This window comes from Planktothrix mougeotii LEGE 06226, assembly GCF_015207485.1.
Taxonomy (GTDB): Bacteria; Cyanobacteriota; Cyanobacteriia; order Cyanobacteriales; family Microcoleaceae; genus Planktothrix.
This window is the reverse complement of sequence record NZ_JADEWU010000024.1, coordinates 1-57671: the sequence shown is the minus strand read 5'-3', so window position 1 is coordinate 57671 and position 57671 is coordinate 1. Positions and strand designations below refer to the sequence as shown.

The window sequence follows — 57671 nt, the reverse complement described above, 5'->3', positions numbered from 1 at the left end:
ACAACAGCAAAATTATCATCATTTAATTCATGATTTGCTGACCTGTCCTGAAGGGGAAGAAATCAACCTGTTAAAAGCCCATCAAGATTTATGGAATAAAGAGTTATTAGGGTTAATGGGACTTTATGCAGATTTAGCAATAGAAAATGATCGGCAAAATAACGGTAATTTCTTAAATTATTTTGCCAATCTCATCGAACCTCAAATCAATCCTTGAAATATCCTAATAAAATTATGATACAAACTGAACATAAAACCCAAATTCAATCCCTCTCCTTAGAGGAGTTTTTAACCCAACCGGAAACCAAACCCGTCCAAGAATATATTAACGGAGTTGTTTATCAAAAACCAATGCCAAAAGGAAAACATAGTCGTATTCAAAAACGTCTCATTGATGCCATTAGCGAAGTTGGTGAAGTGAAAAAGTTAGCTTGTGCTTTCCCTGAGTTACGGTGTACTTTTGGTGGACGTTCCATTGTTCCTGATATTGTTGTTTTTGAATGGCAAAATATCCCTTTAGATGAACAAGGGGAAATTGCCAATGATGTTACGATTGCCCCAGATTGGACAATTGAAATATTATCGCCAGAACAAAACACAACCCGTGTGATTAATAATATTTTATTTTGTTTAAAGCATCAAACCCAACTCGGTTGGTTAATTGACCCGCAAGAACGATTAGTATTAGTTTTTAAACCCAAACAAGAACCGGAAGTCTTTGAAGGAGAACAAATTTTACCCATTTTGGATAGATTAAAAAATTATCAGTTATCCGTTAATCAATTATTCAGTTGGTTAAGCTTTTAAATTTTCCTCAACAATTAATTAATAGACAATCCTTAAATATTGGCTACCCATCATGACAGGGCCAAGGCTAATCAATTTCCCCAGGAACCCTTATCACGCTTCCCATCGCCTCAAACCCTCTTCCTCTAAGCAACTGAACCATTAGACTAGCATCTGGACACTTTATGTGGCACACTTATTGACTAAGATTAAATCTGGCAGTAAAAATCCAGTGGCTAGGATATTTCCCGCAGCCCTGCAAAGGATCTGAACATAAGGTGTGTGTAGTGAACGAGGACGAAAAAATTGCTTATGTCCCAATGAAAGGTGTTGTGCATAGAGCGGGGCGAGTGAGTCGCTGGCGGTTTGCCAATAGCCAATTATCCCTCAAACTCAATTTGCTCAGTACATTAGTCCGCAGGGATTTAGAGGCACGATACAAAGGTTCGATTCTCGGCAACCTATGGCCTCTATTAAATCAGTTATCCCAATTGCTGATTTATACCTATGTTTTTTCGATTGTTCTGAAGGTCAAACTCAATCTTGAAGGATTTCCCGATAATGAATTAGCCTTTGGACTGTGGCTGTTTGCGGGGTTAATTCCTTGGTTTGCCTTTACCAACGGCTTAACTCAAGCGGCTGCATCAGTGGTGGGACAACCCAATTTAGTCAAAAAGGTGGTTTTTCCCCTGGGACTATTACCCCTTGTCCCCATTTTTTCAGCCTTTATTGAAAGTTCCTTTGGCTTAATTGCCTTAATTGTGCTAACTGCCTTGTCTGCTCAAATCCTGCATAGTACCATCTGGTTACTGCCGTTGGTTTGGATACCCCAAGTTCTATTAACGGCGGGATTAGGCTATCTAACGGCGGGACTGACTGTATTTTTGCGGGATATTCCCCAAAGTTTAAGCGTAATTCTCAATCTGTGGTTTTATGTCACGCCGATTTTATATCCCGTGAGTAAAGTTCCTGAATCGTGGCAAGTTTGGATTGTTTGGTGCAATCCGATTACTGGACTTTCAGAAGCTTATCGAGATTTAGTTTTAGTCGGGGAAATGAAACATTGGGGAGAATTAGCCGTGTCCTCAATGATTGCTGTGGTTATTTTTTATGGAGGCTTATGGGTTTATAGGCGGTTGCGTCCAGCATTTGCTGACGTTTTATAACGGTGACAGTTCCTCACACACGCACAAGGTATTTCTCAACCAATACACAAACTGATCACTGATAAACCGGGAAATCAACACAGAATGACCGAAATTGCTATATCTGTTAATCATGTTTCTAAATGCTTCAAACGTTATCGCCATCCGGTTGATCGATTGAAGGAAGTTTTTATGCCCAGTCAAAGTTTGGCGCATAATTTTTGGGCATTACGCGATATTAATTTACAAGTTTGGAAAGGTCAAACTCTGGGTGTTGTTGGGCGCAATGGTTCGGGAAAAAGCACCCTATTACAAATTATTGTCGGAACTTTAACCCCAACTCAAGGGGATGTGGAAGTCAACGGCCGAGTTTCGGCTTTATTAGAATTGGGTAGTGGGTTTAATCCTGAATTTACCGGACGTCAAAATGTCTTTTTTAATGGTCAATTATTGGGATTAAAAACCCAGGAAATAGAAGATAAATTTGATGATATTGTGGCTTTTGCTGATATTGGAGATTTTATTGATCAACCCGTCAAAACCTATTCCAGTGGAATGTATGTCCGTTTAGGATTTGCGGTGGCAACCAGTGTTAATCCTGATATTTTAATTGTGGATGAAGCTTTATCTGTCGGGGATGAAGCCTTTCAACGTAAGTGTTTTAGTCGAATTCATGAAATTAAAGATCGAGGCGGAACCATTTTATTTGTTTCCCATTCTGCCCCTTCAATTATTCAACTCTGTGACTCGGCTTTATTAATGGATCGGGGAGAATTATTACTCGAACATACGCCTAAAATGATCATTTCTAAATATCAAAAAATGATCTATGCCGATGCGGATCAAATGGCCATGATTCGAGAGGAAATTCAACAATTAAGTCATCAACCTTCCCAACCTCCTGAAACGCTTTCGCCACCTCCTAAACCGAATAACTTCCATCCTGAAAACCCAGCCTCTCCTTCTTTATCTTCCTGGGAACCGAAAAATGGGCATTATAAAGATTATTTTGATCCGAAATTAGTTCCTGATCATCCGATTAAATATCCTTCTCGTGGGGCTGAAATTATAGACCCCCATATTACAACTTTATCGGGGGAAATTGTTAATCATTTAATTGCTCGGAATAGCTATATTTACACCTATTCGGTTAGATTTGATAAACCCGCTTCTCATGTGCGGTTTGGAATGTTAATTAAAACCGTAAGCGGGTTTGAATTGGCGGGAGCTTCCTTTTTAGCAACTTCTCAATCAATTAAACACATTGAAGCGGGGACTGTAATTGCAATCAAATTTAAGTTTGAATGTCAATTATCCCCGGATGTTTATTTCCTAAATGCAGGAGTTTCGGGTATTGTAGATAGCGAATTTACTTATTTAGATCGCTGTATTGATGTGGGGATGTTTCGGGTTCAACCCTATGAAGAATCTTGTAGCACCGGAGTGGTAGACTTATTGATCGAACCCAGTTTAAAAGTTAAGTCCGGTCAAGTGAAGCAGCAATCTGAACTAGAATGTCTTTAAACTCAGGTAAACTATGGCAAACTGGAAAAGAGCAAGTTAAACCCAAAATCACATAAACTGAATTCCGATTCAATGCCTCAACGTTGTTCATTTTGATCAAGAAGCTGAAATCATCACTTAAACACTTATGGATAAGACTTCTTCACCCTCTTCTATTCTAATCGTTGCCGGAATGCACCGTTCAGGAACCTCTTTGACGGCTTCCTTGCTGCAAAATTTAGGCGTAAATATTGGTCAACAGTTAGTCGGTGCTGACTATGGAAATATTAAGGGTCATTTTGAAAATATTAACTTTGTAGACTTCCATAAATCGATTTTTAAAAGTCATAATATTGATGAAATTGGATGTGTTTTTACAGAGGAAATATCTCTTACAGAACAAGATATAGAAACAGCTAAAAAACTGATTGAAATTAATCAAGATCTTGATACGATTTGGGGATGGAAAGATCCGAGAACCACATTATTTTTAGACTTTTGGCATGAATTATTGCCCCAAGCTAATTTTATTTTTGTTTATCGTTCTCCTTGGGAAGTGATTGATTCTCTCTATCGTCGGGCTACGGATGCAACCTTACTGGATCACCCCGAACTTGCCCTCCAAATGTGGAACTATTATAACCGTAAAATTTTAGAATTTTATCAAAAACATCCTGAACAATGCCTTTTAGCTAATGTTTATACCATTGGCAATCAAACTGCCGATTTTATTCAAGCCATTAATCATAAATTTAAACTCAATTTACCCTGTGAATTTTCTAATCAATTTGAACCCTCTTTATTAGTCAATCGGATTCTAGCAACTCCTAAACCTTTATTTATTAAAGCCTATTTTCCTGAAGCGATAGAACTTTATCAACAATTAGAAGCTGCTGCGTATCCCTTAAGCAGCCGTTTAAGTACCTCAGAATTAGAAAGTTTAAATAAACCCTTATCCACTGACTGGATGTTTGAGGATTGGGCAAAACTTCGGAAGTTAGAGAAATCTCAATCTATTTTAGCTAAAGATTTAGATATTTTGCTCAAAGATCGGGATATTTTACAAAGCGATATTGAACAATGGCAAGAACGATTTCAAGATGCGGTTGAACGTTTAATTAAAACCGAAAATCAACTGGGTCAAACTCAGCTAAAACTCAATGGTGTAGAATCTCAAGCGCAAGAAGCCATTACTAAATTAATTCAGACAGAAGAGGAATTAGGAAAAACCCAAGGAGAATTGGAAGGGTTTAAAACTCAATTTCAGCACGCGGTAGAAAAACTGGTGACAACCGAAGAAGAACTCGGTAAAACCCAAGGACAATTACAAGCTTTAGATGCTAAATATCAAGAAGCCTTATTGGGTTTGATTAAAACAGAAACAGAACTTGGACATACTCAATTTGAACTGCAAAACTTTAATATTAAATATGAAGACTTAAACATTCAATATCAAGACGGACTCACCAAACTTTTAGCCTTAGAAGAAGAACTCGGTAAAACTCAACTAAAATTATTGGGAGCAGAATCTCAATTTCAACAAGCTTTAAATAAAATCTTTAGTTTAGAAGACGAACTCGGCAAAGCTCAACAAGAAGTTTCCGCCATGAAGTCTTCTAAATTCTGGAAACTTCGCAATAAATGGTTAGGCGTTAAACAACGTTTACGAAAATTTCGCCGGAGGTTTATTCATTCCATTGATTTTCCCCTCAATTGGCAATTAACAGGATTTACCGACAAGTTTTTGAATATTTCGGGTTGGTGTTTTTACACCGGAAATCAACCGTTAAAAGCGATTCGTGCTAAAATTGGAACTGATATTTTTAGCGGACAATATGGGATTGAACGGGAGGATGTTGCAGAGCTTCAACCCAACTATCCTCAAGCTCAAACATCAGGATTTTATTTACAAATTCGCGTTCCTCAAGGCAATTCTTTAGTCGAATTAGAAGCTCAAGATAGTAGCGGAAAATGGACTATTTTTGCCCGTTATCCTTTATCTGTTTCAACGTTAGGGGCATCTTTTGATGTTCCAGTGCAATGGGAACAACGACAAGGACAAATTTTATTTGCAGGATGGTGTTGTCATCCCACCCATCACATTACTCAACTGAAATTAATCTGTGGAAATCAGTGGGTAATTTGTGCCCATGGCTTACGTCGTGTCGATGTGGGGCAAGTATTTCCCAATTGGGTTGGAAGTGCAGAAAGTGGGTTTGAAGCGTTAATTGATATTCCCTCTGGAAGTTGGCAAATTACCTTAGAAGCACAACTAGAAACCGGAGAAACCCTCACCTATAATTGCCCTCAAACCTTACAAGTTTCTCGCTATGGATTATTAGAAAAAAGTACAATAAAAGTCAAACAAATTTCTCGTTATAGTACCGCAATTCAACAACGAATTAGAGAACGAAAACAACGGTTAGGTCGCTTGTTACCCATGCCTTGGGAAATTCCGGCAATTATTCGCCAAATGCGCCTCATGTATCGGCAAACAAATGCCCCTCTTGGTGATGTTTTGCCGCCTCAAGGATTTGAACTTCCTCAACCCGTTGACGCCTATAATGCTTGGTTAGAAGCCAATCAATGGACAGAACGCAGTTTCAATCATTTAAAAACTCGATTATCTGCTTATTCTACTGAAATCTTACCTAAAATTTCAGTGGTAATGCCTGTTTATAATCCCCCTATAGAATTTTTAGAAAAAGCCATTCAAAGTGTTATTAATCAAGTCTATTCTAATTGGGAACTTTGTATTGCTGATGATTGTAGCACTAATGCTCAAGTGGCAGAATTATTAAGTCAATATGCAGCCCAAGATTCTCGAATTAAAGTCATTTTTCGCACCGAAAATGGGAATATTAGTGCGGCTACCAATAGTGCAGCGAGTCAAGCAACGGGGGAATTTATTGCATTTTTAGATAACGATGATGAATTAACCCTGGATGCTTTGGGGGAAATGGCATTATATTTAATCCAATATCCTGAAACAGATTTCCTTTATTCTGACGATGATAAAATTGACCCCAACGGGAAACGATTTGCTCCTCAATTTAAGCCAGACTGGTCGCCTCAATTGTTACTTTCCTATATGTATATGGGGCATTTGTTAGTGGTTCGTTGGTCGATTTTTGAGCAATTAGGCGGGTTTAGAATTGGATTTGAAGGGTCACAGGATTATGATTTTGCCCTGAGAGCAACGGAAGTTTCTCGCCACATTGGTCATCTGCCTTTAGTCTTATATCATTGGCGCACAGCACCGGGTTCAACAGCCGTTTCTGGGGCTGCGAAACCAGCCAGTTTTGATGCGGGAAAACAAGCCATTCAAGAAGCCTTAACTCGTCGTCAAAGTGCTGGAAAAGTTTATCAACCGAATTGGGCAAGTGAACTAAAGATAGGCATTTTTTCTCATCAATTTCCTGATCAAGGGCCATCTGTAGCCATTATTATTCCGACGAAAAATCAGCTTAAATTACTACAAGCTTGTGTGGAATCAATTCAAAAAACAACGTATCAAAATTATCAAGTTGTTATTATTGATAATGAAAGCGATGACTCCAAAACCTTAGAGTATCTGAATAAAATCAATACTTCTGAAAAAATATCGGTTTTAAAAATAGCAAATAATGGAAAGTTCAACTTTGCTGCTATTAATAATCAAGCCGTTGAACAGACAAAAAGCGATTATATATTATTCCTGAATAATGATACTGAAATTATTAATCCCCACTGGTTAAGTCAGATGATGGGTTATGCTCAAATGCAGGGTGTAGGAGGAGTAGGAGCACGATTAATTTACCCCGATGACCGCATTCAACACGCTGGAATACTGCATGGACTTCATCATGGTTTAGCAGGTCATGCTTTTAAGTTATGCCATCGTCAAGATTTTGGGTATTTAGCTTATTCTAAAGTGGTGAGAAATTATTCGGCTGTTACGGCGGCTTGTTTATTAACACCCCGTCAATTGTTCTTAGATTTAGGGGGATTTAATCAAACGGATTTTGCCGTTGCTTACAATGATGTTGATTACGGTTATCGATTATTTGAAAAAGGTTATCAGTCGGTTTATTGTCCCGATGCTGAATTAATTCACCGAGAAGGAACCAGTCGTGGCTATAAAGATGACCCCAAAGAAGTAGCAAAATTCCGTCGTCAATATGCTAATAAAATCGATCCTTTTTATAATCCTCATTTATCCTTAGCCAATGAGTGGTTTCAAATTCAACCCCGACGGTATCAGTTTAAATTAACCCAGAAAAAAGCACCTGTTCCTAAAGTTTTAATGTGTAGTAATGAGTTGGAATATACAGGCGCACCCTTACATCAATTTGAAATTGCTGTTAAATTAGCTTCCGAAGGAAACCTAGAACCTGTTATTTTCTGTGTCAATGATGGGCCGTTACGCTATGCTTATGAACAACAGGGAATTCGAGTCATTATTCGAGAACATCCCTTAGCTAATCTTTATCAATTAGATACCTATCATGAAGCTATCCAAGGGTTAGCAAAAGAACTGGAATTAGAGCAATTTGATGTGGTTTATGCTAACACCTTAGAAACCTTTTTCATGGTAGATTGTGCGAAACAAAAGGTTGTTCCTTCTGTCTGGAATGTCCATGAAAGTGAACCTTGGCAAACTTATTTTGATGGCTTAGGTTCAGAGATTGCGACGAGAGCATTAGAGTGTTTTCAGTTTCCCTATCGGGTAATTTTTGTAGCGGATGCAACGCGAAATCTTTATCAACCTTTAAATAGTTATCACAACTTTACGGTTATTCATAATGGTTTAGATATTGAACGGTTACTGAAAGCCTCAGAACAGTTAACAAAATCTGAAGCTCGAACTGAGTTAAATATAGCAGAAGATGAAATCGTAATTTTGTTACTGGGAACCGTTTGCGAACGTAAAGGACAACAGGATTTAGTCAAAGCATTGCCTTTATTATCTCCTCAATATCATAGCAAAATTCGCTGTTTTATTGTAGGCGATCGCCCAAGTCTTTATAGTACAAAATTAGCGCAATTAGTCGCTCAACTTCCTGATAGCTTAAAAGACCGATTAACAATGGTTTCAGAAACCCCAGAAACCGCTCAATATTTTCTAGCTGCGGATATTTTCGTTTGTACGTCTCGAATTGAAAGTTATCCGCGAGTGATTATGGAAGCTATGGGATATAACCTACCGATTATTACAACTCCGGTATTTGGAATTCCTGAACAAGTGCGTCCTGAAATTAACGGTTTATTCTACACTCCCAACCAACCGGAAGAATTAGCAAAATCTTTAACTATTCTATTAGAAAATCAGGAATTAAGACAAGAATTTGCAGACAATTCTCGCTATGTTTTAGAGTCTCTAAATACCTTTGAACAAATGACTCAAAGCTATTTAGAAATTTTCCAAGAAGCCTATTTTATTAATCCTTATCCCCTTGCTGAAATTCCTTCTGATTCTCAATCTTTAGAAGTGTTAGATGTAGAGGTGGAGATTATACAACCTTCTCCTGAACCAGAAGAAAAGAATTCTGAACCAGAAATTAATAATCCTGAACCCCAAATTATTGAACCCCAAATTATTGAACCCCAAATTATTGAACCCCAAATTATTGAACCCCAAATTGCTGAACCTCAAGCTAAGAATTATTGGGAAACTAACCCAACCGCAGCAGCCAGTCAATGGGTTTCTAATCCAATTATTGCTGAAAAAATTCATCAACGAATGTCTGGCGGTCAAACCAAGAAATATTGGTTACGGTGGTTAATTGAAGATTATTTTGTGGGTCAAACATTTAATAATCTTATCTCCTTGGGATGTGGCATTGGCAACCATGAAATTTTAATGGCAGAATTAGGATTTGCTCAAACAATTGATGCGTTTGACTTCTCGGCTTCTTCCTTAGAAATTGCGCGACGAGATGCAGAAAATGCGGGTGTTTCTGTTAACTTTTATCAGGAAGATTTTAATACCTTTACCCTCAACCCAGAGATTAAATATGATATTGCATTTTGTTCGGGTTCTCTCCATCATGTTCGAGAATTAGAGCGATTTTTAGAAATTGTTCATAAAGCGTTACATCCCCAAGGATATTTTATTATTAATGAATATGTGGGTGCAAATTATTGTATTTACAATAAACATCAAGTTAAAATGATTAATCGTTTGTATCAATGTTTCCATAAGTTAATCCGGTCAGGAGTTATGGAGAATAAATTTATAAATCCCAGCATCCATCAAGTCTTTGCCACTGACCCCTCAGAAGCGGTTCGTTCTGAATTAATTTTACCGTTTATTGAATATTATTTTGATATCGAATTGTTTAATCCTTTTGGAGGCGGAATTCTCCATCCTTTGTATCCTTTATTAGATCATAATCAATTTTTGCCCGGTGATCCTAAAGGAGAAACGATTATTAAACTGCTGTTAGAATTTGAACAAATATTAATGGAAATTCCAGGAGGATTAGAATCAGATTTCTGTTTATGTGTATTACGTCCCAAACGCTTCTAAGGATTTGAAGGGAATAGAAAATCTATTCCCCTGTACACTGTTATAACTTTTTGATAATCGTAATGAGTTCATTCCCGTTATCAAAAATTTTTTCTAAAGACAAAGGAAAATTTAGCTGCTTTTTTAACGTCATTAAAAAATCAATGAAATCTTTACCTGTCCACACATGAAAATGGATACTTAAATCCTGCTTCATCAATTGCTTAACCATCCATTGCGCTTTCGTTTCGTCCTTTTCTTTTTCCACCAATTCAACCCATTCTTCATAATGATATTGCCTAGACCATTCGGGGCCTTCGTAATAATCTTTTAATAAATGTTCAATCGCAGTAACCGGACGATCTCGATCAAAACAATATTGTTTTTCAGGAACCGCTAAATAAAGAATTCCTTCTTTTCTAATGACTCGCAATAAATTCTGAATCGTTAGAATCGGGTTTTGGCAATGTTCAATAAAATGATTGGCAATCACAAAATCTTGAGTTTCATCCTCCAATGTTCCTAAGAATTCACCATCATCGATAATATCTACAGGAACTAAATCAGCATTTTCTAATTCAGAATAATGTTTTCTTAAGTTAGGAACACTCATGCGATCCACATATTTAACATGAGCAGATGCAGGAACCTCCAGAGGATGATTTAAAGCTCCCACTTCAATTCCATTTCCCTGTAAATATCTGTTGGCAAAAAAACGCCGAAAAATATAAAGTTGATCAACGATTTCAGTATCAGCAGTGAGTGTCATAATTGTGATATCCTCAATGGGGAAGTTTGAATTGATATTAAATTCTTTGCCAATTCATAACCGAAACAGTAAACCAGTTAGAGTATAATCTAAATCAGTGATCAGTTTTGTCGTGTTAGAGTCCTGACCAGTTAACAATTGACGATTAACGGTTGACAGACAACTTAATTATACTGATTATTCAAAAGGAGGAGCATCACCCTTGATTCAAACAAGGACAATCTATTTTGAACCTCTTCCCCCACCCCATTTTATCATTATTGGGGTACAAAAAGGGGGAACTAATTCTCTGTATCATTACTTATGTCAACACCCTCAAATTGTAGCAGCAACTCAAAAAGAAATCCATTTTTTCACCTTAAATTATGATCAAGGTTTAGATTGGTATCAGTCTCAATTTTCCCCGGAGGCGGAGGGACAACAGATCCTTACAGGTGAAGGTTCTCCTTATTACTTATTCCATCCCTTAGTTCCTCAACGGCTATATGAGTCTTTCCCTGAAACTCGATTAATTGTATTATTAAGAAATCCAGTTGATCGAGCTATTTCCCATTATTATTGGGAAGTGACGTTAGGATATGAATCCTTATCTTTAGAAGAGGCGATCGCACAAGAAGCTAAACGACTCCAAGGAGAAACTGAAAGAATTTGTTCAGAGGTTAATTATTTTAGTTTTAACCATCAACATTATTCGTACCTTGCGCGGGGACTTTATGCAGAACAACTGCAAAGATGGATGCAGTTTTTTCCCAGAGAACAATTCTTAATCCTCAAAAGTGAAGATTTATATTCAGATTCTGCAAGAGTTGTCAATCAAGTGTTTGCCTTTTTAGGACTCCCGGATTATCACTTATCCAGTTATGATAAATACAATGCTAATACTTATGTAAATGCTAACCCAATCATTCGTCAAAAATTAGAAGCCTATTTTCTCCCCTATAACCAAAAATTAACACAGTTACTCGGTGGAGATTGGAGTTGGGGAATCTCTGAATCTTCCTGTGATTTTCAGTCTACTTTATCACAGTCTCCTCAAAATATTAGTTCAACCTCTACCTTATTATCGGTGAAATCCATGACAAAAGTTGATTATGAATCCGCTTGGGATAATTATGCTAAAAATTGGCAAAGTACAAGCTCAGAAGAAGTTTATATTGGAGATGAATGGATTGGAGTTGCTGCTGGTGCTGCGAATTCCCTCGAAGAATATGAATCTTTAATCGAACAGAAATTTATTGCTCCCTATATTCAGAAACATCATCAAGTTTTAGAAATTGGTGTCGGAGGGGGTAGAACAGCCGCTTTATTATTGAACTATTGCGATCGTCTTGTATGTGCTGATATTTCTCAACAACTTCTGAATGCGACTCAAAATCGGCTGGGAAATGAACGAGTTTCTTATATTAAATTAGATGGTTTAACCTTAGATGGAATTGAGCCTCACTCCTTAGATGTTTGTTTTTGCTACGACACCCTAGTTCATATTGAACCGCGCGATATTTTTAACTATTTAACTCGGATTCCCGGTTTATTAAAAGGCGATCGCTTATGTATTTTTCACCATACCAATCTTTTAAGCCAATTAGGCTGGAAAAAATTCTTGCAAGACTGGGATAAAAATTTATTAGGAAAGCGACATGGAACCGCATTTTCCTTAATGACTGATAGCATCATGGAGAAATTTTTGACCCATTTAAACTATGAAATTCTTCAAAAAGATACTGAATCCGTACCCAGAGACTGTGTATGGATTTGTAAAGCTCCTGAAGTTCTGTAAACCTCAAAAAACACAATTTCTCTTACAATTTTATCTTTCAACCCTGTTATGAAAGCACTGTTTTTACACCCTAATTTTCCCGCCCAATACCGCCATATTATTACAGCTTTGGGTGCAGATCCCAATAATCAAGTTGTGTTTGGAACAAAAAATGAGCGTCCCGAATGGAATATCCCCGGAGTTGAAAAAGCCGTCTTTAATCCCAGTCGAGAAGCCAGCGCTGAAACCCATCAATATGTTCGGGTTTTAGAAAGTGCCGTATTACATGGACAAGCCGTATTTAGAATGGCAGAACAACTCAAAGCCAAAGGATTTGTCCCCGATGTTATTTGCGGTCATTCCGGCTGGGGGCCTACTTTATTTGTCAAAGAAGCCTTTCCGAATATTCCCTTATTGTGTTATTTTGAATGGTTTTATCATGCCGAGGGATCAGATGCTGACTTTGATCCGGCTGATCCCCTTACTGTTGATGATAAAGCTCGAATTCGGGTTAAAAATACCCCAATTTTAATTGATTTATATTCCTGTGATTGGGGCGTTTCACCCACCCATTGGCAACAGTCTCAATTTCCGTCCGAACTGCGACAAAAGATTTCTGTCCTTCATGATGGCGTTGATACCAGTTATTTTCAACCCAATCCTGGGGCAAAATTAGTATTACCCAATTTAGATTTATCCGGGGTTGAGGAACTGATTACTTATGTCGGACGAGGAATGGAACCCTATCGAGGATTTCCTGAATTTATTGAAGCCGTAGCTTATATTCAAGAACGTAGACCCAACTGCCATGTTGTGGTGGTGGGATCGGAACGAGTTTGTTATGGTAAACCTTTACCCAATGGGATGAGCTATAAAGACTATATGCTCAAAAAAATCCCCTTGGATCTGTCTCGAATTCATTTTGTAGGGCCACTTCCCTATGGCCAATATTTACAAGTGATTCAGGCTTCAGATGTTCATATTTATTTAACACGGCCTTTTGTCCTGTCCTGGTCAATGATTGAATCCCTATCAACCGGTTGTTTAGTCATTGGTTCAGATACGGCTCCCGTGCGAGAAGTGATTCAAGATGGAGTCAACGGCTTACTGGTGGATTTCTTCTCTCCTAAACAAATTGCAGATCGAGTTGATGAAGTGCTGGATCATCCAAATCGCATGGCTCAACTGCGAGTAAAAGCTCGTGAAACCGCCTTAGAACGTTATGATTTGAGCAAACTCTTATCACAGCATCTGCAATTGATTACAGAAGTAGCAAATCGCTCTTTTCCCGCAACCATTGGCCGAGTTGAACCCGGAATGGTTTTGCAATAGGGAGAGAACGAGATGTTATTTCTGTTGCTCTCTAAACGGGGGAACTTCTGATCATCTACTAATCAGAAGTTAATGAGGAACCTTTTTGTCTGGGAACCCGTCTGACAGGGTGAAGGAACTTAAAATAAAGTGCCTTTTCTGACTTCAGAGTGATGGCTTCAAGACAAACTGAGGGTCAACAACCCACTACTGACCTGAGTTATTGTTCAGTAGGGGCTTGAAATACAGCCCTAGTTGATCAGCCTAAGTCTTAACTGACTCCGTTATTTAGGTCACGACACCGGAGAATGCGTAGCTAGTTTTCCGCTCTGTCGCTGAGTATTAAACAGCCATTTGGGAGGCAGTGTACTCAGCCGAAAAAGCCTTGATAACATTGGCCAAGCTAACTTTACCCTAGAAATAGGAGGGGGAGAAATCCCCAAACCCAATTAAACGCCCTACCGAGGCGGGTCTAACCAGAACAATATCGGTAGCTTCTACCAGAAAGAGTGCGATTCAGGTATGCCAAGGAGAATCACCACTCTTGAGGCGCAATGGTTTTATGTTAGGGAAACAAATGATATGCAATATAGACCCCGACCCCCTTTCCAAAGATCCTTCGCCAGATCATGGCTAATCGGAGTAACGGTTTAGCGCATGGCTCCACGGAGAAGAAAGATGAAAATTTTGCCTATAAAATTGATCATAAACTCTAGCAGTCGAAACGGCTAGATCTATGTAGTAGACAAGAGTGATGATAAAGGACTAGACTTGCTGGAGACAAAAAGGTTAAACTACTGCCGAACAAGGTATGGTGTTTTCAGTAGTGTCTGTCATCCCAACAGAATCTAATGACATTATTGCAGAGGAGTGAAATCAAATGACAACAAATTTAGGCCCAGGGCCCCAATATTATGATCAGGATGTGGGCTTCGCCCCTAAACCCGATACCATTCTGGGTGAAGGTGGAAACGACACCATTCTCTCTTCGACCCTAGGTGGAAGTCTAATCGATGGTGGTGCCGATAATGATATTCTGCAAAGCAGAGGCCCTGGGGATACAGTTATCGGTAACACAGGTAATGATTCCCTCCGATCTCAACAGCTTCGCACTGTTCTAATTGGAAATGCAGGCCGTGACACCTTATCGGCGGATTTAACAGCCAGCCTCTATGGAGGGGTAGATAATGACTTTTTGATTGGTCAATCTAGTAATAATTTCCTCAATGGAAATAAAGACTCAGATACCCTGCTGGGTGGAATTCAAGGTGGAGATTTACTCTATGGTGGTCAAGGAGATGACCAGCTTGGATTTGTCAATGCCAGTGGCCAAAGTAATCTCACCGGTGTTGTTGTTGCTGGAGCGGTAGGCGGCAGTAACCAAGGAAATAACTATGTCTCTGGAGATAAAGGCAGAGACAGTATTGTTGGGGTTAATAACGGGGATAGCCTCCTCGGTGGTGATGATAATGACTCTATCATTGGTGTAGGTAGTCTGAACGTCTTGGATGGCGGTAGTGGAAACGACACCCTTATCGTTCAAAATCCAATAGCCACATTACAATTCTCTACAACTCCTGCTGTTGTTGGTCTAAGCCAAATTACCCTAACGGGCGGTGTGGGTGACGATTCTCTCTACGGTGGTATTGGTCGCTTTGCAGAGGGCCAGAACTACATGGATGGTGGAGACGGGAACGATACCATCCGAAGCTTTGCGATTCAGGATGCCCTGTATGGGGGTGAAGGCAATGACTTAATCACCACAGGAACCACAGATGTTTTAACCACTCAAGGTAGCACCAGCCAACCCGGTTTTGTAGGTGAAAGCACCCTGTATGGCGGTGGCGGAAATGATACTTTAGTCGCTGCCTTTAGTACAGATGTCCTCTATGGTGATGCTGGGAATGACAGCCTCTCTGGAAAATTCACCCTGTTAGATGGTGGAGATGGCAATGACACCCTCTACGGAGGAAATTGGACATTACCTGATAGCTCAGGGAGACTTCCTGTGGTTACCTTATCGGGTGGTTCGGGTAACGACTATATCTATGGCGCCTTAGGTTCAGTCGCGAATGTTTATAATGGTGGTGTCGGTGATGACACGATTATCTTTACCACAACCAATGATAGCCTCCTAGGTGAAGGTTCCTCAGAGGGTAATGACAACATTTCCTTTGTGGGTGGTTTAGCCTCTGGCGCTACCATAACGAGCTTTGTCTTATTTGATACCCTAGGCAATAACACCATTTCCGGTAGTGATGGCAATGATAGCATTGTTACCGGAAGTGGAGCAGACTTCCTGCAAGGGGGAAGCGTTGCCGTAACTGCGGGAACCTCCGTTGGTTTCGGAGATGACACCATTATCGCTGGTGGTGGCAATGACTACCTCTTCGGGGGTTCTGGACAAGACGTACTGTTCGGTGAGGACGGTGACGATACCCTGCAAGGTAGCTTCAACCAAGATACCTTAGTCGGAGGTGCAGGTGCTGATGTCTTCCTGTACCAGTTCAAATCCGATGTCAATGGTACTTTAGCTGACTTGATTACTGACTTTACGTCGGGTGAAGATAACATCTACTTCTCTCGTGGGGCTGGAGGCTTTGCCTTTGAGTTGCGTCCGGGTGTGCCAACCACTGAACTGTCTTTCGAGCAATTTATCGTTCTCGATACCAGTTACAATGGCGCGGCTGCCAATACTCAAGCACCAACAAATGTCGGCCCTGTATTGGTGTACGAGGAAACCACTGGAGCATTATGGTATGACTCCGATGGCGGTCTTGGAACTCCGGCTGATTTAGTTGCCTTCATGAAACAGCCAGACAATACAATTCCGACCCTGACCCGGACAGATTTTACAATCATTATCTAGGTTAGGTTGACAGATCAGGAGAAAGAGACGGGCTTTACACACTAACTTTTGAGTTCTATTCGCTTTTTCTCCCCTTTAATTTTGTCAATAGGTTAATAACAAAAAGACCGAGAAATTAAAAATTTATCTCGGTCTTTTTTTATAGATATAGTAGGCAACAGGTAACACCGGAGAAAAAGATTTTACCGTATAGATTTGCTGCATCAGTCTTTTTCTGATGCTACAGGGTTTGATAAGGACGGACTTGTTTCTGTAGTGTTATCTTCATCAAAATGTTTAACTTGTCGTCCTATTAAATTCAGAAAACCCGAACCAAAATGCTGAATTTCCAAAAAATTAGCGTGGGATGCAGTCGGTTTATAAAGTTTAAATGTTTTCATAATTCCTAGGGTTGCTGCACTTTCTAATGGCCCAATAAAACTACAATCTCGATCTAAAAAATACGGTTGTTTTGCCCAAAATTCCATTTGTTCAGCATTTAAAAAGAAACAACCCGAATGGGGATTTAAAGGACGTTTGAAAGAAACAGCCTGTTCCATGACTTTACCAATAAACTGAGGCTGATCTTGAATATTTTGAAAATTAGCCGTGATATGGGGTAAAAGATCCCCATCAATATAAGCCTTAATCACTTTACTGTGGGGAGAAACTTCGTAACGGTTTGGTTGTAAAAGACAGCTATTTCCTGTATGACGATTAAACCAATTTAACTTAACGAAAAACCAAGGATCATGCAGAATCAAATCATCTTCTAAATAACAATAATAATCATACTGACCCAAATATTCACGTAACACTCGATGGCATTCAAATCCCAGTAACATTGGTTCTGTTTGGGTCGAGTAATGCTTACAAAACGATGAAGGTAAAGGAATGTTAGCGAGTAGGTGATACTGTTGAGTGGTACAAATGACAATATCAACTTGATAATTGTGTTCTGTATTGACTGGAATTGTCACACATTGAGCAATATCAATCATGCAATGGGATTGACTATACAGTTCTCGTAAAGCAGTTAAGGCAAATACTAAAGCTGTAATTCTTGGACGATGATCTTTACTTAAAGAGGCGTGTTTTCCATCTCCATCAGGATTAAAAAAGTGAGGAATCGTAAATAAAATTCGCATAATTTACAACTGAATAATTTAAGTTTAATTGTTGCTATATTCTGGGGGATTATCTAAATAATTCAGGAACTCGTTGACGGAGTTCTTCATTCAAACTGGGTAACTGATCTCGCATTTTTAAATACCAGTCTCGTCGCTGTTGATAATGTTGGCAGAGTAAACGGTGATCTCCTACCCAATGATAGGCATTCATCGCAATTTTTCGTCGCAATGAAGTATTCATAATGAGTTCATTCAAATACATTTCAAATTGCTGGATAGTCCGATAAATTAAACCAGTTTCTTCGTGAATTATTGATTGTTCATATACCGTTGGACTTGCTAAAACCGCAACGCCATGACCTGCACATTCTAAAAACTTTAAATCCGATTTCATCAGATTTACAGGTGTCGGCATTAGAGGCAATAAAGCAATATCGCAACTTTGGAGAATATGATTATATCTATCATAACTGCAAAAGGGTTCAAATTCTTTCTCAGATATTTCTAACTGATCAAAAAACCGACGATCATGAATCACCTTGACTTGAACATGAGTTTGATGACGGAGTAAAACCCGATTTAAAGCTTCCATAATCGGTTGCCAATCCTGTTCTCGATTTAAGGCCCCAAAAAATAAGGTCACTCTTGAATTAGAATAGATTCGAGGGGGAGGTAAAGTCAACAAATGATTTTTGAAAATGGCAACATGGGGATTAAATTGTTGTAAAAATAAAGCTAAGGGTTTTGTAGAAGTTTGTACACCATGACATCCCCGATAACTGAGATAACGATGTTCAGCATACTCCCGTCTTCGTAAAGGATTATCATCAATTTCAGCAATCATTAAATAATCCTCTTTTAACAATTTTTTTAATATTTCTAAGTGATGCTCATAAGATAAAATTGTCCGTTGCCAAATAAAAACCTTTTCTTCTTCGGGTAAAATGGAACCAGTAGGAATTGATTTAGATGCAGAAATGGTTCGAGTTCCAGGTATTGTTGCACTCAATTGATCAGGTTCTAATACTCGAACGCGATCGCATCCTGTGGGAGCCATGATTGCCGTTTGAATTAATAAACGACGAGGAGGTTGAAGGGATTTTATAGCGCGAACCAGATAATATTCTGCTGCGGTTTGAGTCGCAAAACGATTAGCATCTAACCCTAAAGCTTCTCGAATAGGTTGAATTAAGTGAAGAAATTGTTGAAATTCATCATCTTTTTTTCCTCTAGTTTGAATTTCATAAATATATAAGCCAGCTTCCCAAAATAGGGTTTGAATAGCGTCTAAAGTTAATCCCCTCTGGCTCGTATCTTCTGGGCTTAAAATCCCTCCTTTTCCCTGGATTATCTTAATAATATTTTGCCAATATTGACTATTCGGAATATAAGCTAAAACTTGACCCCCCTGTTTTAACCATCGGGTATGATTCTGTAAGCTCTTTAAGGGATTTCTGATTTGGGGTAAGATGGAATCATAGATCAAACAATCTACTGTTCCTTCTTCTAATTCTAATGCGATTGTTTCTAACTGGTCGATTGAACTCAGGATGATTTGATCTAACCCTTTTGTGACCTCTGCACTGAATTCTGAATGGATTAAAATTCCCCAATAGAAACTTTGAGGATTAATTCGCTTATAATAAGAACCAGTTGTTCCTGTTAGACAGCCTACATCTATCAAGACTTGAGCATGAGGAGGTAAAAAATTCAGTAACTCCGACGGTCGTTCAACGGATTTCAAAGATGGACTCGGATTTAGGCTGTTATCACTGACTTCATCTGGGGTATCTTTATTCATAACTTTTAGACTTTTAGGGGAATAAGAGCTATTTTATAAATAACAGGTTTTAGGTCATACTTGCAAGTTTATTTCAGTATTCCCAGTATTTAATACAATTTATAACATAATTTTTATGCCGAGAGTCACCGTTATTATTCCCACTTACAACCAAGAACAATATATTTCAGAAGCCATTGACAGTGTTTTAAACCAAACCTATCAAGATTTTGAAATTATTATCACCAATGATGGTTCTTCTGATCAAACCCTAGAACGCATTCAAGAAAAATCAGATCCTCGAATTCGCTGGTTTTCTTTTGAACAAAATCAAGGTGTTAGTATAGCAGCAAACCATTGTATTCGTCAGGCGACTGGAGAATTCATTGCAATTTTAGACTCTGATAATATTTTTTTACCGGATAAGCTTGAAAAACAAGTCGATTTTTTAGATAATAATCCTCAGTTTGATGCGGTTTTTACCCATGCGGAAATTATTGATAAAGCAGGAAATCCCCATCCTGGAAAGGAAGCTTCCTTTAAAAAAATTTTTTCACAAAACAATAAAAATCGTTTTCAATGGTTAAATTCTTTCTTTTATTGTGATAATTCTCTGTGTAATACCAGTGTTTTAATCAAGAAAAAATGTTATGATCTAATTGGATTATATGATCCTCGATTACGTCAAGTTCATGACTTAGATTTTTGGATACGTTTATGTCTGAAGTCTGAAATTTATATTTTACCTGAACCCTTGGTTTTATTTCGGTTTCATGATAGCAATATTAGTGGAGTAACAACTGAAAATATTATTCGACATATTTGGGAAATTCCTCAACTGCTTCAACATTATCTCAGTCCAGAAGTTTGCCAGATTTTTAACACTATTTTTCCTCAGCAGTCCCTAATTCAACCTCCCATTACACCGGATGACCTGCAATTTTTAATGGCAAAATTGGCTTTAACAGTTCATCGTCTGAGTCATCAGTATTTTGGAATTTCTACCTTATATCAGTTAATGAATAATGCTAAAACGGCTGAATACATTGAAAAAAAATATTCTTTTAAATATGCAGATTTGATTGATCTCGCAGGAATTCATGATGCTTTTCAATTAACAAACAACAGAAAACTTAAGCAAAAACTAGAAATAGCTCAAAAAGAACTGGAATCAATTCAAAATCAAATTTTACAAAAAAATTCAGCTATAATTTCTGATTCAGCTATTGTTGAAACTGAATCCAGTTTAAATCAAGTTTTTCCTTTGGTGAGTATATTAATTCCAACTTATAATGGAGAAGAATTTATAAAAACTGCTCTTCAAAGTGCTTTAGAACAAACTTATCCTAACTTAGAAATTATTATTTCTGATGATGGTTCAACAGATAACACGATAAAAATTTCTGAAGCTTTTCAAGAGAAGTGTTCTATTCCTTATCGAATTCTGACTCATTCTAATTATGGATTAGTAAAAAATCTCAATTTCTGTATTAAACAAGCTCAAGGAAAGTACATCAAATTTATTTTTCAGGATGATTGGTTAGAACCCAATTGTATTGAAGAGATGGTTAATTTAGCCGAACAAGATCCAGAAATCGGTTTAGTTTTTTCTCCGCGTCAAGTTGTGATTCATCCCAATTCAACATCTGATCCTATTTGTCAATCTGCTTATAAAGGCGCCGTTAATTTACATCAAAAATGGTCTAATTTAAAACCGATTCAATGGGGTCAAGATCTTTTGTCCGATCCCAACTGTTTAATAGGAGGGTTAAATAAAATTGGTGAACCTACAACTGTATTAATTCCTAAACAGGTTTTTGAAGAATTAGGAGGATTTGATCCTAATCTTCAGCAACTTTTGGACGTGGATATGTGGTGGAGAATTATGGGACGTTATAAAATTGGTTTTGTCGATCAAGCTTTATCTTCCCTTCTCATCCATAAAAATCAACAAACTCAAGTTAATATTGCTCAACAGGAAAATTACAAAGATTATGAGAGACTTTATTTAAAACTTTTGCAAGATTCAAGCTATTCTTTTTTTAACTCATCTTTAAAGAAAGTAATTTTACAGAAAGCTTTATTTAATTCCAAATTTTATCTAAAATTAACAAAAAATTTAATGAGTCAATATCAAAACAATCCTCGTCCCCAAATCATAGAAACTCTTCAATTAGTTCGCCAAATTTTAGTTCAATATTGGTTAACTTTAGCTCCGACCGAGTTAGAAACTCAATATTTCCAAGAAATTCGTCCCATTTATCAACTTTTTTTAAACAGTAATCTCGTTGATGAAGAAGTCGGTGAAATTGAGCAACATTCGATTGAGGAAATTCAAGAAAAGCTTTCTCAAGGTTTATATTCAAGTGATTTAATTTCTGAACTGATGGGATTGATGTTATATCAAAGAGCTTATCAACTTCCTTTTATCTATAAAAATGCGGTGATTCCTTACTATTTTTTCCCTGAGTTTATAACTTGGCTATTTAAAAGCATTGATAATTTTAAAATCGTAGAAAATATAGAAAAATATATTCATTTTCAAGAAAATTTATTGGCTTATATTACTCAAAACTTAACCGCAAATTCATCCTCTCATGAACTGTGGATCTATATAGCTCAATCATATTTTCAATATTCTCAACTCAATTTTGAGAATTTAAACTCTATTAGCCTCCAGAAGATTTATGCTTATAGAAACCTTATGATTGATTTTTTGGTTCAACACTCAAAGGCCACTGATCCAAATCGATCCATTCATCCAGTTTTAGCAATCGATGCACAACCAGAAGACAGCTAGATCATCAGTATCCGAGCCCTGATGGGGAACCCAAAAGCCATCCGCCACGTCACTGTATGGACAGCAAACTATGAGCGTCAGCACCCCGCTCTGAAGAGACGGGGCTTCATGCCTCCTCTTTGGATAGCTGACCAGCTATAGTCTTAACTGACTACGTTATCGGCAAGCGTTAAAGAACCCACCAATGGATGCGTAGCTAGTCCGTTGCTCTGGAACTCGAAAGTTAAACAGTTTTACGAGGGGTAAGACAGTGCTTTTGGGATAGTACCGACCGATAACCTTGGCGAAGCTAACTTTACCCTAGCAATAGGTGTGGTAGAAATACCAAAAAAACCGGGAATCGGCAAATACAAAAATTTTTGTCGATTCCCAATCCAATATTCACGGGGAATAAATTCCCCTGAGTCGTGTTTCCTCTGTTGTCTGAAGACGCGCTCGTTTCCACACTCCCATGCTTTTTTCTATGAACAGCCCAAAGACAATTTTTTCAGCAGTTTCCCAGAAGTTGAGGTAATTTAGAGATGATCAATTCAGTGAGGGGGTAAACGGTCTGCTATTATTTGGACAAAGAGATGAGATGCGGTAGTCACTCTAGGACTACTCAAGGTAAATTTGAAAGGGGTAGTGAAAGTCGGTTGGAGAGTTCAATGACAGGAGCGTTCAAAGTCGGAGAAACTATTATCACAGCAGAGGATCTACCCTCGCTGCTCAAACGTTATCAGTTAATGCCTTTATTTCTGCGCGAAGTGATTTTGGAACAAGCGATCGCTAAGATTACTTGTACAGAAGAAGAACGAGCAGCGGCTCTCGAAAGATTTGATTCGCAACACCAACTAACTTCCCCAGAAGCGAAAGCAGCTTGGCTAGCCGCTTACGATATGACCCCAGAACAACTGGTGGAAATGGCAGAACGCCCTGTGAGAGTGGAAAAATTCAAACAAGAGACATGGAGTGGTCGAGTCGAAAATTATTTTCTCAGTCGCAAAGGTAATTTAGATCAAGTTGTCTATTCTTTAATTCGGACTAAAAATCCAGGTTTGGCTCAAGAACTCTATTTTAGAGTGGCGGAAGGAGAAAACACCTTTGCTGAGGTTGCCCGTGAACATTCAGAAGGGCCAGAATCTCGGACAGGGGGTTTATTAGGCCCAGTTCCCGTCTCTCAACCCCACCCAGCGATTAGTAAACTCTTATCTGTGAGTCAACCCGGTCAACTGTGGGCACCTCGTCCCCTAGCAGAATGGTTTGTGATTATTCGCTTAGAAAAGTTCCTTCCGGCTCAATTAGACGAGTCTATGCGTCGCCGGATGGTTGATGAAATGTTTGAAAATTGGCTACGAGAGCAAATGGCTCAAGTAGGTTCGCTACAACCTCTTCGTACTTCAGTGTCTTCAGTGTCATGACAACATCCGCCGTTTCCCAGTCCCAAATTCAGACCTTTCTGGCTGAAACCAGCCCCTTTGATCGTCTCTCAGAGAAAGCTCTTCAAAGCTTGCTACCCAAATGCCAACTCTTGGGCTACCGCACCGGACAACCGATCTTTGAGCGGGATAAATTACCCACTCAAATCACGATTATTTATCAAGGACAGGCTAGACTCCTGGGTTTTGATCCCAGAGCACAACGCCATGTCAGTTTGGGCTTACTCGGAGCCAGAGAAATTATCGGCTGGGGAGGGTTAATTCGAGGAGTCCCTTGTGAAACGGCGATCGCTTCAACGGACACGATTTGTATCACACTGTCAGCCACGGATTTTCTGCAATGGGTGGCTAAAGAACAGGTTTTTGGCGAAGCTTTTCGTGATCACGCCTCGATCAGCGAAATTTTTGAGCTATTAAGCCAATATCTGCAACAACAAGCTGTTCCCGTTAACAATATTAAGACTTTAGCTCAAGATCTTTGGCAAGATGCCATTGTGCTGAACTTGCTGAATGGCAACAATAAAATTAAAGAACTCAAAAATTTACTCGATCCCAATCGGATTTGGTTAGTGAGTAGTGGAACTTTGGGCGGTTTTACTCCCGGGAATCGGGTTTTCTTGGAGGAGGGTCAGCAATCTTATAAGGCGGAAGGGGCACAGGGGGTGCGATTAATTGGTTTGCGAGAACCGGTTTATGAAGAAGAATCTCCCCCGGAAAGCGATGGCTCAGAAAGTGTTTCTCAGGACTCAACTTCTAGTGTTCGCAAAATAGATTTATCGGCGGTTACTCCGGCTCCTGATGTTCCTCCGATTCCAGAACCGACCAATTTGCCTAAAGCCGCTCAACGGTTCCCGGTGGTTAGGGGTCGTGGCAAGATTGAGGCGCCTCTGGCTTGCTTCAATATGATTGCTAAGTTCTTCGGGATTAACTTTAAAAAAGATGTCGTGCGCCGGGTTTTAGATAATCAGTTGGCGACAGTGGGCAATATCAGCTTACAGGCTTGTGGGGCCGTCACGCAGATGTTGGGGATTAATGCTCAGTTGGTGCAGATTCCAGCGAGGGCCGTCGGTCGGTTGAAGGCTCCGGCGATGGTGGTGTGGCGAGATAGTTTTGCCATTCTTTATAGCATTACCGAACGAGAATTGGTGTTGGCAACCCCAGAAAAAGGTTTGACTCGGATGCGTCCGGGGCAGTTTACGGAGGTTTGGGGTGAGGAGGGACAGGTGCTTCTGTTGCAAGCGCCGCGAGTTGACCAGAAAGAGCAGTTTAGTTTCTGGTGGTTTTTACCCGCCTTGATGGAGCATCGCACCACCTTTGTTGAGGTGTTGCTGTCTTCGTTTTTTATTCAAGTGTTTGGTTTAGTCAACCCCTTGGTGAGCATGGTGATCATTGATGCGGTCATCGGACAGCGTAATTTAGATGCTCTGAATATTCTGGGGATATTGCTGTTAGGGGTTGCCCTGTTTGAAGGGTTGTTGACGGCATTGCGAACTTATTTGTTTGTGGATAGCTCCAACCGAGTTGATATTAAGCTGACGGCGGAGATTATTGACCATATGTTGCGGCTGCCTTTGGGGTATTTTGATACCCGACAGGTGGGAGATTTAATGAGTCGTTTTAATGAGTTAGGAAATATCCGTAACTTCCTAACGGGGACGGCTTTAACAGTGGTATTGGATGCCGTGTTTTCAGTGGTTTATGTAGCAGTGATGTTTGCCCTCAGTCCGATGCTGACTTTGGTGGCTCTGGCACCTTTACCCTTGTTTGCGGGGATTATTTTTGTGTTTTCCCCCGTGATTATGCGGCTGATTCGTAAGCGGGCTGCTTTGGGAGGGACGGCTATGGCTTATATAGTAGAGGTGATTAGTGGGATTCAAACAATTAAGTCTCAAACCATTGAACTGACGGCTCGTTGGCGGTGGCAGGGGATGTATACTCGGTATATGAGTGCAGGTTTGCAGACGACTCTGACCCAAACGGCGGCAGGTACGATGAGTGATTTCTTGAATAAAATTGGAGGAATTGCTCTGTTATGGGTGGGGGCTTATCTGGTAATTAAACAGGAGTTAACCATTGGGGGTTTAATTGCTTTTCGGATTATTTCAGGAAACGTGACGGGATCGTTGTTGCGGTTTATTAGTGTTTATCAAAACGTGCAGGAAGTAGCAATTTCGGTGGAACGGTTGCGGGATATTATTGATAGTTATCCTGAAGCAGATGAAGCGGATCGCAATAATATTCCGTTACCGGAAATTGAAGGGTCTGTTACATTTGATGAGGTTTCTTTCCGATTTAATCCAACTGGGCCGTTGCAGTTGGCGAATGTGAATTTAGATTTTCCGTCTGGGTCTTTTGTGGCGATTGTGGGGTTGAGTGGATCAGGTAAGAGTACGTTGATGAAGTTATTGCAGCGTTTATATGCTCCTTTGTCGGGTCGAATTTTAATTGATGGTTATGATATTAATAAGGTGGAATTGTATTCTGTGCGTCGTCAATTGGGGGTGGTGTTGCAAGATACTCTTCTGTTTAATGGAACGGTTCAGGATAATATTGGCTTGAGTAACCCCGAAGCCAGTACGGATGAGATTATTCGGGCGGCTAAGATTGCTGCGGCACATGATTTTATTATGGGTCTTCCCAATGGTTACAATACCCCCGTAGGAGAAAGGGGAACGGCGTTATCGGGGGGACAACGACAACGGGTGGCGATCGCACGGACGGTGTTACAAAATCCGAAACTGTTAATTTTGGATGAGGCGACGAGTGCTTTAGATTATCAATCGGAACGTTCTGTGATTAATAATTTAATGGATGTGTTTCATGATCGCACGGTGTTTTTTATTACTCACCGTCTCAGCGCTGTCAAAAATGCGGATGTAATTATTATGATGGATCAAGGATCTGTTGTTGAACAAGGAAACCATGATGAGTTAATTGCTCTGAAGGGACGTTATTACTGTCTGTATCAACAACAAGAAGCCCATTAATCAGTTATCAGTGATCAGTGATCAGTCAACAGCAATGAGTGAAAAAAATAAAATCAAGATTTTTAGCTGTTGAAAACAACTGGAACTGCTTCTTAACTCTTGCACTGATAACTGGTACAGACGTGCCATGGCACGTCTCTACTGCTAACTGCTAACTACTAACTGCTAACTACTAACTGATTATGAAATCTGTATCACTGATTGATCAACCTGTTATTCTTGAGAAACCGGCAATGTGGTCTCATATGTTTCTCTGGATGATCATGTTGATAACGACTTCAACGGTTGTTTGGGCTTATTTTTCTCGGATTGAACAAACGGTTCCTGCTGTGGGGGAACTGGAATATAAGGAGGGCGCTAGAGAGATTCAAGCTCCAACGACGGGTGCGGTGGTGAGGCTGCACGTTGAAAATGGCGATCGCGTGCAGAAAAACCAACCGCTTCTGACTTTCAGCCCCACAAACCCCAGTGCTGATATTAAGTCTTTGGCTAAATTACAAGGGACTCTCAAGGAAGAAAACCAATTCTATAACAGTATTATTCAGGGAAATGGCAGGGGAAATTTACCGGCTCAGTGGGAAACGATGGTTAAGGATCGGGAGGCGAGATTACAAGAAAATGAGGTTTTAACGGGTTTAATTAATGAACTTTATAATAATCAAGGTCGAGCGATTAACTATAGTCCCACTCAATCGGGTGTAGTGGCGAATTACCGGGCTGAATTTCTATCTCGTGTGTCTGCGGTTGAGGGGCGAATTGTTGAGTTTAAAAAACAACTGGAACAGACGGAAAATTCGATTCGGGCGACACAAGAACAAGTTCAATATGCGACGAATCAAATTCGCTATTCTGAAGAACAATTAGACTTAGCGAAGGCTCAACTTAATAAGTCTCAAGAGTCTTTGGATCTGAACGAATCGATTTTGGGTCAAATTGCTCCGTTGGTTGAAGAAGGGGCGATGTCTGACTTAAATAAAAAACGTCAGGAACAAGAGGTTTTAAGAAGTCAAAATGAGTTTTTACGTCAGCAAGATCAAATCACTACTCGTCAAAGTGAAATTAATGCCCGTAAGAGTGATGTTGAGAAACAACAAGCTGAAATTAGACGTTTAGAAGATGAAAAACAGAAGGTTTTAGCTTCTATTGCTCGGACGGAACAAGAATTGCAAAATACAAAAGATGCCTGGGCAAGAGAATTGTATCTTCGGGTTGAAGAAAATAAAAAACAAATTGCTAGTATTGATTCTCAATTAAGCCGATATAAACTGGATAATGAAAAACGCTTAGGAGAGGTTAATGCTCAATTGGAAAAAGTTGAAGAACAACGAGATACTCAAGTTCTACGTTCCCCGGTGGCTGGGGTGATTTATGATTTACAGCCTTCAACAAAACAGGATTCTGAACTGGATCTGAATAAGGATGAAATTTGCAGTTATGTCAATGAGCAAATTTTAAAATCGGGTGATCCGAGGATGAAGCGTTGTAATGAGGCTTATTATGAGGCTCAACAAACGGAAAAGCTTATGCAAATTTTAGCGGATGATAAGGGACTGGAAGCCACAATTTATATTAAAAATACTGATTTAGCTTTAGTGCTGAATGCTTTACGAGTTAAGCGCAAATTTTTACAGCCTTATGATGGTAAAACGGTGGCTGGAGAAGTGATTGAATGTAAAGCCGAGAAAGATTGTATTTGTCCAGCATCTCCAGAAGCTCGACAAGAAATTGGAGTAACTGATATAGATTGTATTCCGGTGGAAGTCTCGATTGATGCTTTCCCCAATGATCAATTTGGCATGGTTCCCGGACAGTTAAAATGGTTGAGTCAAGATGCGATTAAACCTGATCCAGAAAAGGGTCGTCAATATTTTACTTTTAAAGGAAAAGTGAAATTAGATAAGCAAAACTTTACCTTAGATGAACAGAAAGATATTAAGGTGGGTTTACAGTCAGGTATGTCAGTGAATACCAAAATTAATGTGGGTAAACGGTCTGTACTTGATATATTCTTAAATCGCTTTACAGGTCGAATGAACAGTATTACAAACTTGAAGTAATTTAATCAGTTATCAGTGTAGAGACGCGCCATGGCGCGTCTCTACCAGTTATCAGTTATTACTGTAAATCACTAATAGTTGGTAACTGATATTCTATTAAGAATATCAATTTCTGATTCGGAAATTGTTAAATCCTTGTAGTATGAGCGTCGTCGGATTCTATGGTTTAAATACTTAACAGCTTAATTGGTAACTAATGGCTAAAAACTCCTCCTCTTTTGTCGATTTTCCTACTACTATTTTAGGGCTGTTATATTTAATCCCTATTTTGGGAATTATTGGATTTATTATTAAGTTTGGAGTGAATGTTCCGTTTTATGATCAGTGGGTTGTACCCGCCTTATTTGAAAAAACAGCTACAGGAACATTAGAATTTAAAGATTTATTTGAACTTCATAATAACCATCGAATCTTATTTCCTCGTTTAATTTTTATTGTTTTAGGGTTTATTTCGAGTTGGAATATTAAATTAGAGCTTTTTTTTAGCTTAGGGTTAGCCATACTAACTTTTATTTTGTTATATAAAGTTTCGGTTAATACCTCCAAAAATCATAACTCTTTTTTTTACTTTACTAATTTATTAATAGCTTTAATCTTTTTCTCCTTAGCTCAATCTGAAAACTGGCTTTGGGGGTTTCAAATTGCTTTGTTTTTAATTAATTTATGTGTAATTTTAAGTTGTTTTATTTTAACACAAGAGCAAGTTAAACCTACCCAAAAATTATTAATTGCAACGATTCCTTGTTTAATTGCTAGTTTTTCATCCGCACAGGGTTTGATGAGTTGGTTGGCTTTAATTCCTTCTATTTGGATGATTACAACAGAAGTAAATCAACGAAAAAAATATTTAATATTTTGGCTAACTTTATTTGCAATTTCCAGTTTAATTTACTCAATAGGATATACTCAAGAACCCAAAATCATCAATCTTTCGCTTATTGAAAGGTTGTTCACTGGGATTCACTTTTTTTTAAATTTAATTGCTGCAACTCTAACAAATTCCTATAATTTTAGTAGTTATATAGGATTAATAATTATATTAAATTTTATGGGGTTATGGTGTTACTGTTTGATTAATAAAAAAGAGAAATACTATTTACTAAAATCCTGTTTTCCTTGGTTTTCCATTGGAATATTTTCGATTTTATGTTCAATTTTAATAACATTAGGTCGTTATGATTATGGAGCAAATTATGCGATTGATGCTTCTCGATATACGACTCATTCTTTACTATTAATTATTGCTGTTATTCAACTTTGGTTTATTGTTATTACTCAATCTCAAACTCTAAACCATAACTCTAGTCCCAAACTGATTTATAGTTTTATAGCGGGAATTTTAGTTTGTTTAATTGGGGTAAAATCAGAAATAGCGATCGCTCAAGCACAAACAGATTTAATCAATAAACAACGAGGTAAAACCTGCTTAGAACTCATTAACTATTTAGAAGACTCTAACTTCTTCAAAACCCATCCTGATCGCTGTTTATTAAGATTAAGTAAAACAACCTGGTGGATTCAAGATGGTGTTAAACAACTCCAGACAGTCCACCTCAGAAATTGGGAAAATAATATAACCTTTAAACCCGAATCAGAACAAGTTTATGGTTATATTGACTTTCCTTTTTCCCGTGATCAACCCTTGAAAATCAAACCCCAAGACTCTATTATTTTAAAGGGATGGGCAATTTTTCCCCAGACTCAAAATCAACCCCAACTTGTCTTTTTTTCTCAAGGAAATCAACAATCCTTTTTCGCCAATGCTAATGTCGGTTTAAATAGTCCAGATATTGCTCAGGGACTAGATTCCCCACTCTATAATTATGCACGATGGCAGGTGCAAATTTCCACCCATGAATTGGATTATGACTTAGGAAACATAACGATTAAAGCTTGGGTCTATAATTCTGATAGTCATGAATTTTTCCCGTTAAAGGGGGAAGTTAAGATAATTGTTGAGAAAGACTAACCCGTTCTTAACCTTGAAGTGAACGTTAATTCGGTTTTCATCAAAGCAACAATTTGGTACAATATTTAATCGCTGACCACTGATTAACCTAAATATGAATATTATTCCAACTTCAATTCCCGATGTTTTAATCATTGAACCCAAAGTCTTTGGGGATGAACGCGGCTTTTTCTTTGAAAGTTTTAACCATAAAGTCTTTGTTGAAAAGACTGGAGTTACCTCAGAATTTGTACAAGATAATCATTCTCGTTCTGTTAAAGGCGTTTTGCGAGGTTTGCATTATCAAATTCAACAAACACAAGGTAAATTACTGCGTGTTGTTGCGGGTGATATTTTTGATGTCGCCGTCGATATGAGAAAAAGTTCTGCAACTTTTGGACAGTGGGTCGGTTGCATTCTGAGCGCAGAAAATAAGCGACAATTTTGGGTTCCCCCAGGATTTGCTCATGGATTTTTAGTGATTTCAGATATTGCTGAAGTGTTATATAAAACCACAGATTATTATGCACCACAATACGAGCGTTCTTTACTGTGGAATGATCCTGATGTCGGAATTGATTGGCCCCTCAATGGAATCACACCAATTTTATCAGCAAAAGATCAAGAAGGTCAACCTTTAAAAACGGCGGAGTTCTTCTCATGACAAAAATTTTATTGATTGGAAAAGATGGTCAACTCGGTCAAGAATTACAGCCTTTTCTGACTGCTATGGGGTCGTTAGTTTCTGTAGGACGGGATACTCTTGATTTATCTCAACCTCAAATTATTGAACAAATAATAGAGGACATTCAACCCGAATGGGTGATTAATGCTGCGGCTTATACGGCTGTGGATAAGGCAGAAAGTGAACCGGAATTAGCAATGAAAATTAATGGAATTGCGCCCGGTATTTTAGCAAAAGCTTGTCAACAATTAGATGCTAAATTAATTCACATTTCTACAGATTATGTCTTTGATGGAACCCAAAGCCATCCTTACATTGAAACTGATTCTACTCATCCCTTGGGTGTCTATGGTCAATCTAAATTAGCTGGAGAAATTGCTATTCAAGAAACCCAAGCCAAATTTGCAATTATTAGAACCGCTTGGGTTTATGGCGTAGGGGGAACCGGAAATTTTGTCAAAACTATGTTACGGTTGGGAAAAGAACGGGAAGAAATTCGCGTTGTTTGCGATCAAGTAGGAAGTCCAACTTGGACAGGAGATTTAGCACAATCAATTGTTCAATTAATGCCACTTTTAAATTCTCAAACCTACGGAATTTATCACTGTACTAATAGTGGTGTTACCAGTTGGTATGATTTTGCGATCGCTATTTTTGAAGAAGCAAAACTATTAGGTTTTCCCTTAAAAATTGAACGGGTAATTCCAATTACAACCCCCGAATATCCAACGCCAGCAAGTCGTCCGGCTTATTCGGTTTTAAGTGGGAAAAAATTAGCCAATCTTCTCGAAACTCATACTCCCCAATGGCGTCAGGGATTGCGTAAAATGTTACAACAATTAAACCCGTAGAGACGTGCCACGGCGCGTCTCTTTCTACAAAACAATCGATGAATTAATCAACTATTAACCCTTAACGATTAATTATGAAAGCGCTGATTCTATCTGGTGGAAAAGGAACAAGATTACGCCCTTTGACGTACACAGGTGCAAAACAATTAGTTCCCGTCGCTAATAAACCCATTTTATGGTATGGAATTGAAGGAATTGTAGCGGCTGGAATTACAGAAATTGGCATTATTATTAGTCCTGAAACGGGAGAAGAAGTTAAAAATTTAACCGGAAATGGCGATCGCTTTGGAGCCAAAATTACCTATATTTTACAAGAACAACCCGCCGGATTAGCTCATGCGGTTAAAGTTGCTCAACCGTTTTTAGGAGATTCTCCTTTTATTATGTACTTGGGAGATAACTTAATTGAAAGTCAACTTAATCAGTTTGTAGAACGCTTTAAACAGCAACAACTAGACGGGTTAATTTTATTAAGAAGTGTCCCTAATCCCACCGCCTTTGGGGTCGCTGTTGTTGATGATCAAGGACGAGTTTTACAGTTAGTCGAAAAACCCAAAGTTCCCCCTTCAAATTTAGCTTTAGTCGGGGTTTATTTTTTTGATAAAACCATTCACGATGCGATCGCTCAAATTCAGCCTTCAGCAAGGGGAGAACTGGAAATTACAGATGCAATTCAACAACTGATTAATAACCAGAAAAAAGTTGAAGCTTGTAATCTGGAAGGATGGTGGTTAGATACGGGAAAAAAAGATGATTTGTTGAGTGCAAACCAAATTATTTTAGATTCTTGTATTATCTACGATGTTCAAGGAGAAGTAGACGAAAACAGTCATATTTTAGGACGGGTTAAAGTCGGTAAAGGGACAAAATTAGTTAACTGTAGTGTCCGAGGGCCAGTGATTATTGGGGAAAATTGCTATTTAGAAAACTGCTTTATCGGCCCCTATAGTAGTGTAGCCAATAAAGTCACTTTAATTGATGCTGAAATCGAACATAGTGTCATCTTGAGTGAAGCTAAAATTATTGGGATTAATCAACGCATTGTGGATACGGTTATCGGTCGTCGAGCAACTTTAAGTACCGCACCTCAACGACCGAAAGCATTACGGTTTATGATTGGAGATGATAGTCAAATAGAATTAGCGTGATTTACTGGATAACGGTTAATTATTACTCCACCGAACTGATTCAACGATTAATTGATTCAATTGTTATAGATACATTCCATAAAATTGTAGAGACGCGCCATGGCGCGTCTCTACAGGGAATTGATTATCAAATTATTATTATTAATAATTCCCCCGATGATCGCTCAATTCATCAGCTAAATTCTCCCTCTATTTTAGTATTAGATGCACCCGAAAATATTGGTTTTGGTCGAGCGTGTAATCTTGGGTTAAATTGGGTTTACCAACAAAATGATCAAGCTATTGTATGGTTAATTAATCCCGATGCGTATTTATCTAAAAATGTTCTGTCTCAAGCAATTGAATTATTTAAAGATTACCCAGAATTATCTATTTTAGGAACAGTGATTTACAATTCCAAAGGAGAAATAGAGTTTACAGAAGGACAATTCAACCCCAAAACCGGAATAATTAAGGTCTATAATCAACTATCAAAAACTTTGCAAAATCAACCTTATCAGTTAACAGAATGGGTATCGGGATGTAGTCTACTAATTAATTTAAAAAAATTTAAAGAATGTCCTCAATTTGATCCTAACTATTTTCTCTATTATGAAGATTTTGATTTCTGTTTACGGTATCGAAACCAAGGACATCAAATTGGGATTACTTCACAGATTAAAGTATTTCATCAAACTTCATCTATTACTCAAAGAAACCCCAACCTCAAGCTTCAATACAGTATTTACAGTTATCTCCTCACTCTTGATAAACATACTTCTAAACTTATTCTATTGTATTGGTTATTTAGAATAAGTCTTATTAGTTTGATAACCCTCTCAGTTACTCCCCAAAAATCTTGGTATAAACTCAAAGGGGTTATAAATTTTATTTTTAGGTAGGGGTGGCGTCCCTCCCAACCCTGGCGCAAAGAGGGTTAGGAGACCTAACCCCTACAGGTTTTGATCACAAATATTACACGGATTGCTATATTATAGACTTAGTAATATTTTAAATTATAGATTTTTTATGAGTCATTCCCTCCTAATTAATTTATCCTTTTTAATTCCTAAACCAACGGGAATTTCTATTTATGCTAGTCATGTATTACCTGCTTTAAAATCGCTTCAACCTACATTATTAATCTCTCAACAAAAACCCGATTATTCTTGCTATTCTGTTCCTAATAATATGACCCCAGACCAAGGAACAAAGGGACATCTTAGGAGGTTACTTTGGACACAGTTTAAACTCCCTAAAATTTATCAACAATTAAAGGGAAATTTGATATTTTCTCCCCTTCCAGAAGCTCCTTTGTATTCAGGATGTCGGTCAATTGTCATGGCTCATGATTTAATTCCGTTACGGTTTCCGAGACGAGGTTCTCGGTTAACCGCTTATTTTAAATATTATATTCCCCCTGTATTATCCCAAGCCGAACATATTGTCTGTAATTCTATCTCAACGGCGAAAGATTTAGTTGATTTTTTTAACATTCCAGAACAAAAAATAACACCCATTCCCCTCGCCTATAACCCCCAGAGATTTCAATTTTTAGACTTACCAACTCGTAATTATTTCCTGTATATTGGTCGTCATGATGCTTATAAAAATCTATCTCGATTAATTAGTGCTTTTTCTAAGTTAAAACATTTATCCGAATATGAATTATGGTTCGCTGGCCCAACAGATGAAACCTATACACCGGAACTCAAAAAGCAGGTTCAAGAATTAGGATTAACTCAACAGGTAAAGTTTTTAAATTATGTTCCTTTTGAACAATTAATACCCATGATTAATCAAGCCATTGCTGTTGTTTTCCCCAGTCTTTGGGAAGGGTTTGGTTTCCCGGTTTTAGAAGCAATGGCTTGTGGAACTCCTGTGATTACGTCTAACCTATCTTCTTTACCCGAAGTGGGCGGAAATGCAGCATTATATGTTAATCCTTATCAGGTTGAAGAAATCACAGAAGCGATGGAAACTCTAGCTAATAGTACAGAAATGCGATCGCATTTAAGACAATTAGGATTAGAACAAGTTAAACAATTTAGTTGGGAAAAAACCGGACAAAAAACAGCAGAAGTGATTCAAAAATATTTATAATATCTCTCGTTTCTAGGTTCAAAGGTTATAAACCACTGGGGATTAAGCCCTGAAGGGCTTACTACGTTGAAAAACGTTGCAATGCCATTTTGCAGGCTCCGCCTGCTCTTAACCGGAGACAGAGCCTTAGTTTCGGGTTTCCAAAGATTATAAACTGTTGCTAGAAACAGGAGTAGTAGGAATAGAAGGAACACTAGGAATATCAGGGATATCAGGAATAGTAGGGATTACATTTGTAGTAGTTTCCCCAAAACTAGCCGCCGTCAAATTACTAACAGAAATATTATTAATTTGGGCTAATTGTTCTCCTGTACTTTGCACAATAACTAGGGTATTTACTGATGAGGGTTGCAACAAAATATCATTAAATGTTACACCATCAGGCAGTTTAATAATATCAATGCTATTTTCAAAATCAGTAATTACATCAAAACCGCCACCTGTAACTAAAACAAAGGTATCTTTTCCTGTTCCTCCCGTCAATGTATCATTATCTTTGTCTCCCGAAAGAATATCATCCCCGGCATCTCCAAACAATTGATCACTGTTTTTTCCTCCATATAAACTATCATTACCCTCTCCTCCTCTAACAATATCTTGATCTAAATCTCCAGCTAAGAAATCATTCCCACTTCCTCCATCGAGAATATCGTCTTGTTTTCCCCCTCTCAGGGTATCAATTCCTCCGTTTCCAATTAAGGAATCTAAACCCGTATTTCCATTAATAAATTCACTATCTTCTGAACCGATAACCGTATCATTCCCATCCAGGGCTAATACACCACCAGGGTAATTGTTTAGTTGTCCAGAAGATAGAATAATTGATTCTGCGGTGTTATCTCCAACTAAAAAAGATATACCGTTTTGAGTGCTTGGTTGTAGTGCCATAGTGTTTAATAATTCTCAATGTAGATTGCTGTTAATTTTGATATACTTTTATGCAGGCGTTCCAAAATTTTGTGTCCAATATTGATTGTAATTGACAGTACCTGTATCATTGTCTAAATAGTAATACCCCACACCAATTTCTGTTAAATTCGGATTCAGAATATTAGCACGATGTCCGGGACTATTCATCCATCCGTTGACAACTTGTTCTGGTGTTGTTTGACCTGCTGCTATATTTTCGGCAGCCCAGGAGTAATTATATCCTGTCGCTTCAATTCGATCAAAAGGGCTACTGCCATCAAGTCCGTTATGATCAAAATAGTCTTGGAGTGCCATATCTTGACTATGAATTTCTGCCGATGTTTCCAATTGATAATTATAGGTTAGAGGCAATAACCCAGCGTTAAGACGTTCTTGATTAGTTAGTTCAAAAACACGCTGTTCAAATGAGTTTGGATCGTTATTAGTAGTGCCTCCACCATTATTATTGGTCGTCCAAGAAATATTAAAACTGGCAGTATCTTGTTTTTCTGCATATCCAGCATAGACCCAATATTCACCACTAATTGTTGGAGTAAAGGTGTATTGTTTGCCATTATAAGCATCATTTAACCAGTTCCAATCTTGACCACTGATGTTCACCCATTGATTAGAATCATAAGCATTAAGTGGGATAACACCTATTCGATAAAAATCATCTGCTGTCACTGAGAAATTGTAGGTATTACCCGCCTCAAAATCTGCTATAGTCCACAAGTTCACTCCAAAATAATCTAAACCGACATCACTGGGTGAGCTATTACCCCAATTTCGAGAAATACTGTCTCTGGTACTAATAGAATTTTGATCGTTCAGAGTAAATTGATACCATCCTTTACTTTCATTTTGTCCTGTTGTCCAATCAAAAATTTCACCCCCCCAGTTTTGAGAATAAAAATCATAAACATCATTAAACTCAACTGAAAGGATGTTTCCATCTATCGTTATAGTGGCGTGATCATCCTCAGCTTTTAACGTTTGAATTTGTTCATCACTTAATAGTTTACCTTGAACAAGATTGGCAAAAATTTCTCCTTCATCCCCAATAGAATCGCTAGAATTAAGTCGAGGATCAAGAGAATGTCCAATTTCTTCTAAAACTACGCTCACAGCCTGATTAACATTGCTACCCGTCAAAATATCTTCAGCCAGATAAATTTGATTTGTAGCTTCTGCAAACGCGCCAGAAGACCCTTTAATATCGGCTGAAGCGACAATTTTAATCGGGGCAAAGGTGCTAAAATCTCCTGTAAGCCATTCTGTGGCTAAGGTTTGTGCCTTCTGGATATCCCAAGTGTCGCCAAAAGGGAGCTTCAGTTGTTCAACAAAAGTGGGATCACTCGCAAACAGTTGAAGTTGCTGATAGACTTTGGGCATCACCTGTTCTGCTAAAAAAGCGTTAGTCTCCGCTAAAGATGTGATAGCGTTGGCTGATGTAGGGTTAGGATTAACTTCAAACATGGTAGGTTCTCTGGTTGGTGAAAACTAATCAAACGTTCAAAATTTAAAGGTTCTATTTCTGCTATCGATGGCTAGTAACGACTTTTACGCCAAACCTCAGTATTTGTTACAAAAGTTTATTTTCAGATTTGATCGACTCACATCTTCCCCTGGTTAAACTCATTGTTTAGAGGAAATTGGCTTTTAACTTTTGGACAATTAATATTTGAGCGGGTTAGTTTTAGAATATACCCGTCTAAACTATGACACAACTAATAAAAGCTAGTATTTTACGCTATGCTTACGTTAGTCAAATCATCCAGATTAACCATGAATACTAAAGATAAGATGTTTACTGAGGCTAGTAACTTTTGGGATTTACAAAAACTGTATCAAGACCTAGAAGCAGTAAAACGCCTATTGTCCCCACGTTCTCGACAGGGGTTAACTGAAACAGAAAAGCTTTATCTGAGGGGACTATTGTGTGGTTATAGTCCGGCGGAAATTGCCAAAAAACTATTTCAAAGTCCTAAAAGCGTGGAAGTTTACCTCTGTAAAACCTTATATCCTTATTTAAAAAATCTTTTAGATGTTCCCTCAGAAGTGGGAAATTGGCGTAATATTTGTAACTGGTTAAATGATGCAGGTTATAAAAAGTTATCTTCAGGAGAAAACTTATTCAATAATTTATTACCTCAAGAAGCTTTGGTTAAAATAGTTAATGTTGATTTTTTACAAGAAAATACTATTTCAATTGATATCAACCTTCAGCTTCATTTTCCATCGGTTTTAAACCGTGAAGAATCTAAAAATAATATTGATGAATAATAAGCGGTTAATGAGGAGGTTATAAACTACTGGGGATTAAGCCCTTCAGGGCTTACTACGTTGAAAAAGTCAGATTACTGTTTACTAGAAACTGGATTTTTTCAATTTTCATGTTTCATCTCCAAATTCTTCAAACAAAGCCTCTAAATCTCTTTTCTTGTAGTTATTGAAAAACTAATTCACCATCAACGACTTTTCCTTCACGAATTTGCTGTGTTCCCTCAGCAATTTTTTGCCTGAGTTCAATCAGTTGCTTTTCTCTTTCATCATGCTGATCTAAAAGTTGAAATGCTACTGTTAATAAATCATCCACACTTTTATATTTACCTTGTTGTAATTTTTCAAGAATAAATTTTTCTTGATCTGGCTTGATTGCAATTTGCATTTTTATCTCCTTATTTTCGAGTTAATTCATAACAACTAGCAATATTAGATTCTCAATTTTGAGTTTTGGATTAAATCACCTAACAAATATATTAACATAAATATCACAAACCGTAGTAAGCCCTTCAGGGCTTTCTCCATTAAAGGAATCCCAAATTTTAATAAAAATTATTTGAAATCCCTAAATGTTTGCTACAAATTCCCCCCTGTAGAGACGTTGCATACAACATCTCTACAGGCGGTTAGAGGGGTTCATCTTTAGCAATTATATAAGGTTTCATATTATTTGAAAGAGTGGGAAGCAAGCACAAAAACGGAGGTTAGAGGATAATTTCTAAGTTAAAACCCTTTCCTATTTGAGTGAGTTGATTATTTTTAGCATCATAACTCCAGACTTTCATCTGATTATTTCCTGGGGGTAGAATTGCGGTTGGAACTCGAATCATCCAGCCTGATTTTTCATATTTAGGATTAGATAAAACTTGAACTACATCAGGTCTAGGAATATTAACTTGACCGACAGCAATTAATTGATTGTTTTCTCCTAAACTTAGATAAACTGCATCCGCAGGTTTTGATTGTTTAGGAAGAATTGACCATCCGCTAAGGGATAAATCATCTCGTTGATAAATGGGTTGGGTGGGAATAGATTCTATATTACCATTTAATGCTTGAGTTTGAGCAAATTTTAACGGTTGATTATTGCGTTTCCAAAACCAATGAGATTGAATGGTTTTATACGGTCGATAGGTAGTTAAAACGTTTTGATAAATTAAAGAAGCAGATTCGGATTTTAAAACTAAATCCCAAGGATTTTGATACCATAATTCATTGGTTAATAATAGAATATTGGGTTTTGTTTCATTGATTTCTTGAATCACTTGCTGTTGTGCAACGGTGGGTTTAGCATAGAGAACATAACCATATTTAGAACAGGATGGTTTATTAAATAAATAATACCATAATCCTTCAGAAGTTAAGGTATAAAAGCAAGATTGTTGATCAATTTCCGGTTTCAGAGTTTTCCACGCTTCTAAATAATCTGGTTTTAAGAGTTTTTGATCAGAAGTTGATAAAGCGTCAGGAAGTTGAGTGAATTTTTCCATCCCCTTAACAAGATTAAAACTGGGTTCTGTTAAGATAATTATAGTCAAAATCAGAAGTATTAATATCTGTTGAAGGGGAGTTATATTATATTGGGATAACTGCGGTTCTATTTTATGTTTATACCCTAGACAAATTAGATAAAATCCTAAAAAAGCCGTCATTAATGCACCATGATAGGCGTGTCCTATATCGCTTCTATCGAGGGTAATTCTCATGTAAACGGATGCAGCAGTTAGGAGTAAAATAATCAGATAATTGTTTTGGATAAAAGAACGAAGTTTAAACTCATAATTTTTGAAATCTAAGAGGAGATAAACTAAAATCCCACTTTGAACAAACATCGATAACCAAAAATTCTGGGAAGTCCAAGTGAGTTCTAGGGGAGGAAGGGGAATAAAGGAAATATAGCGTCCGTATTTTCCCCAATATAAAATTTGAGAGATAATGGCATTAATTTGATCAAAACCTAAGATGATTAAACTCAGGATAGAAACAATAATAATTCCAATGAGTGAACCTCTGAACCATAAAATAGTTGTTTTTTTAGATAAAAATAATGATAAAATAGAAGCACATAAATAAACCGCTATAAAATATATTGCTCGATCATAAATATAGAAAAAACTACTGGGAATTGATGCTCCAATTAAAATCGATAACCATTGTGCTTGGTTTGTTCGGGTTTCAGCTATTCTAAAAAACCGTAAGGTTAAGGCTAATTGAATAATAAAACTGGTTCCTCTGCGTCCATCAAATTTATAAAAAATTCCATCGAAAACACAAAATAGAATACAGGATATCACAAATATTTTTAATCTATTTCTGTTAATTTTAGCTAAATTAATTAATTCCCATAATATCCAGAAATAGCCTAAACAGGTGATCACATTTTCTAAATTGACAAATAACCGAGTTAAAGCAATACCATTATCTTGAGTTGCGAGATTTGTGGCTAACCAACTGGGAAGAACATCAACACCATAGCCATGAATTAAAATAGTATTGATAAAGGGTTTTGGAAGTTGTAGAAAGTTAGGTAAAAAGCCTAAAAATTCTCCTTCATGAAACGAATCTATTAAGGTTGAATTAATTCTAAATTGGTTTAATGGGGTATTAATTAACCAAGTCAGGAGTAAAATCGAACTGATTCCTATCCAAGTATAATGATGGTTAAGAACCTTTAAAATTGCTCTTAGGGGTTTTTGATTCAGGTTTAAAACCAAAGTAGCAATTAAGGGAGGAGTTAGAAGTAAAATAATATATTTGAGATAGTCTGTAAAAGGACTAATATTCTCAATACTGGCTAAAGAAATCACCCCAGTTTGATTATTCCCAAAAGGGATTTTAATGAAATTGACCCAAGGAACTAGAATTAACCAAGTCGCTAAAGTTATCGTAATAATAGCGATTAATTTCACTTTAGATTGTTGTTTTTGTTCAGACATTTTTAAGTAGGGAACAGGAAATAGAGAACCGATTGGGAAGTAATTCGCGCCGAGGTTGTAATATTTTATTGTAGGGGTTTGGTTTCCAAACCCTCTAGGGATGTGGGTTAGGAGACCTAACCCCTACGGTTTTTTTACAAATCAAATAGTCCTTTCCAAACCCTCTAGGGATGTGGGTTAGGAGACCTAACCCCTACGGTTTTTTTTACAAATTAAACACGGATTGCTATCGTTAAGATTGCAGTTTGGAAACTGGATTAGATGATTGATTTGGAGATGAGAAGGAATACAATTTATGTCCAGTAAAACTAATCATAGCGACACAAGCAGCACTCGCTAAACGAGATAGGGTTGGATGCCAACCTAATTCATTAATTAACAGTTGTAATAATCCTAAATTGGCTAATAAACTATTTAAAGCAACGGTCGCAAACACGCCATATTGGACAAACCAGTTTTTCCAATACACCCCAAATACAAACCGACGACTTAACCAAAAGTTGGTACTTAATCCCAGAAAATAACTAATTCCTAATGCAAAAACATACCAGAGTCCTGACTGAATGAGAATCGAAAAAACGAGAACATCAACAACCGTAGCCGCACCACCTGTAAATAAATAACCGCCAAATTCTCGTAATGTTTTTAAGGTTTGGCGACGGCGAGAAAGACGAGTATTTGCTGCTGCGGTTGTGGTTGCTTCAGCGTGAGCTTCTTCCACATATTCACTATCACTATTGACATCCCAGAGGTTATGTTTACCCGGAGTTAAAACGTTCTCGGCTGCAAAAATTCCCATTAATAAACTATGGTCTTGATTATTATACTTAAATGCGCCATAGCGTCCCACTAATTGCAAGTTTTGGAAGGTTTCTAAATACTGTTGAATTTCTGATAAAGCACTTTGATAATTTCCAGCATAAATAGGATAAGTTCGAGGTAAACGCACAATAAACCCATCAGAAATCGCTTGATTTTTTAATAATCCAATTTTGCGTAATTCTTTTTCAGCTAATATTCGCAGTTCATCTTCTGGACATTGCCATAAATCATCGCCAAAATTACACCAATATTCACAACAAAGGGGGGTTTGTTGAGTATTTGCTAACATTTCTGGCGACCAGTTTGCAAAATTGGTCACTCGTCCAACGTCAACTCTGGGGTCATTAATATATAACCAATTATCAGGAAAAACATTTCCCCCTTCTACCATTAAATAGACTAAAATTGTATTTCTAAATTTAAGCGACTTAGCAGCCTCGATAACTTTTTCAGGGGGGGAAGATTGCAGTTGCTGAACAAAATGAGTTAGAGGAATAGAAGAAATAACTCCCCCACAAGCAACGGTGTTTTCCTCTTTGGTGATGCGGTTTCTCAGGGTAATATGAGTAACTTGAGAATTCTGATGATGAATTTGGATAACTTCTGTATTTAATAAAATCGGTTGCTGATGTTGTTGTAAATAGTCGGCGATTTTTTCATAAAGTTGACCCGAACCCAAACGGGGAAATTGAAACTGGTCTATGAGGTTTTTAACTTTTCCATCATTGCCTAAAATAGCATTTTTAATCGCTTTTGATAAAGATAATCCTTTAATGCGTTGTGCCGCCCAATCTGCACTAATTTCTGTACAGGGAATTCCCCATAATTTCTCGGTGTAACCTTCAAAAAATATCTCAGAGAGGCGTTTCCCAAATTTATTTTCAACCCATTCTGCAAAGTTATTGGTTTGAGATTTAGGAAATAATCGAACAGCTAAATAGGAGATAATAATTCTGAAAGTTTCAACTAATCCTAATGCATATAAAACTTGTTTGGCTTTTAAGGGATAACTAAAATATTTTCCCCCATAATAAATCCGAGTTAAACGATTAACCGTAACTTGTTCATCTCCTAAAACCTCATCCCAAAGTTGCAAAACCGGAGCAATTTTTGTATAAAATCGATGGGGGCCGTAATCTAAGATAAAGCCTTGATATTCTATACTTTTAGCTAACCCTCCCACTTGACTATCGCGTTCAACGACAACAACAGATTGACCTTGCTTCGTTAAAGTATAAGCCGCTGCTAGTCCGGCTGGGCCAGCACCTAAAATATAAATGGGTTCCATCACACCTAATCTTATCGTTGGATAAATTGTCTCTATCATACAATATTAGTTCGATAGTTTAACAAACTGACCCGATGAATACAATAATAAATCCTGAAAACGGCTAGGATTGTTTAAATTTAGCGTATAGGATTGGGGTTGTACATTGTTAATGTGATAATCTTGAGTGACGACTGTATTTTTGGGCGTGAGAAAAAATGTGGTTTGGGGATTGGATAATTGAAATTGATATTGATTGGGTTGGGGAGAATTAACAAGAATTTTGTCAGTGGGTTCTAGCAGAGTATTCATCATAACCAATAAAATGTTATCGGTATAGAATCTAACTTTTTCAAAGGGTTTATCGGTGGGTTTTTGCTCAAATTGAACGTTAAAGCGATTCTCCGAATCAAAAAGATAAAGACCTTGAATTAATCCGGTTCTGTATACATAAGCTCCTCTATAATTATCAGGAAGACTGATAATTATAGGGGATTCTATGGGGATTTTTTGTAAACTAGATAATAAACTTTGAGAGAGTTCTCCGGCGAATTTCCAGTTTTGGTTAATAGAATGCAGGGATAATCCTAAACTGACTAATATAATGGAGGATAGAATTAAATTCAGTTGAAAATTACTCACTAAAATTGTGATTACTAAGGCGATATAAATAGAAGTGAAACTAGAAGCCCAATATAAATAACGTTCTCCTTGGGTATCAAAAGGGGATACAGAAACATTAATTGCAGGTAAAACACAAATCCAAAATCCCGCTATTAATAAGAGTAGGGTTTGAGGAATTTGAGAGGTTAGTTGATGTTTATGATAACTTAAAATAAAAGCCAATAATGAGATCAAAATTACTCCCAATAATTGTGTAATCCAGATTGTTAAATTAGAATTGAATTGAGGCGATAAAAAGCTACGAGGGGGATAAATAATTAAATTGTATAAAATTTGGATCGGATTAAACTGAAGATGAATACCTTTTCCATATCCCCCGATGAAGGTTCCTAACTTTAGATATCGACAAACAAAATAAAACCCTAAAACTATTCCATAAAAGGAAACGATTGTCAAGAGTTTATTCAAAGTTCGAGGTTTTTCTTGTAAATATTGGTAGAGTTCATAGGCTAAAATTAACCCTGGAAAACTGACAATAGATTCTTTACATAATAACGCGGCTAAAAAGGCAGCTAAAGAGATCCATAATTGTATGGGTTGATAAAATTGTTTAAAGGTTAAATAGGTTGAAAAGGACAATAAGGCAAAAAACGTAGCAATAACATCAGTACGGGCAGAAATCCAAGAAACGGCTTCAGAATGGGAGGGTAATAATAGAAAGATAAATCCGGCAAAATAAGGAATAAATCGCTTTAATTTTAATTCTAATCTTAAATTTAAACTCAATAAAAAGGAGATTCTCACCACCAAAAAAGAATTTCCTAAATGAAATCCAAAATTAGTTAGATGGTAGCCAAAAGCATTTAACCCCCAGATTTTATAATCTAAAAAACTAATTAATCCTAACAAAGGTCTAAAAAATAACGATTGACCGTGTTGTTGATTAAACCATAACCCCAATGGCCCTAATTTAGACAATAAGGCAATTAAAACAAAATCATCCGATAGAAAAAAACTATTAAAAATGTTAGAATAAGCAATCAATCCTGTAACGGCAATAATTCCGATTAAAATAATTGAATAACGCGAGATTTTGGAGAAAGATTTTGTCTTCATTACCGTGTTAAATTGAAAGCAACCGGATTCGGGGTAAGTTTTTTTAGTATCTTGTTTTGCGGCTATCCTGTCAAGTCATCAATTTCCCACAATTAATTGAAACTCATTGAAAAAAATAGTACCTCAACAGGTAATATAAAATCAGCCAATTTTAAGCCTCGTAACTGCACATATCCTAGCCTCAGACGGTTGACCTCTGTTCCTGACGTGGTATCCTCCACATTGAGTGTGTGAATATATTAAGAGGAGTGAATTTTTATGGTCGCAACACCCGCTCGGACTCAGAACTTTAGTTCATTGCAAAAAGAAGCCAACACCGCCCAACCTCGAACCATCTCCCATTTTGGCTTTACGGATCAAGTCGGGGAACTCCCCACAACCCCCCTATTTGGAACCGATGGTATCCGGGGGCGTGTGGGAGGACTCCTGAGTGCGCCTCTGGCTTTACAAGTCGGTTTCTGGGCGGGCCAAGTTCTCCGACAACAGGCCCAACATCCCGGCCCGGTGATTTTAGGCCAAGATACCCGCACCTCTGGCAATATGTTAGCAATGGCTCTCTCCGCCGGATTAATTGCGGCAGGGTTGGAAGTTTGGCATATTGGGGTTTGTCCCACGCCAGGAGTTTCCTATTTAACCTTAACCTCTGAAGCCATTGGTGGAGTGATGATTTCCGCCAGCCACAACCCCCCAGAAGACAACGGAATTAAATTTTTTGGCGCAGATGGTACAAAACTATCCACCGCCCTACAACAGCAAATAGAGGCGGGAATTAGAGGAACTGCCGATTTTCCCATTTCTTATAGCGACTGTGGCCAACACTATTACCGTCCCGAACTGATTCAACAGTATGCCCAATCTCTACATGGGCCATTACTTTCTGTCTCGAATTTACACCGAATGCGGGTGGTTTTAGATTTAGCTTGGGGTGCTGCGGTTCCCCTCGCCGCCCAGGTATTTACAGAAATGGGGGCTGAGGTGATTTGCCTTCATGATCAACCCAATGGCCATCAAATTAACGTTAATTGTGGGTCTACCCATTTACAACAGCTACAACAAGCGGTTTTAGACCATCATGCTGATCTTGGATTTGCCTTTGATGGCGATGCAGACCGAGTTTTAGCCGTTGACGGTCAAGGACGGGCCGTGGATGGAGATTATATTCTGTATTTTTGGGGCCAAACCCTCAGCCAAGCCGGACAACTTCCCGACAATTTAATTATTTCAACGGTGATGGCTAACCTCGGTTTTGAACGAGCTTGGCAACAGTTTGGGGGCCAATTAATTCGTACTCCCGTCGGCGACCAGCACGTTCACGCCGAAATGAAACGCACCGGGGCGATGTTAGGCGGTGAACAGTCAGGACATATTCTCTGTCACCATTATGGAATTAGTGGGGATGGGTTACTGACGGCGTTACATTTAGCTACATTAGTCAAACGTTCCGGTCAATCTTTAACAGAATTAGTCAATCAAAGTTTCCAAACCTATCCCCAACTATTAAAAAATATTCGGGTTGAGGACGTTCATCAACGACGTCATTGGCAAGAGTGTGAACCTGTAATCAAAGCCATTGAAACCGCAGAAGCCGCGATGGGAAATCAAGGGCGAATATTAGTCCGCGCGTCAGGAACAGAACCTTTAATTCGAGTCATGGTTGAAGCTTCCAACGGTGATTTAGCCAATTATTGGGCAGAACAATTAGTCTCAGTCGTTCAGCAATATTTAGCCGTTTAACATTTTTCAAATACAGACTTCATCGCTGGTCAGGAAGAGTTCGATTATCGCACCATCCGCCAGCGATTTCGTTTGTTGTTTTTCCACAGCCCCTTGAAACTTGATCTATAATGAAGGCTAAATTTACAGCATTTATTTTTTTAATCCCTAATAAATAACTTCTGACTCCTAACTCCAATGGTTACAAAAGCTAAAAAAAAGCGAAAGAAGGTTAAAAAAAAAGCTAAAGCTAAAAAACCCACATTAAGTAAACAAGAAATTAAACTTCGCCAAAAGCAACGAGCAAAAGCGATTCAAAAAGTTATATCTTCATCATCAGGAATTATTGCTGCTGCTGCTGTTGTGGGAGCGATTTTATTTGTGGTTGCTGGCCCCAAATTAGCGATCGCAGGGGGAGGAGGAATTTTAGTAGTTTCCCTATCCTATCTCTACCCAGATATGGCATTATGGGGATTTTTAATTTATTTACCTTTTGGTGGCACAATCACCTACTGGGTCGGCGGTGGCAGCCCTATTTTTCAACTCGCTAAAGATGGCTTTTATTTTCCAGCCTTATTTGCCAAATATAAGGAATGGAAACGCAAAGGAATGCCCATGATTGTTCCTAAAGCTCTTAAGCAACCTTTGATGGTACTGCTTGCCATCTGCGGGTTAACGTTGCTATTAGTAAATGGGTTACAACAACTCAAACCAGAAGGGGGAGATAAACCCATTTTATTAGGATTAATGGGGTTAAAATCCTTTATTGGATACCTGCCCTTAATTACCTGTTCCTATTACCAAATTAAAGGAAAAAAAGAACTGTTATTGCTAACGCGGATGACACTGGTTTTAGCCATCATTTGTTGTGTTTTAGGAGTCATCCAATATCAAATGCTGGCTAGTGGTCGTTGCAAAGGAACCGATCATTTACTCGGAGATGATTTATTTAAAGCAACTATTGACGCTAAATGCTTTGTCGGTGGATCTTTAGTCTTTAGTCCCTCCCAAAACATGATTCGTTTACCGGGAACTTTTGTGGCACCTTGGCAATGGGCTTGGTTTTTAATTGCTAATGCTTTTTTTACCTTTGCGAGCGCTTTTAGTGATCCATCTCCCCTCTGGCGAACAACGGGTTTAGTCGGAATGGCACTGGTATTTGTAAATGCTGTGATTTCCGGTCAACGAATTGCCTTAGCATTAGTTCCCGTTGTCACCATTATTCTATTAGTTTTAACCGGACAAGTTGCTAACTTAAAACGATTTCTTCCCATTCTCGCCGGACTGGGTTTAGTATTAGGAATTGCAGCAGCAGCCAGCCCCACATTTTTGCAAGAACGAATTGATAGTTTTGTCAGTCGTTGGAATGCTTCACCCCCCACCGATTTCATCTCAGAACAGTTTGGAAACAGTAGCGGCGGACAAAAAGGGATTTTAGGAAAAGGACTTGGACGAGCAACCAATGCAGCTCGTATTTTTGGAAAAACTCAGTTGATTGAAACCTACTATCCTAAACTGATTTTTGAAATAGGGCCAATTGGAGTCGCGGGTTTTCTCTATTTAGTAACAACCATGACCATTGTTGGGTTTAAATCCTATCGTTCTGTGAAAGATAAAAATTTACGGAGTTTTGGAGCTTCTTTTTGGGTTTTTGTGTTAATCATTAGCTACAATACTTATTATTACCCCCTGGATGTTGATCCAGTCACGGTTTATTATTGGTATTTTGCGGGTGTCCTCTTTAAATTGCCCGAAATTGATCGGGAAGAACGGAAAAAACTGATCGAAGCAGGTGAACTTGATCCAGATTCTTAAATAATGATCTGAATCATTTAGTGGGTGCATTGAAAGTAATTTTTTACAAAAACTATCCAATCAACGGTTAAACAATTTAAGGAGAAAAGCTCATGAATTTACCCTTAATTTCTGTTATTATTCCCACCTACAACCGAGAACAAGTTTTACGAGAAACCTTAGCAGAAGTCTTAAAACAAAATTATCCAAATTTTGAAGTTTTAGTGGTGGATCAAACCCCAACCCATGAACCTGAAACCCAAGTTTACTTAGAACAATTAGCCCAAGCTGAAAAAATCAAATGGTATCGTTTAGAGTGGGCGAGTTTACCCGGTGCTAGAAATTATGCGGTACGGCGTTCTCAAGGTGATATTCTTTTATTTATTGATGATGATATTCAACTTCCTGAAGGGTTTTTAATGGCTCATGCTCGTAATTATATCCCTGGAGAAACTTCTGCACCCGAAAAGATTGGAGCCGTTGCTGGACGAGTTTTTGATCGCATGAAATTAAGTGATTCGGGCGGAGAATTAACCATTGAAACTTTACCTCCCGAAGCTTATGATCCTGGGATTGCTTGGTATCATATTGATTTAGTTCATACCATTAAACCTCAACCAGTGATTTCTGCTAGAGGATGTAATATGTCCTTCCGCCGAGAAATTTTTGATCAATTTGGGTTAACCTTTGATGAACGATTTAAAGGCAGTGCGGTGCGAGAAGAATCGGATTTTTGTTTAAGATTAAGACAAACAGGTTATGTGATTTGGTATGACCCAGACGCTTATTTAATTCATTTAGGGGAAGAAGCGGGAGGGTGTCATGATATGAGTACCCGTTCTGTACAATATCAGATTACCTTTTATCATAATCATTTCTTAATGGGGTTAAAAAATTTAACTCCGGGTCAATGTTTCCGCTTTTTTGCTAAATTATTCGATTGTCATGTTTTAGGACATCCCCCTTGTAATAAAAGTGGTTCTCCTCTCAAAATTATCAGCCGTTTCTTCTTCTATAAATTAGGCTTACTTAAAGCGTTAGGAACCTGGATTACATCCCTTTGGGATCAAGGACAAATTTACACACAACAAGACAATCTATAGTCTCACCTACTGTTGATCAATCACAGCAACGGTTTGATCAGAATTATTCACCCGACCCAGAGAACCGTTAATCAGGAGGAAATTAATGAAAATTTTAGTTGCAAGTCATACCTATATTGTTGACTTAAACCGAGAAAAATTCAGAGCCTTAGCGCGTTTACAACCGAATATCGAAGTAACCCTCATTGTTCCCAAACGTTGGCGACCCGGAGGGGTTCAAAATAAAATTATTGAGTGTCAATATTTGGATGAAGGCAATTTTAAGGTTGTTCCCCTCTCTAATTTTAGCGAAAATAACCAAGGTTTACTCACCTTTGGCTTAGATTTAGTTTCCCTTTTAAAAACCTTTAAGCCGGATATTATTCAAGTTGAACAAGGGTCTAAAGCTTTAACTTATAGCCAATTCATTACCTTAAACAATCTTTTAGGGTTAAAAGCAAAAAATGTCTTTTTTACGTGGTGGAATTTGCCTTATGAATTAAAATTTCCCGTTTCTGTTTTAGAAGCCTATAACCTAAAATATACCGATGGTATTGTTGTTGGAAATCAAGACGGAAAAGATATTTTAAAACAAAAAGGATATACCCGGAAAATTGAAGTCATGCCCCAATTAGGTGTTGATGAAAACCTGTTTAAACCTGAACCCCAACCCCAATTAAAAGCCGAATTAGGCATTAACCTGGATGAATTTGTTGTCGGGTTTGTGGGGCGGTTTGTGGAAGAAAAAGGATTGATGACTTTAGCAAAAGCCTTAGCTGGGTTAAAAGATTATTCTTGGAAATGGGTTTTATTAGGTCGGGGGGAATTGCGATCGCAACTTTTAGAAATGGCTGAGAACTTAGGATTTAAAGACCGATTAATTTTAATCGAAAGTGTCCCTCATGATCAGGTACAACGCTATATTAATTTAATGGATACCCTAGTTTTACCCTCAGAAACAACCTACAAATTTAAAACCCTAACGGCTGTGGGGTGGAAAGAACAATTTGGTCATGTTTTAATTGAAGCAATGGCTTGTCAAGTTCCCGTAATTGGTTCCGACTCCGGCGAAATTCCCCACGTTATTGCCGATACAGGATTAATCTTTCCTGAAGGCAATGAACAAGCTTTACGAGATGTTCTCAGCCAGTTAATCACACAGCCAGAATTCGCAAAACAGTTAGGACAACGAGGCTATCAACGAGCAATGACTCACTACACAAATACAGCACTGGCTCAAGAATTATTAGCTTTTTATCAGCAATTATTAGGAGTTTGAGTTATGCTATCACTGGAAGTGCAAATGCAAGTGGAAGTGGAAGTGGAAGTGGAACAGGCATCCTGCCTGTTATTCCATTATTCATAGTTGTTTCATAGTTGTTTCATTTTGACGGGCAAGATGCCCGTTCCACATTTTAGTAGATTCACTGATTAATAATAAAATTAAAATTCCTCCCATAAAAAAGGATAGTCTTCTGCCATATCCGACAATTTTTCCTGGACAGGATTTTGCCTAATATATTGCCATGTATTGATAAACTCTTGATGATTTCTTATAATTCGATCATATCTTTCATCTTGCCAAATTATACCTCTATGTTTCATGATTTTAGAAATTTGTTTTGCGGTATAACTTTTAATACTATGTAAAATACGGGTTAATGACCAATATTCAGCTTTTGTTTGTTCCTCCTCTATTTCTGTATTTATCTTAGGTAAAGGTTGCAATAACCAATGAACATGATCTGGCATGATGACTAAAGAAAATGTATGGTATCTAGGAATATTATTTGGATGACTTTCATCAAAGAATAAACAACAGTTTAAAACAATTGTTCTAGCTATGGGAGTCAGTTCCAGCTTTTGGAAAGTTTTGAAAGTCACAAAATAAACAGCCCCATCTAATTCCCAATGAGGTAAATTTCTCCGAGTTATTTTTAATTCGTCATTATTCCTCAAATCATCACTCATCAATCCTACCTAATTATTATTAATTTTTTGTAATTTATAACTCCAGTGGAACAGGCATCTTGCCTGTTAGCCTGTTACTCAATTTTATATTACAGGACGATACACACCCAAAATACCAATACAGGCAAGATGCTAATACAGGCAAGATGCTAATACAGGCAAGATGCTAATACAGGCAAGATGCCTGTTCCACTGTAAAATAGTCATTTATATTCACCCCTGTAACTGTAACAGTAAATTTGAGTGTGGCTAATTCCAATCGAAAACCAATTCTCCTTGACTTTGAAAAGCCTCTAGTCGAACTAGAAAGCCGTATTGACCAAATTCGTCAATTGGCGAGTGAAAATGGTGTGGATGTGTCCGAAGAAATTCGACAACTCGAAACCCGCGCCAGCCAACTGCGACAAGAAATTTTCAGTAGTTTATCTCCCCTACAACGACTACAACTCGCCCGCCATCCCCGACGACCCAGTACCTTAGATTATATTCAGGCGATGACCGATGAATGGATGGAACTCCATGGCGATCGCCGAGGCTATGATGATCCGGCCTTAGTGGGAGGAGTTGCCCGTTTAGGGGGACAACCTGTGATGATCCTAGGCCATCAAAAAGGACGGGATACCAAAGATAATGTTGCCCGAAATTTTGGTATGGCAGCCCCCGGAGGCTATCGCAAAGCCATGCGGTTAATGGAACACGCCAACCGTTTTGGAATGCCGATTCTGACCTTTATTGATACTCCGGGGGCTTGGGCGGGGGTAGACGCCGAAAAACTTGGCCAAGGCGAAGCCATTGCCTATAACCTCCGAGAGATGTTTGATTTAGACGTTCCGATTATTTGTACAGTTATTGGTGAAGGGGGTTCGGGTGGGGCGTTAGGAATTGGAGTTGGGGAAAAATTGCTGATGTTAGAACATTCTGTCTATACCGTCGCTACTCCTGAAGCCTGTGCTGCGATTTTGTGGAAAGATGCGGGTCAAGCGCCCCAAGCCGCCCAAGCCCTGAAAATTACCTCCCAAGATCTCAAACAATTAGGTATTATTGATGAAGTCGTATCTGAACCGGATGGGGGAGCCCATAGCAACCCTTTAAAAGCGGCAGAACTGCTCAAAAATGCGCTCCTAAAATCCTTAGCTGAACTCCTTCCTTTAACACCCCAGCAGCGTCGAGAAATGCGATATCAGAAGTTCAGAAATATTGGAGTTTTTGCCGAAGCCAAAGTTTAAACATAAGATCATACTCAACCAAGTTGCCATTAATCTTCAGAACCTGGCGGGTAAAAAAGGCTGAGGAACCCAATCATGCACCTTGATCTTGATTGTCCAGGAAAATCTAAATTCCAAAAGCTTTTTAGTGATATAATCAAAACGGTAACAAATCTTTACACATTTCTCAGATTGAATTATTTACAGATTTGTGACATCTGTTCGAGTCCCATTGGAGACGACTTAAAGCAGACATGACTTCTCCCATTCAAAAAAGAGCCTTGATCACAGGAGCCAGCAGTGGCATTGGTCGGGCGACAGCCCTCGCCTTTGCGGCATCCGGGATTGACATTGCATTAGTCAGTCGCCAGGAGGATCGCTTAGAAGCGGTAGCCCAAGAAGCCCGAAATTTCGGGGTAGAAGCGAAAGCCTTTCCCCTGGACTTGGCAAAAGTTGAACAAGTCCATACCCAAATCGATAGTATTGTTGCTGCCTTTGGCCCGATTGATATTCTTGTCAATAATGCAGGTATGGGATACACCGGAGACTTAATCAACACATCCCTTGCAGATTGGCAACGAGTGATCGATTTGAATCTGACCAGTGTTTTCCAGTGTGTGCAAGGGGTTTTACCAGGAATGCGAGATCGAGGGTCTGGAACCATCATTAATGTTGTCTCCATTGCTGGTTTGCAAACATTTCCCAACTGGGGCGCCTACTGTGTCAGTAAATTTGGTTTGATGGCCTTATCCAAAACCCTGGCCATGGAAGAACGTGCAAATGGTATTCGAGTAACAGCCCTGTGTCCAGGTTCTGTGAATACTCCCATTTGGGATACCGAAACCGTTAAAGCCGACTTTGATCGCGCTGCCATGCTGACACCAGAGATTGTAGCCGAGTCAATTCTCTATGTCGCCTTATTACCAACGGTTGCCGTGATTGAAGAATTAACCCTCATGCCGAGCATCGGCGCGTTTTGAATCGTTCTCCCTGTCGATTCTAAAACCATTCACCTTTGTCATTTCTAAACCTTGATTTAAGATACACCATGACTATCTCACCAAGCACAAATGGGGTCAAAAATTTAGAGATCTCCATGACTGAAGCCAAAAATGAAGACACCAGTGGATTTCCCATTAGACCCGATCGCACTTTATCTCATGGTCACAGCACCCACTCCCAACCCTGCACGGAAGTGAGTGATGAACAAATGATGGATGCGGTTCGCACTATGCTGTTAGGGGTCGGGGAAGATCCTGAACGCGAAGGCTTACTCAAAACACCAAAACGGGTGGCTGAAGCCATGCGGTTTTTAACCAGTGGTTACAATCAATCCCTTGAAGATCTGGTGAATGGGGCAATTTTTGATGAAGGCCATGAAGAAATGGTGCTGGTGCGGGACATTACGTTCTTCAGTATGTGCGAACACCATATGTTACCCTTCATGGGTCGTGCCCACGTTGCTTATATTCCCAATCAAAAAGTCATTGGCTTAAGTAAACTGGCTCGAATTGTGGAAATGTATAGTCGCCGTTTGCAAGTTCAAGAACGTCTGACTCGCCAAATTGCTGAAGCAATTAAAACCATTCTTGAACCTCAAGGGGTGGCTGTGGTGATGGAGGCAACCCATATGTGTATGGCGATGCGTGGTGTTCAGAAACCGGGGTCTTGGACAGTCACCAGTGCAATGGTGGGTCTATTCCAAGATGAACAAAAAACCCGTGAAGAATTCCTGAATTTAATTCGCCATCAACCTGCATTTTTTTAAGTAATAGGGATTTTAACTGGGAATTAAGAATTTAAGATTGAGAATTAAGAAAAATTTAACTTATGCTAGAAACAGCTTAAGGGGTATCATTCTTAGTTCTTAATTCTAAATTCTTAGTTCAACGTTAACTGCAAAATTCATGATCACTCAACCCATCAAATTTGGAACCGATGGCTGGCGGGGCGTGATTGCTTCGGACTTCACCTTTGAACGAGTCGCTTTAGTGGCTCCCATTGCGGCTCAGGTTCTCTATCAAACCTACGGAAAAAGTACCGGAAGCCGGACGGTGATTGTTGGCTATGATCGGCGTTTTTTAGCTGAAGAATTTGCCCGATGTGCCGCGGTCGCCATCCAAACGGCAGGATTTGATGTCAAACTCAGTGAAACTTATGCTCCTACTCCGGCTTTTTCATTGATCGCTCATCAACAACAAGCTTTAGGGGCGATTGTTTTAACCGCTAGTCATAACCCCGGTAAATATTTAGGGTTAAAAGTTAAAGGAGCTTTTGGCGGTTCTGTGGGGCCAGAAATTACCCAACAAATTGAAGCGTTATTAACGGAACCTCCTACTTTTGAAACGACACCCGGAACTTTAGAACATTTTAATCCTTGGCCGAGTTATTGCGAAACCTTGCGTTCTAAAGTTGATATTGGGGGAATTCAAGACGCACTGAATCAAGGAAAAGTAACGGTTTTTGCTGATGTCATGCACGGGGCGGCGACCGGAGGATTAACTCAATTATTGGGGGATAAAGTTCACGAAATTAATACAAATCGTGATCCTTATTTTGGTGGCGGCGCACCGGAACCTTTACCTCGTTATATTCCTGAATTATTTGAAGAATTACAGGCTTTTCAAGCTTCTGATGGGGGTTTAGCCATTGGGTTTGTGTTTGATGGGGATAGCGATCGCATTGCGGCGGTGGATCAAAAGGGCAATTTCCTGAGTTCTCAAATTTTAATTCCCGTCTTAATTGAACATTTATCAACTCGTCGAGGATTTACCGGAGAAATTGTTAAAACTGTAAGTGGTTCTGATTTAATTCCTCGTATTGCACAATTATTCAATTTATCCTTGTATGAAACGCCGATTGGTTATAAATATATTGCTGATCGAATGTTAACGACTGAAGTTTTAGTCGGGGGTGAAGAATCTGGGGGCGTAGGTTACGGAACCCATATTCCTGAACGAGATGCGTTATTATCGGCGCTGTATGTCTTAGAAGCAATGGTACAGTCGGGGGAAGATCCAACGCAAACCTATCAACGGTTACAACAACAAACGGGTTTTGATTCGGCTTATGATCGGATTGATTTACCGTTAGCGAGTATGGACGTGCGATCGCGCCTTGTTGAACAATTGGACACTCAACCGCTACAGGAAATTGCAGGACAAGGGGTGGTTGATTGTTTAGCGGTGGATGGTTACAAATATCGCCTCGCCGATGGTCGTTGGTTATTAATTCGCTTTAGTGGGACAGAACCTGTTTTACGCCTCTATTGTGAAGCACCAACCCTGGATATAGTTCAGGAAACCCTAAACTGGGCTAAAGATTGGGCGAATCAATTCTAGGAATCAGTTATCAGTTATCAGTTTTTGAATAATTACGAATTACGAATTACGAATTACGAATTACGAATTACGAATTACGAATTACGAATTACGAATTACGAATTATTAATAATAAAAGTTAATATGATTATGAAAAAACTAATTGTAGCAACGGGAAATCCAGGGAAATTGAAGGAGATGCAGGCTTATTTGGAGGGTTTAGAGATTGAATTGCAGCTTAAGCCTAAAGATTTAGAAATAGAAGAAACCGGAACAACGTTTATAGAAAATGCAGGTTTGAAAGCGTCGCAAGTGGCGTTAGCAACGGGAGAATGGGCGATCGCAGATGATTCGGGGTTAGCCGTTGAAGCGTTAAATGGCGCACCGGGACTGTATTCTGCTCGTTACGCACCCACAGAAGCAGAATGTATTGTGCGACTGCTGAAGGAACTGGGGGATACTCCCAACCGCAATGCTCAATTTATCTGTGCTGTAGCTGTTGCGAGTCCCGATGGTTCTATGGCCATCCAGTATGAAGGAATTTGTAAAGGAATCATCACAAAAGAACCGCAGGGAAGTGGGGGGTTTGGCTACGATCCGATTTTTTATGTTCCTGAAGTTCAAATGACCTTTGCCCAAATGCCTGCGGAATTAAAACATCAACTTTCCCATCGAGGTCAGGCTTTTCAAGGTGTTTTACCTCAACTGCAAGCTTTATTATAGGGAACAGAAGGAAAAACAGGGATACAACAAAGCCGTATCCCCCTTTTTGTTACACCAGAAATACATGGGAGCTTGGTAGCCTCGTCTATAAGCGAGCGAGGTGGAAAAGCGACTCAAGCGGTTTTAACCGAAGCGTAATGATGAGGGTCTTCAATATATTTCTGTATTGTTTCAGCACTAACATTTCCTGCTGTACTAAAAAAATAACTCTTACTCCATAAACTAGGTAACTTGAGTAATTCAGGAAATTCCTTGCGGAGGATATTAGAAGCCCTCCCTTTCAAAAACTTAACAACTAAATGGATTGGCATCGTAGGAGGAAACTCAATAAATAGATGGACATGATCAGGAGCTATCTCACAAGCCCGAATATTCCATCCTTTCTCCGTTGCTAAATCTTGCCAAACTT

General features: G+C 38.5%; 39 protein-coding genes (1 of these 39 running past the window's edge). 28 read left to right on the top strand and 11 right to left on the bottom strand.

All coding sequences use genetic code 11. The features are described 5' to 3' along the window. The 5 genes from IQ236_RS12480 to IQ236_RS12460 form a co-directional block, all read left to right on the top strand. Positions 1–217: the 3' portion of a hypothetical protein gene (locus IQ236_RS12480; protein ID WP_193869555.1), read on the top strand. The gene continues 35 nt to the left of window position 1, outside the view; only the last 217 of its 252 coding nucleotides appear in the window; its start codon lies beyond the left edge, outside the window; it ends in the stop codon at positions 215–217. Positions 218–234: 17 nt separating this feature from the next. Further along, positions 235–807, top strand: a complete 573-nt coding sequence (locus tag IQ236_RS12475) for a Uma2 family endonuclease (RefSeq protein ID WP_193869554.1) — start codon at positions 235–237, stop codon at positions 805–807. A 299-nt stretch (positions 808–1106) separates the two neighbouring features. Beyond that, on the top strand, positions 1107–1952 hold the full coding sequence (locus IQ236_RS12470) for an ABC transporter permease (protein WP_193869571.1): 846 nt from the start codon (positions 1107–1109) through the stop codon (positions 1950–1952). Positions 1953–2036: 84 nt separating this feature from the next. Further along, positions 2037–3455, top strand: coding sequence for an ABC transporter ATP-binding protein (locus tag IQ236_RS12465; protein WP_193869553.1), 1419 nt, complete (start codon positions 2037–2039; stop codon positions 3453–3455). Positions 3456–3582: 127 nt separating this feature from the next. Beyond that, complete coding sequence (locus IQ236_RS12460; RefSeq protein WP_193869552.1) at positions 3583–9945, top strand: glycosyltransferase; 6363 nt, start codon at positions 3583–3585, stop codon at positions 9943–9945. A gap of 40 nt (positions 9946–9985) precedes the next feature. On the opposite strand, the gene IQ236_RS12455 is transcribed toward IQ236_RS12460, so the two are convergent. Next, positions 9986–10693, bottom strand: a complete 708-nt coding sequence (locus tag IQ236_RS12455; RefSeq protein ID WP_193869551.1) for a methyltransferase domain-containing protein — start codon at positions 10691–10693, stop codon at positions 9986–9988. Positions 10694–10895: 202 nt separating this feature from the next. Here IQ236_RS12455 and IQ236_RS12450 point away from each other — a divergent pair, with 202 nt between their 5' ends. From IQ236_RS12450 to IQ236_RS12440, 3 genes are all read left to right on the top strand, one after another. Next, entirely contained in the window at positions 10896–12470 is a 1575-nt protein-coding gene (locus tag IQ236_RS12450; protein ID WP_193869550.1) for a sulfotransferase domain-containing protein, read from the top strand. 48 nt (positions 12471–12518) lie between these two features. Next, positions 12519–13781 carry a glycosyltransferase family 4 protein gene (locus IQ236_RS12445; RefSeq protein WP_193869549.1) on the top strand — a complete coding sequence of 421 codons (1263 nt, stop codon included), beginning with the start codon at positions 12519–12521 and terminating at the stop codon, positions 13779–13781. Between the two features lie 859 nt (positions 13782–14640). Next, the gene (locus IQ236_RS12440) at positions 14641–16629 is read left to right on the top strand and encodes a calcium-binding protein (RefSeq protein ID WP_193869548.1); all 1989 of its coding nucleotides are present in this window, start codon (positions 14641–14643) and stop codon (positions 16627–16629) included. 203 nt (positions 16630–16832) lie between these two features. Here IQ236_RS12440 and IQ236_RS12435 read toward each other — a convergent pair whose 3' ends face one another. Both IQ236_RS12435 and IQ236_RS12430 read right to left on the bottom strand, forming a co-directional pair. Further along, complete coding sequence (locus tag IQ236_RS12435; protein WP_228041584.1) at positions 16833–17756, bottom strand: calcium-binding protein; 924 nt, start codon at positions 17754–17756, stop codon at positions 16833–16835. A gap of 49 nt (positions 17757–17805) precedes the next feature. Beyond that, positions 17806–19539 carry a glycosyltransferase family protein gene (locus IQ236_RS12430; protein ID WP_193869547.1) on the bottom strand — a complete coding sequence of 578 codons (1734 nt, stop codon included), beginning with the start codon at positions 19537–19539 and terminating at the stop codon, positions 17806–17808. Between the two features lie 115 nt (positions 19540–19654). On the opposite strand from IQ236_RS12430, the gene IQ236_RS12425 reads away from it, so the two are divergent. The 10 genes from IQ236_RS12425 (at position 19655) to IQ236_RS12380 (ending at position 35494) form a co-directional block, all read left to right on the top strand. Beyond that, the gene (locus tag IQ236_RS12425; RefSeq protein WP_193869546.1) at positions 19655–22318 is read left to right on the top strand and encodes a glycosyltransferase family 2 protein; all 2664 of its coding nucleotides are present in this window, start codon (positions 19655–19657) and stop codon (positions 22316–22318) included. 647 nt (positions 22319–22965) lie between these two features. Then, the gene (locus IQ236_RS12420) at positions 22966–23718 is read left to right on the top strand and encodes a peptidylprolyl isomerase (protein WP_193869545.1); all 753 of its coding nucleotides are present in this window, start codon (positions 22966–22968) and stop codon (positions 23716–23718) included. Next, entirely contained in the window at positions 23715–26723 is a 3009-nt protein-coding gene (locus IQ236_RS12415; RefSeq protein ID WP_193869544.1) for a peptidase domain-containing ABC transporter, read from the top strand. The genes IQ236_RS12420 and IQ236_RS12415 overlap by 4 nt, the downstream gene beginning before the upstream one ends. A gap of 182 nt (positions 26724–26905) precedes the next feature. Next, positions 26906–28780, top strand: a complete 1875-nt coding sequence (locus IQ236_RS12410; RefSeq protein WP_193869543.1) for a putative HlyD family type I secretion protein — start codon at positions 26906–26908, stop codon at positions 28778–28780. Between the two features lie 196 nt (positions 28781–28976). Then, positions 28977–30749: a hypothetical protein gene (locus tag IQ236_RS12405; RefSeq protein WP_193869542.1), complete on the top strand. Its 1773-nt coding sequence runs from the start codon at positions 28977–28979 to the stop codon at positions 30747–30749. 94 nt (positions 30750–30843) lie between these two features. Continuing rightward, entirely contained in the window at positions 30844–31392 is a 549-nt protein-coding gene (rfbC, locus tag IQ236_RS12400; RefSeq protein WP_193869541.1) for a dTDP-4-dehydrorhamnose 3,5-epimerase, read from the top strand. Next, positions 31389–32264, top strand: coding sequence for a dTDP-4-dehydrorhamnose reductase (gene rfbD / locus IQ236_RS12395; RefSeq protein WP_193869540.1), 876 nt, complete (start codon positions 31389–31391; stop codon positions 32262–32264). The genes rfbC and rfbD overlap by 4 nt, the downstream gene beginning before the upstream one ends. Before the next feature lie 74 nt (positions 32265–32338). Continuing rightward, a complete protein-coding gene (locus IQ236_RS12390) occupies positions 32339–33412 on the top strand; it encodes a glucose-1-phosphate thymidylyltransferase (protein ID WP_193869539.1) in 1074 nt (357 codons plus the stop codon). Continuing rightward, positions 33409–34293 (top strand): glycosyltransferase family 2 protein, encoded by an 885-nt coding sequence (locus IQ236_RS12385; protein ID WP_193869538.1) that lies wholly within the window; start codon positions 33409–33411, stop codon positions 34291–34293. The genes IQ236_RS12390 and IQ236_RS12385 overlap by 4 nt, the downstream gene beginning before the upstream one ends. 127 nt (positions 34294–34420) lie before the next feature. After that, entirely contained in the window at positions 34421–35494 is a 1074-nt protein-coding gene (locus IQ236_RS12380) for a glycosyltransferase family 4 protein (protein WP_193869537.1), read from the top strand. A gap of 147 nt (positions 35495–35641) precedes the next feature. On the opposite strand, the gene IQ236_RS12375 is transcribed toward IQ236_RS12380, so the two are convergent. After that, positions 35642–36382: a calcium-binding protein gene (locus tag IQ236_RS12375; protein WP_193869536.1), complete on the bottom strand. Its 741-nt coding sequence runs from the start codon at positions 36380–36382 to the stop codon at positions 35642–35644. Positions 36383–36430: 48 nt separating this feature from the next. Further along, entirely contained in the window at positions 36431–37882 is a 1452-nt protein-coding gene (locus tag IQ236_RS12370; RefSeq protein ID WP_228041583.1) for a CAP domain-containing protein, read from the bottom strand. Positions 37883–38191: 309 nt separating this feature from the next. Here IQ236_RS12370 and IQ236_RS12365 point away from each other — a divergent pair, with 309 nt between their 5' ends. Further along, on the top strand, positions 38192–38689 hold the full coding sequence (locus tag IQ236_RS12365; protein WP_193869535.1) for a helix-turn-helix domain-containing protein: 498 nt from the start codon (positions 38192–38194) through the stop codon (positions 38687–38689). A 163-nt stretch (positions 38690–38852) separates the two neighbouring features. On the opposite strand, the gene IQ236_RS12360 is transcribed toward IQ236_RS12365, so the two are convergent. The 4 genes from IQ236_RS12360 to IQ236_RS12345 form a co-directional block, all read right to left on the bottom strand. After that, entirely contained in the window at positions 38853–39074 is a 222-nt protein-coding gene (locus IQ236_RS12360; RefSeq protein ID WP_193869534.1) for a ribbon-helix-helix domain-containing protein, read from the bottom strand. A gap of 319 nt (positions 39075–39393) precedes the next feature. Continuing rightward, positions 39394–41625, bottom strand: a complete 2232-nt coding sequence (locus IQ236_RS12355; protein WP_193869533.1) for a hypothetical protein — start codon at positions 41623–41625, stop codon at positions 39394–39396. A gap of 232 nt (positions 41626–41857) precedes the next feature. After that, positions 41858–43774, bottom strand: a complete 1917-nt coding sequence (locus IQ236_RS12350; protein ID WP_228041582.1) for a GtrA family protein — start codon at positions 43772–43774, stop codon at positions 41858–41860. A 6-nt stretch (positions 43775–43780) separates the two neighbouring features. Continuing rightward, positions 43781–45454, bottom strand: coding sequence for a hypothetical protein (locus IQ236_RS12345; RefSeq protein WP_193869532.1), 1674 nt, complete (start codon positions 45452–45454; stop codon positions 43781–43783). A 258-nt stretch (positions 45455–45712) separates the two neighbouring features. Here IQ236_RS12345 and glmM point away from each other — a divergent pair, with 258 nt between their 5' ends. The 4 genes from glmM (at position 45713) to hpsO (ending at position 51322) form a co-directional block, all read left to right on the top strand. Next, positions 45713–47188: a phosphoglucosamine mutase gene (glmM, locus tag IQ236_RS12340; RefSeq protein WP_193869531.1), complete on the top strand. Its 1476-nt coding sequence runs from the start codon at positions 45713–45715 to the stop codon at positions 47186–47188. 177 nt (positions 47189–47365) lie between these two features. Then, positions 47366–48982, top strand: coding sequence for a hormogonium polysaccharide biosynthesis protein HpsL (gene hpsL / locus IQ236_RS12335; RefSeq protein WP_193869530.1), 1617 nt, complete (start codon positions 47366–47368; stop codon positions 48980–48982). A gap of 92 nt (positions 48983–49074) precedes the next feature. Beyond that, the gene (hpsN, locus tag IQ236_RS12330) at positions 49075–50064 is read left to right on the top strand and encodes a hormogonium polysaccharide biosynthesis glycosyltransferase HpsN (RefSeq protein WP_193869529.1); all 990 of its coding nucleotides are present in this window, start codon (positions 49075–49077) and stop codon (positions 50062–50064) included. A gap of 85 nt (positions 50065–50149) precedes the next feature. Further along, entirely contained in the window at positions 50150–51322 is a 1173-nt protein-coding gene (hpsO, locus tag IQ236_RS12325) for a hormogonium polysaccharide biosynthesis glycosyltransferase HpsO (RefSeq protein ID WP_193869528.1), read from the top strand. Between the two features lie 164 nt (positions 51323–51486). Here the strand turns inward: hpsO and IQ236_RS12320 are convergent, their stop codons facing one another. Continuing rightward, the gene (locus tag IQ236_RS12320; RefSeq protein ID WP_193869527.1) at positions 51487–52014 is read right to left on the bottom strand and encodes a transposase; all 528 of its coding nucleotides are present in this window, start codon (positions 52012–52014) and stop codon (positions 51487–51489) included. Between the two features lie 245 nt (positions 52015–52259). Here IQ236_RS12320 and accA point away from each other — a divergent pair, with 245 nt between their 5' ends. From accA to rdgB, 5 genes are all read left to right on the top strand, one after another. Further along, positions 52260–53240, top strand: a complete 981-nt coding sequence (gene accA, locus IQ236_RS12315) for an acetyl-CoA carboxylase carboxyl transferase subunit alpha (RefSeq protein ID WP_193869526.1) — start codon at positions 52260–52262, stop codon at positions 53238–53240. Between the two features lie 233 nt (positions 53241–53473). Next, positions 53474–54199 (top strand): SDR family oxidoreductase, encoded by a 726-nt coding sequence (locus IQ236_RS12310; RefSeq protein WP_193869525.1) that lies wholly within the window; start codon positions 53474–53476, stop codon positions 54197–54199. A 68-nt stretch (positions 54200–54267) separates the two neighbouring features. Continuing rightward, positions 54268–54987, top strand: coding sequence for a GTP cyclohydrolase I FolE (folE, locus tag IQ236_RS12305; RefSeq protein ID WP_190515824.1), 720 nt, complete (start codon positions 54268–54270; stop codon positions 54985–54987). 142 nt (positions 54988–55129) lie between these two features. Next, on the top strand, positions 55130–56560 hold the full coding sequence (locus tag IQ236_RS12300) for a phosphoglucomutase/phosphomannomutase family protein (RefSeq protein ID WP_322744135.1): 1431 nt from the start codon (positions 55130–55132) through the stop codon (positions 56558–56560). 129 nt (positions 56561–56689) lie between these two features. Then, on the top strand, positions 56690–57262 hold the full coding sequence (rdgB, locus tag IQ236_RS12295) for an RdgB/HAM1 family non-canonical purine NTP pyrophosphatase (RefSeq protein WP_193869568.1): 573 nt from the start codon (positions 56690–56692) through the stop codon (positions 57260–57262). 113 nt (positions 57263–57375) lie between these two features. Here the strand turns inward: rdgB and tnpA are convergent. Further along, a partial coding sequence (gene tnpA, locus IQ236_RS12290; RefSeq protein WP_193869523.1) for an IS200/IS605 family transposase occupies positions 57376–57671 on the bottom strand: 296 nt, incomplete at its 5' end.

Bases quoted from the DNA above. Each gene is read 5' to 3' on its own strand.
- rfbC (WP_193869541.1), top strand. From the start codon at position 30,844: ATGAATATTATTCCAACTTCAATTCCCGATGTTTTAATCATTGAACCC.
- IQ236_RS12420 (WP_193869545.1), top strand. From the start codon at position 22,966: ATGACAGGAGCGTTCAAAGTCGGAGAAACTATTATCACAGCAGAGGAT.
- IQ236_RS12320 (WP_193869527.1), bottom strand. From the start codon at position 52,014: ATGAGTGATGATTTGAGGAATAATGACGAATTAAAAATAACTCGGAGA.
- IQ236_RS12425 (WP_193869546.1), top strand. From the start codon at position 19,655: ATGCCGAGAGTCACCGTTATTATTCCCACTTACAACCAAGAACAATAT.
- IQ236_RS12455 (WP_193869551.1), bottom strand. From the start codon at position 10,693: ATGACACTCACTGCTGATACTGAAATCGTTGATCAACTTTATATTTTT.
- IQ236_RS12405 (WP_193869542.1), top strand. From the start codon at position 28,977: ATGGCTAAAAACTCCTCCTCTTTTGTCGATTTTCCTACTACTATTTTA.
- IQ236_RS12475 (WP_193869554.1), top strand. From the start codon at position 235: ATGATACAAACTGAACATAAAACCCAAATTCAATCCCTCTCCTTAGAG.
- IQ236_RS12360 (WP_193869534.1), bottom strand. From the start codon at position 39,074: ATGCAAATTGCAATCAAGCCAGATCAAGAAAAATTTATTCTTGAAAAA.
- IQ236_RS12465 (WP_193869553.1), top strand. From the start codon at position 2,037: ATGACCGAAATTGCTATATCTGTTAATCATGTTTCTAAATGCTTCAAA.
- hpsL (WP_193869530.1), top strand. From the start codon at position 47,366: ATGGTTACAAAAGCTAAAAAAAAGCGAAAGAAGGTTAAAAAAAAAGCT.
- IQ236_RS12430 (WP_193869547.1), bottom strand. From the start codon at position 19,539: ATGAATAAAGATACCCCAGATGAAGTCAGTGATAACAGCCTAAATCCG.
- IQ236_RS12365 (WP_193869535.1), top strand. From the start codon at position 38,192: ATGAATACTAAAGATAAGATGTTTACTGAGGCTAGTAACTTTTGGGAT.
- IQ236_RS12445 (WP_193869549.1), top strand. From the start codon at position 12,519: ATGAAAGCACTGTTTTTACACCCTAATTTTCCCGCCCAATACCGCCAT.
- IQ236_RS12390 (WP_193869539.1), top strand. From the start codon at position 32,339: ATGAAAGCGCTGATTCTATCTGGTGGAAAAGGAACAAGATTACGCCCT.
- IQ236_RS12435 (WP_228041584.1), bottom strand. From the start codon at position 17,756: ATGCGAATTTTATTTACGATTCCTCACTTTTTTAATCCTGATGGAGAT.
- IQ236_RS12440 (WP_193869548.1), top strand. From the start codon at position 14,641: ATGACAACAAATTTAGGCCCAGGGCCCCAATATTATGATCAGGATGTG.
- rfbD (WP_193869540.1), top strand. From the start codon at position 31,389: ATGACAAAAATTTTATTGATTGGAAAAGATGGTCAACTCGGTCAAGAA.
- IQ236_RS12470 (WP_193869571.1), top strand. From the start codon at position 1,107: ATGAAAGGTGTTGTGCATAGAGCGGGGCGAGTGAGTCGCTGGCGGTTT.
- IQ236_RS12410 (WP_193869543.1), top strand. From the start codon at position 26,906: ATGAAATCTGTATCACTGATTGATCAACCTGTTATTCTTGAGAAACCG.
- IQ236_RS12350 (WP_228041582.1), bottom strand. From the start codon at position 43,774: ATGATAGAGACAATTTATCCAACGATAAGATTAGGTGTGATGGAACCC.
- IQ236_RS12370 (WP_228041583.1), bottom strand. From the start codon at position 37,882: ATGTTTGAAGTTAATCCTAACCCTACATCAGCCAACGCTATCACATCT.
- rdgB (WP_193869568.1), top strand. From the start codon at position 56,690: ATGAAAAAACTAATTGTAGCAACGGGAAATCCAGGGAAATTGAAGGAG.
- glmM (WP_193869531.1), top strand. From the start codon at position 45,713: ATGGTCGCAACACCCGCTCGGACTCAGAACTTTAGTTCATTGCAAAAA.
- folE (WP_190515824.1), top strand. From the start codon at position 54,268: ATGACTATCTCACCAAGCACAAATGGGGTCAAAAATTTAGAGATCTCC.
- IQ236_RS12460 (WP_193869552.1), top strand. From the start codon at position 3,583: ATGGATAAGACTTCTTCACCCTCTTCTATTCTAATCGTTGCCGGAATG.
- hpsO (WP_193869528.1), top strand. From the start codon at position 50,150: ATGAAAATTTTAGTTGCAAGTCATACCTATATTGTTGACTTAAACCGA.
- IQ236_RS12375 (WP_193869536.1), bottom strand. From the start codon at position 36,382: ATGGCACTACAACCAAGCACTCAAAACGGTATATCTTTTTTAGTTGGA.
- IQ236_RS12380 (WP_193869537.1), top strand. From the start codon at position 34,421: ATGAGTCATTCCCTCCTAATTAATTTATCCTTTTTAATTCCTAAACCA.
- IQ236_RS12415 (WP_193869544.1), top strand. From the start codon at position 23,715: ATGACAACATCCGCCGTTTCCCAGTCCCAAATTCAGACCTTTCTGGCT.
- IQ236_RS12310 (WP_193869525.1), top strand. From the start codon at position 53,474: ATGACTTCTCCCATTCAAAAAAGAGCCTTGATCACAGGAGCCAGCAGT.
- hpsN (WP_193869529.1), top strand. From the start codon at position 49,075: ATGAATTTACCCTTAATTTCTGTTATTATTCCCACCTACAACCGAGAA.
- IQ236_RS12345 (WP_193869532.1), bottom strand. From the start codon at position 45,454: ATGAAGACAAAATCTTTCTCCAAAATCTCGCGTTATTCAATTATTTTA.
- IQ236_RS12355 (WP_193869533.1), bottom strand. From the start codon at position 41,625: ATGTCTGAACAAAAACAACAATCTAAAGTGAAATTAATCGCTATTATT.